The organism is Micromonospora sp. NPDC049044 (assembly GCF_040649215.1).
In the GTDB taxonomy this organism is placed as follows: domain Bacteria; phylum Actinomycetota; class Actinomycetes; order Mycobacteriales; family Micromonosporaceae; genus Micromonospora.
Genome location: NZ_JBEZFA010000003.1, coordinates 1 through 55,211 on the forward strand (window position 1 = coordinate 1; position 55,211 = coordinate 55,211).

55 protein-coding genes are annotated in these 55,211 nt (G+C 71.8%); 31 read left to right on the top strand and 24 right to left on the bottom strand.

What is annotated here, in order from left to right; genetic code table 11:
- The 3 genes from AB0B85_RS02820 to AB0B85_RS02830 all read left to right on the top strand — a co-directional run.
- A partial coding sequence (locus AB0B85_RS02820) for a roadblock/LC7 domain-containing protein (RefSeq protein WP_357402865.1) occupies positions 1–386 on the top strand: 386 nt, incomplete at its 5' end.
- An 89-nt stretch (positions 387–475) separates the two neighbouring features.
- Positions 476–841, top strand: a complete 366-nt coding sequence (locus tag AB0B85_RS02825) for a DUF742 domain-containing protein (protein WP_151488101.1) — start codon at positions 476–478, stop codon at positions 839–841.
- Positions 822–1,445, top strand: a complete 624-nt coding sequence (locus AB0B85_RS02830; protein WP_357402868.1) for an ATP/GTP-binding protein — start codon at positions 822–824, stop codon at positions 1,443–1,445. The genes AB0B85_RS02825 and AB0B85_RS02830 overlap by 20 nt, the downstream gene beginning before the upstream one ends.
- Before the next feature lie 43 nt (positions 1,446–1,488).
- Here the strand turns inward: AB0B85_RS02830 and AB0B85_RS02835 are convergent, their stop codons facing one another.
- The 5 genes from AB0B85_RS02835 to AB0B85_RS02855 are packed head-to-tail and all read right to left on the bottom strand — an operon-like array spanning position 1,489 to position 9,011.
- Positions 1,489–2,577: a uroporphyrinogen-III synthase gene (locus tag AB0B85_RS02835; RefSeq protein ID WP_357402870.1), complete on the bottom strand. Its 1,089-nt coding sequence runs from the start codon at positions 2,575–2,577 to the stop codon at positions 1,489–1,491.
- Complete coding sequence (nirD, locus tag AB0B85_RS02840) at positions 2,577–2,924, bottom strand: nitrite reductase small subunit NirD (RefSeq protein ID WP_357402872.1); 348 nt, start codon at positions 2,922–2,924, stop codon at positions 2,577–2,579. Before nirD ends, AB0B85_RS02835 begins: the two co-directional genes overlap by 1 nt.
- Positions 2,921–5,458, bottom strand: coding sequence for a nitrite reductase large subunit NirB (nirB, locus tag AB0B85_RS02845; protein ID WP_357402874.1), 2,538 nt, complete (start codon positions 5,456–5,458; stop codon positions 2,921–2,923). The genes nirD and nirB overlap by 4 nt, the downstream gene beginning before the upstream one ends.
- Positions 5,455–6,891: an FAD-dependent oxidoreductase gene (locus AB0B85_RS02850; RefSeq protein ID WP_357402876.1), complete on the bottom strand. Its 1,437-nt coding sequence runs from the start codon at positions 6,889–6,891 to the stop codon at positions 5,455–5,457. Before AB0B85_RS02850 ends, nirB begins: the two co-directional genes overlap by 4 nt.
- On the bottom strand, positions 6,888–9,011 hold the full coding sequence (locus AB0B85_RS02855; RefSeq protein WP_357402878.1) for a molybdopterin oxidoreductase family protein: 2,124 nt from the start codon (positions 9,009–9,011) through the stop codon (positions 6,888–6,890). Before AB0B85_RS02855 ends, AB0B85_RS02850 begins: the two co-directional genes overlap by 4 nt.
- Positions 9,012–9,235: 224 nt before the next feature.
- Between AB0B85_RS02855 and AB0B85_RS02860 the strand changes: the two genes are divergently transcribed.
- The 7 genes from AB0B85_RS02860 to glmM all read left to right on the top strand — a co-directional run bounded on the left by AB0B85_RS02860 (position 9,236) and on the right by glmM (position 14,690).
- Positions 9,236–9,931: a methyltransferase domain-containing protein gene (locus tag AB0B85_RS02860; protein WP_357402880.1), complete on the top strand. Its 696-nt coding sequence runs from the start codon at positions 9,236–9,238 to the stop codon at positions 9,929–9,931.
- A gap of 88 nt (positions 9,932–10,019) precedes the next feature.
- The gene (locus AB0B85_RS02865) at positions 10,020–10,277 is read left to right on the top strand and encodes a DUF6364 family protein (RefSeq protein WP_088950199.1); all 258 of its coding nucleotides are present in this window, start codon (positions 10,020–10,022) and stop codon (positions 10,275–10,277) included.
- Entirely contained in the window at positions 10,267–10,560 is a 294-nt protein-coding gene (locus AB0B85_RS02870; RefSeq protein ID WP_357402882.1) for a type II toxin-antitoxin system PemK/MazF family toxin, read from the top strand. Before AB0B85_RS02865 ends, AB0B85_RS02870 begins: the two co-directional genes overlap by 11 nt.
- A gap of 124 nt (positions 10,561–10,684) precedes the next feature.
- The gene (locus AB0B85_RS02875; protein WP_357402884.1) at positions 10,685–12,067 is read left to right on the top strand and encodes a nitrate/nitrite transporter; all 1,383 of its coding nucleotides are present in this window, start codon (positions 10,685–10,687) and stop codon (positions 12,065–12,067) included.
- A gap of 209 nt (positions 12,068–12,276) precedes the next feature.
- Complete coding sequence (rplM, locus tag AB0B85_RS02880) at positions 12,277–12,720, top strand: 50S ribosomal protein L13 (protein WP_053653864.1); 444 nt, start codon at positions 12,277–12,279, stop codon at positions 12,718–12,720.
- A 20-nt stretch (positions 12,721–12,740) separates the two neighbouring features.
- On the top strand, positions 12,741–13,214 hold the full coding sequence (rpsI, locus tag AB0B85_RS02885) for a 30S ribosomal protein S9 (protein ID WP_357402886.1): 474 nt from the start codon (positions 12,741–12,743) through the stop codon (positions 13,212–13,214).
- 117 nt (positions 13,215–13,331) lie between these two features.
- Entirely contained in the window at positions 13,332–14,690 is a 1,359-nt protein-coding gene (glmM, locus tag AB0B85_RS02890) for a phosphoglucosamine mutase (RefSeq protein WP_357402888.1), read from the top strand.
- 62 nt (positions 14,691–14,752) lie between these two features.
- On the opposite strand, the gene AB0B85_RS02895 is transcribed toward glmM, so the two are convergent.
- Both AB0B85_RS02895 and AB0B85_RS02900 read right to left on the bottom strand, forming a co-directional pair.
- On the bottom strand, positions 14,753–15,940 hold the full coding sequence (locus AB0B85_RS02895; RefSeq protein WP_357402890.1) for a pyridoxal phosphate-dependent aminotransferase: 1,188 nt from the start codon (positions 15,938–15,940) through the stop codon (positions 14,753–14,755).
- Between the two features lie 10 nt (positions 15,941–15,950).
- A complete protein-coding gene (locus tag AB0B85_RS02900) occupies positions 15,951–16,628 on the bottom strand; it encodes a hypothetical protein (RefSeq protein WP_357402892.1) in 678 nt (225 codons plus the stop codon).
- A gap of 237 nt (positions 16,629–16,865) precedes the next feature.
- Between AB0B85_RS02900 and glmS the strand changes: the two genes are divergently transcribed.
- Positions 16,866–18,779 (top strand): glutamine--fructose-6-phosphate transaminase (isomerizing), encoded by a 1,914-nt coding sequence (gene glmS / locus AB0B85_RS02905; RefSeq protein ID WP_357402895.1) that lies wholly within the window; start codon positions 16,866–16,868, stop codon positions 18,777–18,779.
- Positions 18,780–18,784: 5 nt separating this feature from the next.
- Here the strand turns inward: glmS and AB0B85_RS02910 are convergent, their stop codons facing one another.
- Both AB0B85_RS02910 and AB0B85_RS02915 read right to left on the bottom strand, forming a co-directional pair.
- A complete protein-coding gene (locus tag AB0B85_RS02910; protein ID WP_357402897.1) occupies positions 18,785–20,377 on the bottom strand; it encodes an alpha/beta hydrolase in 1,593 nt (530 codons plus the stop codon).
- On the bottom strand, positions 20,374–20,670 hold the full coding sequence (locus tag AB0B85_RS02915) for a type VII secretion target (protein WP_357402899.1): 297 nt from the start codon (positions 20,668–20,670) through the stop codon (positions 20,374–20,376). The genes AB0B85_RS02910 and AB0B85_RS02915 overlap by 4 nt, the downstream gene beginning before the upstream one ends.
- A gap of 174 nt (positions 20,671–20,844) precedes the next feature.
- On the opposite strand from AB0B85_RS02915, the gene AB0B85_RS02920 reads away from it, so the two are divergent.
- The 6 genes from AB0B85_RS02920 to AB0B85_RS02945 all read left to right on the top strand — a co-directional run bounded on the left by AB0B85_RS02920 (position 20,845) and on the right by AB0B85_RS02945 (position 26,297).
- A complete protein-coding gene (locus AB0B85_RS02920) occupies positions 20,845–21,213 on the top strand; it encodes a holo-ACP synthase (RefSeq protein WP_357402901.1) in 369 nt (122 codons plus the stop codon).
- A 55-nt stretch (positions 21,214–21,268) separates the two neighbouring features.
- Positions 21,269–22,738, top strand: coding sequence for an NAD(P)H-hydrate dehydratase (locus AB0B85_RS02925; protein ID WP_357402903.1), 1,470 nt, complete (start codon positions 21,269–21,271; stop codon positions 22,736–22,738).
- 90 nt (positions 22,739–22,828) lie between these two features.
- Positions 22,829–23,947, top strand: a complete 1,119-nt coding sequence (gene alr, locus AB0B85_RS02930; protein WP_357402905.1) for an alanine racemase — start codon at positions 22,829–22,831, stop codon at positions 23,945–23,947.
- A complete protein-coding gene (locus AB0B85_RS02935) occupies positions 23,944–25,047 on the top strand; it encodes an alpha/beta hydrolase (RefSeq protein WP_357402907.1) in 1,104 nt (367 codons plus the stop codon). The genes alr and AB0B85_RS02935 overlap by 4 nt, the downstream gene beginning before the upstream one ends.
- Positions 25,044–25,526 (top strand): tRNA (adenosine(37)-N6)-threonylcarbamoyltransferase complex ATPase subunit type 1 TsaE, encoded by a 483-nt coding sequence (tsaE, locus tag AB0B85_RS02940; protein WP_357402910.1) that lies wholly within the window; start codon positions 25,044–25,046, stop codon positions 25,524–25,526. The genes AB0B85_RS02935 and tsaE overlap by 4 nt, the downstream gene beginning before the upstream one ends.
- 69 nt (positions 25,527–25,595) lie before the next feature.
- The gene (locus AB0B85_RS02945) at positions 25,596–26,297 is read left to right on the top strand and encodes a uracil-DNA glycosylase (RefSeq protein WP_357402912.1); all 702 of its coding nucleotides are present in this window, start codon (positions 25,596–25,598) and stop codon (positions 26,295–26,297) included.
- 2 nt (positions 26,298–26,299) lie between these two features.
- Here the strand turns inward: AB0B85_RS02945 and AB0B85_RS02950 are convergent, their stop codons facing one another.
- Positions 26,300–27,004, bottom strand: a complete 705-nt coding sequence (locus AB0B85_RS02950) for a helix-turn-helix transcriptional regulator (RefSeq protein ID WP_357402914.1) — start codon at positions 27,002–27,004, stop codon at positions 26,300–26,302.
- Between the two features lie 269 nt (positions 27,005–27,273).
- Between AB0B85_RS02950 and tsaB the strand changes: the two genes are divergently transcribed.
- From tsaB to AB0B85_RS02970, 4 genes are read left to right on the top strand one after another with little or no spacing between them, the layout of a single operon-like run.
- Positions 27,274–27,951 (top strand): tRNA (adenosine(37)-N6)-threonylcarbamoyltransferase complex dimerization subunit type 1 TsaB, encoded by a 678-nt coding sequence (gene tsaB / locus AB0B85_RS02955; RefSeq protein WP_357402916.1) that lies wholly within the window; start codon positions 27,274–27,276, stop codon positions 27,949–27,951.
- Positions 27,948–28,430: a ribosomal protein S18-alanine N-acetyltransferase gene (rimI, locus tag AB0B85_RS02960; protein ID WP_357402918.1), complete on the top strand. Its 483-nt coding sequence runs from the start codon at positions 27,948–27,950 to the stop codon at positions 28,428–28,430. Before tsaB ends, rimI begins: the two co-directional genes overlap by 4 nt.
- Positions 28,423–29,469: a tRNA (adenosine(37)-N6)-threonylcarbamoyltransferase complex transferase subunit TsaD gene (gene tsaD / locus AB0B85_RS02965; RefSeq protein WP_357402920.1), complete on the top strand. Its 1,047-nt coding sequence runs from the start codon at positions 28,423–28,425 to the stop codon at positions 29,467–29,469. The genes rimI and tsaD overlap by 8 nt, the downstream gene beginning before the upstream one ends.
- A gap of 14 nt (positions 29,470–29,483) precedes the next feature.
- Entirely contained in the window at positions 29,484–29,738 is a 255-nt protein-coding gene (locus AB0B85_RS02970) for a hypothetical protein (protein WP_039906914.1), read from the top strand.
- A gap of 22 nt (positions 29,739–29,760) precedes the next feature.
- Here the strand turns inward: AB0B85_RS02970 and AB0B85_RS02975 are convergent, their stop codons facing one another.
- From AB0B85_RS02975 to AB0B85_RS03020, 10 genes are all read right to left on the bottom strand, one after another.
- Positions 29,761–30,501, bottom strand: coding sequence for a DUF4142 domain-containing protein (locus AB0B85_RS02975; protein ID WP_357402922.1), 741 nt, complete (start codon positions 30,499–30,501; stop codon positions 29,761–29,763).
- A gap of 125 nt (positions 30,502–30,626) precedes the next feature.
- Positions 30,627–30,926, bottom strand: a complete 300-nt coding sequence (locus AB0B85_RS02980) for a DUF1707 domain-containing protein (protein ID WP_357402924.1) — start codon at positions 30,924–30,926, stop codon at positions 30,627–30,629.
- A 20-nt stretch (positions 30,927–30,946) separates the two neighbouring features.
- Positions 30,947–32,128, bottom strand: a complete 1,182-nt coding sequence (locus AB0B85_RS02985) for an ROK family protein (protein ID WP_357402926.1) — start codon at positions 32,126–32,128, stop codon at positions 30,947–30,949.
- A gap of 22 nt (positions 32,129–32,150) precedes the next feature.
- Positions 32,151–33,413: an ABC transporter permease gene (locus AB0B85_RS02990; protein ID WP_357402928.1), complete on the bottom strand. Its 1,263-nt coding sequence runs from the start codon at positions 33,411–33,413 to the stop codon at positions 32,151–32,153.
- Positions 33,410–34,228: an ATP-binding cassette domain-containing protein gene (locus AB0B85_RS02995; RefSeq protein WP_357402930.1), complete on the bottom strand. Its 819-nt coding sequence runs from the start codon at positions 34,226–34,228 to the stop codon at positions 33,410–33,412. The genes AB0B85_RS02990 and AB0B85_RS02995 overlap by 4 nt, the downstream gene beginning before the upstream one ends.
- 115 nt (positions 34,229–34,343) lie before the next feature.
- Positions 34,344–35,429 carry a substrate-binding domain-containing protein gene (locus AB0B85_RS03000; protein WP_357402932.1) on the bottom strand — a complete coding sequence of 362 codons (1,086 nt, stop codon included), beginning with the start codon at positions 35,427–35,429 and terminating at the stop codon, positions 34,344–34,346.
- Positions 35,430–35,609: 180 nt separating this feature from the next.
- Complete coding sequence (gene ybaK, locus AB0B85_RS03005; protein WP_357402934.1) at positions 35,610–36,089, bottom strand: Cys-tRNA(Pro) deacylase; 480 nt, start codon at positions 36,087–36,089, stop codon at positions 35,610–35,612.
- 10 nt (positions 36,090–36,099) lie between these two features.
- Positions 36,100–37,296 carry a methyltransferase domain-containing protein gene (locus tag AB0B85_RS03010; protein ID WP_357402936.1) on the bottom strand — a complete coding sequence of 399 codons (1,197 nt, stop codon included), beginning with the start codon at positions 37,294–37,296 and terminating at the stop codon, positions 36,100–36,102.
- Between the two features lie 235 nt (positions 37,297–37,531).
- Positions 37,532–37,720 carry a DUF397 domain-containing protein gene (locus AB0B85_RS03015; protein WP_357402938.1) on the bottom strand — a complete coding sequence of 63 codons (189 nt, stop codon included), beginning with the start codon at positions 37,718–37,720 and terminating at the stop codon, positions 37,532–37,534.
- Complete coding sequence (locus tag AB0B85_RS03020; protein ID WP_357402940.1) at positions 37,711–38,511, bottom strand: helix-turn-helix transcriptional regulator; 801 nt, start codon at positions 38,509–38,511, stop codon at positions 37,711–37,713. Before AB0B85_RS03020 ends, AB0B85_RS03015 begins: the two co-directional genes overlap by 10 nt.
- A gap of 334 nt (positions 38,512–38,845) precedes the next feature.
- On the opposite strand from AB0B85_RS03020, the gene groES reads away from it, so the two are divergent.
- The 4 genes from groES (at position 38,846) to AB0B85_RS03040 (ending at position 43,116) form a co-directional block, all read left to right on the top strand.
- The gene (groES, locus tag AB0B85_RS03025) at positions 38,846–39,160 is read left to right on the top strand and encodes a co-chaperone GroES (RefSeq protein WP_030330046.1); all 315 of its coding nucleotides are present in this window, start codon (positions 38,846–38,848) and stop codon (positions 39,158–39,160) included.
- Positions 39,161–39,230: 70 nt separating this feature from the next.
- The gene (groL, locus tag AB0B85_RS03030; RefSeq protein ID WP_357402942.1) at positions 39,231–40,868 is read left to right on the top strand and encodes a chaperonin GroEL; all 1,638 of its coding nucleotides are present in this window, start codon (positions 39,231–39,233) and stop codon (positions 40,866–40,868) included.
- 124 nt (positions 40,869–40,992) lie between these two features.
- Positions 40,993–42,636, top strand: coding sequence for a molybdopterin-dependent oxidoreductase (locus tag AB0B85_RS03035; RefSeq protein ID WP_357402944.1), 1,644 nt, complete (start codon positions 40,993–40,995; stop codon positions 42,634–42,636).
- 87 nt (positions 42,637–42,723) lie between these two features.
- On the top strand, positions 42,724–43,116 hold the full coding sequence (locus tag AB0B85_RS03040) for a hypothetical protein (protein ID WP_357402946.1): 393 nt from the start codon (positions 42,724–42,726) through the stop codon (positions 43,114–43,116).
- Between the two features lie 87 nt (positions 43,117–43,203).
- On the opposite strand, the gene AB0B85_RS03045 is transcribed toward AB0B85_RS03040, so the two are convergent.
- Both AB0B85_RS03045 and AB0B85_RS03050 read right to left on the bottom strand, forming a co-directional pair.
- Positions 43,204–43,788: a hypothetical protein gene (locus tag AB0B85_RS03045; RefSeq protein WP_357402948.1), complete on the bottom strand. Its 585-nt coding sequence runs from the start codon at positions 43,786–43,788 to the stop codon at positions 43,204–43,206.
- 474 nt (positions 43,789–44,262) lie between these two features.
- Complete coding sequence (locus AB0B85_RS03050; protein WP_357402950.1) at positions 44,263–44,649, bottom strand: WhiB family transcriptional regulator; 387 nt, start codon at positions 44,647–44,649, stop codon at positions 44,263–44,265.
- Positions 44,650–44,905: 256 nt separating this feature from the next.
- Between AB0B85_RS03050 and AB0B85_RS03055 the strand changes: the two genes are divergently transcribed.
- Positions 44,906–45,721 (top strand): response regulator transcription factor, encoded by an 816-nt coding sequence (locus tag AB0B85_RS03055; RefSeq protein WP_357402952.1) that lies wholly within the window; start codon positions 44,906–44,908, stop codon positions 45,719–45,721.
- A gap of 10 nt (positions 45,722–45,731) precedes the next feature.
- On the opposite strand, the gene AB0B85_RS03060 is transcribed toward AB0B85_RS03055, so the two are convergent.
- A complete protein-coding gene (locus AB0B85_RS03060; protein WP_357402954.1) occupies positions 45,732–46,151 on the bottom strand; it encodes a DUF5319 domain-containing protein in 420 nt (139 codons plus the stop codon).
- 186 nt (positions 46,152–46,337) lie between these two features.
- Here AB0B85_RS03060 and guaB point away from each other — a divergent pair, with 186 nt between their 5' ends.
- From guaB to AB0B85_RS03080, 4 genes are all read left to right on the top strand, one after another.
- The gene (gene guaB, locus AB0B85_RS03065) at positions 46,338–47,900 is read left to right on the top strand and encodes an IMP dehydrogenase (RefSeq protein WP_357402956.1); all 1,563 of its coding nucleotides are present in this window, start codon (positions 46,338–46,340) and stop codon (positions 47,898–47,900) included.
- 30 nt (positions 47,901–47,930) lie between these two features.
- On the top strand, positions 47,931–49,049 hold the full coding sequence (locus tag AB0B85_RS03070; protein WP_357402958.1) for a GuaB3 family IMP dehydrogenase-related protein: 1,119 nt from the start codon (positions 47,931–47,933) through the stop codon (positions 49,047–49,049).
- Between the two features lie 156 nt (positions 49,050–49,205).
- A complete protein-coding gene (locus AB0B85_RS03075; RefSeq protein WP_357402960.1) occupies positions 49,206–50,621 on the top strand; it encodes a M1 family metallopeptidase in 1,416 nt (471 codons plus the stop codon).
- Positions 50,622–50,730: 109 nt separating this feature from the next.
- Complete coding sequence (locus AB0B85_RS03080; protein ID WP_357402962.1) at positions 50,731–52,185, top strand: M1 family metallopeptidase; 1,455 nt, start codon at positions 50,731–50,733, stop codon at positions 52,183–52,185.
- 6 nt (positions 52,186–52,191) lie between these two features.
- Here AB0B85_RS03080 and AB0B85_RS03085 read toward each other — a convergent pair whose 3' ends face one another.
- Positions 52,192–53,313, bottom strand: coding sequence for an LCP family protein (locus AB0B85_RS03085; RefSeq protein ID WP_357402964.1), 1,122 nt, complete (start codon positions 53,311–53,313; stop codon positions 52,192–52,194).
- A 142-nt stretch (positions 53,314–53,455) separates the two neighbouring features.
- Between AB0B85_RS03085 and AB0B85_RS03090 the strand changes: the two genes are divergently transcribed.
- Positions 53,456–55,153, top strand: coding sequence for a GMC family oxidoreductase (locus AB0B85_RS03090; RefSeq protein ID WP_357402966.1), 1,698 nt, complete (start codon positions 53,456–53,458; stop codon positions 55,151–55,153).
- Positions 55,154–55,211: the final 58 nt, after the last annotated feature.

Sequence of the window (55,211 nt, forward strand, 5' to 3'; positions counted from 1 at the left end):
AGGACATGGGTTGGCTGCTCACCAACTTCGCCGACAGCGTGGCGGGTATCGCCCACGTGGTGGCGGTGTCCGCCGACGGGCTCCTGCTCGCGTCCTCCCGGGATCTGCCGGGGGACCGGGCCGACCAGCTCGCCGCGATCACCTCCGGTGTGGTGAGCCTGACCGAGGGCGCTGCCCGGATGTTCAGCGCGGGTGGGGTGTTGCAGACAGTCATCGAGATGGACAGCGGGTACCTCTTCCTGATGTCGATCAGCGACGGGTCGTCGATGGCCGTGCTGGCCGCGCGCAGCTGTGACGTGGGCCAGGTCGGCTACGAGATGGCGCTGCTGGTCGAGCGGGTCGGTGCCGCGCTGGTGCCGCTGCCGCGTGACGCCGTGCGCTCCTAGCACCGGAAGGCGGCGCTCGGGGCGTGCGCCGAAGCAGGGACGAAAGGTAGCGTTGGCGGGCTCTACAGTGGACGGGGAGGTGATCGGGGATGGACCAACGGCGCGTTGACCCGCGTGGCGCGCTGGTGCGTCCGTACGCGGTCACCCGTGGTCGCACCGAACCTCGTCAGGACATCGCCCTCGAGGCCGTCCTCACCGCGTCCCCCACCCAGGTTGCCGAGTCCCGCTTCGCCGGGCACGACAAGCACCGCATCGCCACGGTCTGTGAGGGCCGCGCACAGTCGCTGGCGGAGATCGCCGCGTACACCCGGATGCCGCTTGGCGTCGCCCGGGTGTTGGTCGCCGACATGGTGGCCGAGAGCCTGCTGACGTTACACACTGCTGCTCCCGCCGAGGGGTTCGAGGAGCGGATGGAACTGCTTGGAAGGGTGCTAAGTGGACTTCGCAGGCTATGACCCCGCTGGGGGGCGGCCAGGCCGGGGAATCGTCTCCGCGAAGATTGTCGTCGCGGGCGGCTTCGGCGTCGGCAAGACAACACTGGTCGGGGCGATCTCCGAGATCACGCCGCTGACCACCGAGGCGTTGATGACCGCGGCGGGTGTCGGCATCGACGACCCGTCCAAGGTGCCGGGCAAGGAGACCACCACGGTCGCCATGGACTTCGGCCGGATCACCATGGCCCAGGACCTGATCCTGTACCTCTTCGGTACCCCGGGCCAGACCCGGTTCTGGTTCATGTGGGACGAGATCATCCGAGGTGCGGTGGGTGCCGCAGTGCTTGTGGACACGCGCCGGATCACCGACGCGTTCGCTCCGCTCGACTACTTCGAGAACCGCAACCTGCCGTACGTGGTGGCGCTCAACCGGTTCGACGGTGCTCCCCAGTACGAGCTGGATGAGGTCCGCGAGGCGTTGGCCATCTCGCCGCAGGTGCCGCTGGTGATGACCGACGCCCGGCACCGGGATTCGGTAAAGCAGGTGTTGGTGACGGTCGTCGAGCACGCGATGCTGCGGCTCCAGGCCGAGCACGGGCGGGGCTTCCCCACGCCGGTCGGCTGATGGGTCGCGTCACGGCCGGCGCAAACAGCCCGGCCGTGACGCGTCAGTCGACCCGGAGCCGGTAGCCGCGCTTCACGATGGTCTGCACCACGCGCGGCGCGCGCAGGCCGGCCCGGAGTCGGGCCACCGCCATCTCCACCGCATGCTCGTCCGCGCCCCGGGGCAACGTCCGCAGCAGCGCGGTACGGGACAGCACCCGGCCGGGAGACTGGGCGAGCGCCCGCAACACCGCCATCGGGGCGGGGGCGAGTGGCCGCAACTCGCCGTCGATCACGGCGGCGTGCCCGCGCAGCGTGAGCAGGTGCCCACCGGCCTTGAACGTCACGGTCCGGCGGGGCAGCTCGTCGACGATGGTCCGCACCAGCGCGCCCAGCCGGGCCCGGCCCGGCGCAGTCACCGGCACCCCGCGCCGCAGCAGCGGTTCGGCGGTCACCGCGCCGACGCAGCTGGCCAGGACGTCAGCGTGGAACGCGGACAGCACCGCGTCGGTACGGTCCCCGGCCGTGCGCAGCAGGGCCTCCACCGCGGGCGCCGAAGTGAAGGTCACCGCGTCCACCAACCGGCCGGTGATCAGGTCGATCAACCGGTGCAGTGGTGCCGGGTCGGTCGGCGGTGCCCACCGGTAGACCGGCACCTCGATCACCGTGGCACCGGCCGCCTCCAGGGCCAGCGTGCAGTCGGGCTGCCGCTCACCGTGGAGCTGCATGGCGATCACCTGCCCGGCCACACCGCGCCGGCGCAGGTGGTCGACGACCTCGTCGCAGCTCTCCGATGCCGGCGACCACTGGTCGTGCAGCCCGGCCGCACGAATCGCGCCGCGCGCCTTCGGCCCCCGGGCCACCACGTACGAGCTGGCCAGCACCGAGCGCAGCGGCTCGGCCAGCCCCCAGCCCTCGGCCGCCTCCAGCCACCCGCGCATGCCGATGCCGGTGTTCGCCATCAGGATGTCCGGCGGCTGGTTGAGGCAGGCACGGGTCGCCTCGCGCAGCTCGGTGTCGTCGGAGAGCGGCACGATCCGCAACGCCGGGGCGAGCACCACCCGGGCGCCCCGCCGCTCGAGCAGCGCCGCCAACTCGTCGCGCCGCCGGTCGGCGGTCACCCCGATGGTGAAGCCGGCCAGTTCTTCCCGCATCAACCCTCCTGTCGTAGCCGTACCTCGACCAGCCCGCTGCGGCAGCGCGCGTCGTGCCGGCCCACTGCCACCCCCGGCAGGTCGAGGCACTGTCCGCTGCGCAGGTCGTACACCTGCTTGTGCAGCGGTGAGGCGACAGTGGGCACCCCGCCACGGCTGCCCACGATGCCCCGCGACAGCACGTACGCCCCGGAGACCGGATCGCGGTTGTCGATGGCGAACAGCTCGTCCGCGGTCCGGAACAGGGCGATCTGCACGCCGTCGACAAGGGCGGCCACGCCCCGGTCCGGTTCCAGCCGGTCGAAAAGGCAGATGGTCGTCCAGGTCGACGTGAGGGTCTGGGTCATCGCCGTACCTCCGGTAGGCCGAGGGTGACCGGTTGCCGACGCCGACCGTTCGTCGGCTCGGGTCCGGTCGTGGGATGGTCGCGTACGGGTACCGGCTGGCCGCGTTCCAGTGCGAAGGTGATCGACGGGTCGGGCACGTCCGGAGCGTTTACGAACGAGGTGTAGCGGCGCAGCCGATCCGGGTCGTCGAGCACGTCGCGCCACTCGTCGGAGTACGACGACACGTGCCGGGCCATCGCCGCGTCCAACTCTTCGCAGAAGCCCAACGAGTCGTCCACGATCACCGAGCGCAGGTGGTCGAGGCCGCCGTCCATCGCCTCGATCCAGCCGGCGGTGCGTTGCAGCCGGTCGGCGGTGCGGATGTAATACATCAAAAATCTATCGATTATTCGAATCAGTGCCTCTGTCGAAAGATCAGTGGCGAACAGGTCGGCGTGCCGGGGCCGGAAGCCGCCGTTGCCACCGACGTAGAGGTTCCAGCCGGTCTCGGTGGCGATGATGCCGAAGTCCTTGCTGCGGGCCTCGGCGCACTCGCGGGCACAACCGGAGACCGCCGACTTGATCTTGTGTGGGGCGCGCAGCCCCCGGTAGCGCAGCTCCAACGCGACGGCTAACCCCACCGAATCCTGCACTCCGTACCGGCACCAGGTCTCGCCCACGCACGACTTCACAGTCCGCAGCGCCTTGCCGTACGCGTGGCCGGACTCGAAGCCGGCGTCCACCAGCCGCCGCCAGATCTGCGGCAGCTGCTCCACCCGCGCCCCGAACAGGTCGATCCGCTGCCCGCCGGTGATCTTCGTGTAGAGCTGGAAGTCCCGGGCGACCTCGCCGATCACGATCAGCTTCTCCGGGGTGATCTCACCACCCGGGATCCGGGGCACCACCGAGTAGCTGCCGTCGCGTTGCAGGTTGGCCAGGAAGTGGTCGTTGGTGTCCTGCAAGGACGCCTGCTCACCGTCGAGCACGTGCCCGCTGCCCAGCGACGCGAGGATCGACGCCACCACCGGCTTGCAGATGTCGCAGCCGCGCCCCCGACCGTGCTCGGCGACCAGCCGGGAGAAGGTGCGGATGCCGCGTACGCGGACGATCTCGAACAGCTCCCGCCGGCTGACGTCGAAGTGCTCGCAGAGCGCGCGGGACTGCACCACCCCTGCCGCGTCCAGCAGCTGCTTGAGCATCGGCACGCAGGAGCCGCAACTGGTGCCGGCCCTCGTGCACGCCTTCAACGCCGGCACGTCCGCGCAGCCGTCGGCGATGGCGGCGTCCACGTCGCCACGGGTCACCGCGTTGCAGGAGCAGACCTGGGCGGTGGCCGGCAACGCGCCCGCGTCCGCTCCGCCGCCGTCCGGGGCGAGCAGCGCCAGTGGCGCTGCCGGCAGCGGGCCACCCACGCTGGCCCGCAACGTCGGGTACGCGCTGGCGTCGCCGACAAGCACCCCGCCGAGCAGGGTGTGCGCGTCGTCGGAGAGCACCAGCTTCGCGTAGACCCGGGTGGCCGGATCGGTGAACGTGACGTCCAGGCAGCCCGCGGTCGTGCCGTGTGCGTCACCGAACGAGGCCACGTCGACGCCGAGCAGCTTGAGCTTGGTGGCGGTGTCCGCGCCCGGGAACGTCGCCGCGCCGCCGACCAGCCGGTCGGCGACCACCTCGGCGGTCGCGTACCCGGGCGCGACAAGGCCGTGACAGGTGCCGTCGACAGCCGCGCACTCACCGACCGCCCAGATCCGCTCGTCGGTGCTGCGGCACGTCTCGTCGACGAGCACCCCACCGCGCGGCCCCACCGGTAGGCCGGCCGTCCGGGCCAGCTCGTCGCGCGGCCGGATGCCGGCGGCCACCACCACCAGCTCGGCCTCGACCGCGCTGCCGGCGGACAGTTCCAGGGCGGCGACCGCGCCGTCCGGGCCGGGCCGGATCGCCGTGGTGGCCACCCCGAGGTGGGTACGGACACCCAGGTCGTCGACGTAGCGGCGGAGCATCGCACCACCGGCCTGATCCACCTGCACGGGCATCAGCCGGGGCGCGAACTCGACAACGTCGGTGCTCAGGCCGAGCAGCCGCAGGGCGTTCGCCGCCTCCAGGCCGAGCAGCCCGCCGCCGATCACCGCGCCGACCCGCCGACCCTGCGCGTACGCCCGGATCGCCGCCAGGTCGTCAAGGGTCCGGTAGACGAACACCCCGGGCAGCTCGGCACCGGGCACCGGCGGCACGAAGGGGTACGACCCGGTGGCCAGCACCAGCGCGTCGTAGTGGTACTCGCCGGCGGCGGTGGTCACCACCTGCCGGTCCCGGTCGACGGAGGTGGCTGGCTCACCGAGGCGCAGCCGCACCCCGGCGTGCGGGGTGTGCACGTTGAGCTCGTCCTCGCTCACCCCGTCGAAGTACGCCGAGAGCCGCACCCGGTCGTACGCCGGACGCCCCTCCTCGGCCAGCACTGTCACCCGCCAGCGCCCCTGCGGGTCGCGGGCGTGCAGCGCGTCCACGAAACGCTGCCCGACCATGCCGTTGCCGATGACGACCAGTTCGCCGCCGTTCATCGCGTCACCTCCACCGATTCCGACTGGCTCAGCCAATCGACGATGCCGCCCACCGCGTCGCGGCAACCGCCGCAGCCGGTGCCGGCCCGGGTCGCGGCCACCACCGCGTCGACAGTCCGGGCTCCGGAGCGCCAGCTGCGCACCAGAGCGCCCTTGCTCACCGAGTTGCACTGACAGACCGTCGCCCCGTCCGGCATCAGTGCCGGTGACGCGGCAGGTGCCGCGGCCGCCGGGCCGAGCGCCCGGCCCAGCAGCAGCGCCCGTCGGTCGGTCGGCACCGGGTGACCGCGGTCGAAGAGCTGGATCACCGTGCCGACGGCCGGGTTGTCGCCGAGCAGGATCGCACCGACCAGTCGCTCGTCCCTGATCCGCAACCGGGCGTACGTGCCCCGGCTCGGGTCGGCGAAGGTCAGTTCCTCGCCCGGCCCGCCGATCGGGTCGCCCATTGAGGCCAGGTCGATCCCGGCAGCCTTGAGCCGGGTCACCACCGGCCGGGGCCGGTACCGGGCCAGCGGATCCGTCCCGGTCAGCACGTCGGCGAGCACCCGGGCCTGGGACCAGGCGGGTGCGACCAGCCCGGTGAGCACCCCGTCGTGTTCGGCGCAGTCGCCGATCGCCGAAATGGACCTGTCGCTGGTCCGGAGCCGATCGTCCACCAGCACGCCATGTCCGACGTCCAGCCCGGCCGCCCGGGCGAGGGCGGTGTCCGGGCGGACGCCGCAGGAGAGCACCAGCAGATCGGCGTGCAGCGTCTGACCGTCGGCCAGATCGAGGCGTACGCCGGTGGCGTCGGTGGCCACGCCGGTCGCCGGTACCGCCAGGTGGCTGGTGACGCCGAGACCGGCCAGCGTGCCGGCGAGCACCGCACCGGCGGCCGGGTCGAGCTGGCGTTCCATCAGGTGCCCGCGCGGGTGCACCACGGTCGTGGCCAGCCCCCGGGTGGCCAGCCCACGGGCGGCTTCCAGGCCGAGCAGACCACCGCCGAGCACCAACGCGCTGCGCGCGCCGTCCGCCGCAGCGATGATCCGCCGGCAGTCGTCGAGGGTCCGGAAGGGCACCACCCGCTCCGGCAGGTCGGCCGGGTCGAGGCCGGGCAGGGGTGGCACCACCGCTCGGGCGCCGGTGGCCAGCACCAGGTGGTCGTAGGCGATCCGTTCGCCGTCGGCGGTGCGGACCTCCCGGGCGGACCTGTCGACGGCGGTCACCGTCACCCCGGTGCGCAGGTCGATGCCATGGCCGGCGGCTTCGGTCAGCTCCACGTCCGGCTCGTCGACCCGGCCGGCCAGCAGGGTGGAGAGCATGATCCGGTTGTACGCCCGGTGCGGCTCCGCCCCGAGCACCGTGACCTTCCGGTCGCCTTCGCGGGCGTGCAGCTCGCTGGCGAGGCGGGCACCGGCCATGCCGTTGCCGATGATGACCACCCGGGCGGTCATGCCTTCTCCACCCGAACCGCGCAGATCTTGAATTCCGGCATCCCGGAGATCGGGTCCACCGCGTCGTTCGTCACCGAGTTGGCCCGCCCGGCCCCCGCGTAGTGGAACGGGGCGAAGACCGTGTCCGGTCGGATCCCGGCGCTGAGCCGGGCCGGGGCGCACAACTCGCCGCGCCGTGAGGTGACTCGCACCGGGTCGCCGTCGTCGACGCCGAGCCGGGCGGCCAGGTCGGGGTGCAGCTCGACGAACGCCTCACCGGCGGCGCGGCGCAGCGCGGCCACCCGGCGGGTCTGGGTGCCGGACTGGTACTGGGCGAGCACCCGGCCGGTGGTGAAGTGCAGCGGGTACGCGGCGCTCACCTCCTCGGCGGCCGGTCGGTGGTCGACGGGGTGGAACCGGGCCCGGCCGTCCGGGGTGGCGAACCGGTCGGCGAACAACCGTGGGGTGTCCGGCCCGTCCTCGGTCGGGCAGGGCCAGTACACGCCGTCGGCGTCGTCGATCCGGGCCCAGCTGATCCCGGCGTAGTCGGCGGCCCCGCCGGCCGAGGCGCGGCGCAGCTCGGCGAACACGACAGCCGGGTCGGCGGGGAACCGCGCTGCCGTGGTCTGCTCGGCGGTGGCCAGCCGGGCCGCCAGGTCGGAGATGATGGCCAGGTCGGTCCGGACGTCCGGCGGGGGCGGGCGGAGCGCGCGTCGGCGCAGCACCCGACCCTCCAGGTTGGTCATGGTGCCGTCCTCCTCGGCCCACTGCGCGGTGGGTAGCACCACGTCCGCCAGCGCGGCCGTCTCGGAGAGCAGCAGGTCGGCGACGACAAGCAGGTCGAGGTCGCGCAGCCGGCTCTCGATCCGGGCCGCCCGGGGGGCGGAGATCACCGGGTTCGAGCCGAACACCAGCAACGCCCGGGGGCCGTCAGGTGTGCCGAGCGAGTCGAGCAGTTGGTAGGCAGGCACTCCCGGGCCGGGCAACTCGTCGGCCGGCACGCCCCAGACGCCTGCCACGTGCTCGCGGGCCATCGGGTCGTCGATCCGTCGGTAGCCGGGGAGTTGGTCGGCCTTCTGCCCGTGCTCCCGCCCGCCCTGGCCGTTGCCCTGGCCGGTGAGGCAGCCGTACCCCGAACCGTCGCGGCCGGGCAGCCCGAGGGCGAGAGCGAGATTGACGTACGCGGTGACAGTGTCCACGCCCTTGGCGTGCTGCTCGGCACCACGAGCGGTAAGGATGATCACCCGGCCGCCGGTACCCAACGCGCGGGCGGTCGCCTCCAGATCGGCCACCGGCACTCCGGAGAGCTGCTCCGCGCGGGCCGGCCACCAGGCGGCGACGCTCCGACGGACCGCCTCGAAACCGGAGGTGCGGTCGGCCACGTACGCCCGGTCGACCCAACCCTCGGTGAGCGCGATGTGCAGCAGCGCGTTTGCCACAGCGAGGTCGGTGCCGGGCAGTGGTTGCAGGTGCAGGTCGGCCTGGCGGGCGGTGGCGGTGACCCGGGGGTCTACCACGATCAGCCGACCGCCGTTGCCGCGCTGCTCGGTGAGCCAGCGCACCAGCGGCGGCATGGTCTCCGCCGGGTTCGCGCCGACAAGCAGCAGCGTGTCGGCCCGGCCCAGGTCGGAGAGGGGGAACGGCAGCCCACGGTCGATGCCGAAGGCGCGCATCCCGGCGGCGGCCGCCGAGGACATGCAGAACCGTCCGTTGTAGTCGATGTGCCGGGTGCGGAGCCCGATCCGGGCGAACTTCCCCAGCGCGTACGCCTTTTCGTTGGTCAGGCCGCCGCCACCGAAGACGGCGACCGCGTCCCGGCCGGCGTCGGCCTGGACGGCGCGGATGCCGTCGACGATCCGGTCGAGGGCGGTGTCCCAACTCGCCGGGTGCAGCGCACCGGTGGCGCTGTCGCGTACCAGGGGAGTGGTCAGCCGCTCCGGGTGGTCGAGCAGGTCGGCGGCGGTCCAACCCTTCTGGCAGAGCCCGCCCCGGTTGGTGGGGAACTGGCGGGGGTGGACCGTCACCCCGGTGTCGTCCTCGCGGAGCACCATGCCGCACTGAAGCGCGCAGTACGGGCAGTGCGTCGCCACCTGCCGGGGTGTGCCCCCAGGTCGAGTCGCGGACCGTGCACCGTCTGTCATGTCGGCAAAGCGTGCCGTCGGGCAGTTTCCGGTCCGGGTCCCTTCTGTTTCGGTCCTGTCAAGTGGGGCTCACAGCGCACCGAGGCAGCGAGCGCGGTGGTGGGACTCACCAGCACAAGCCACTCCGGTCGGAGACCTCGCCCGGACAGCCGACTCGGAGCTGCCGGCGGCCAGGGAGTGGGTCTATAATGTGGGAAAACTGTCTCAAACTGTGGGAGCGTGCGATGAGTGTTACAGACGTCTTCAACGCCGTGGCCGGCACGTATGACGAGGAACGCCGACGACTGATCCCCTGCTTCGACGCCTTCTACGGCACCGCCATCCAGGTGGCCGCGCCACCGCTGCGCGCGGCGCTCGCCGCCGGGCGTACCCCGGAGGTGTTGGATCTCGGCGCGGGCACCGGGCTGCTCTCGCTGCTGCTCGCCGCGGCGGTGCCCGGGGTCCGGCTGACCCTGGTGGACGGTGCGCCGGCGATGCTCGCCCGCGCCACCGAACAGCTCAGTGCCCGGTCGGTGCCGCACCGGACGGTCCTGGCGGACCTGTCCGACGAGCTGCCGCCGGGCCGGTACGACGCGGTGGTCAGCGCGTTGGCGATCCACCACCTGGACGACGCGGGCAAGCGCGCGCTCTACCGGCGGGCCGCCGCCGCGTTGGCGCCGGGCGGGGTCTTCGTCAACGCCGAGCAGGTCGCCGGCCCGACCCCCGAGCTGGACCGGCGCTACGGCGAGGTGTGGCTGGAGCGGATCACCGAGTTGGGCGCGTCCCCCGACGAGATCGCCGCCTCCCTGGGGCGGATGCGGCACGACCGGCCGGCGACGGTGGCCGACCAGTGCCGGTGGCTCACCGAGGCCGGCCTGGTCGACGTCGACTGCTACTTCAAGGAGTGGCGCTTCGCGGTGTTCGGCGGCCAGGCCGGGTAAGCCGGCGGAATGTACGTTTCGACGGCCGAGGGTGAGCCGGTGAACGTGCGGATGACTGGCAGTCATACCGCTGGGTAGTCTCAGCGGCATGACTGCCAAGGTGACTCTCTCGTTCACCGACGAGACGATCGAAGAGGCGCGGCGGTTCGCCAAGCGCGAAGGGCTGTCGCTCTCGGCGTGGATGGACCAGGCCGCCCGCGAGAAGGCGCTGCGCGAGGTCTTCACCGCGCACGCCGCCGCCGTGGGCCGCGCCGGCCTGGACCTGGAGTCCGCCGCGCTCGCCGACGCCCGCGAGGTGGGCATGGTCAACGACCTGCTCTCCGGCGGACGACCGCGTGCTGCGTAGGGGAGAGGTCTGGCGCATCGAGGGCGCCCGGGAACGTCTCGGGCTCGTGGTCAGCTCAGACGTCTACAACTCCACAGACGTGCCCATCGTGATCGTGGTCGAGGTGGTCGAGGAGTCACTGCTGCGCGACTCGCCGCTGGCCGTGTCGATGGGCAGGTACGTGGTGATGCCCGACCGCATCTCCTCGCCGATGAAGAAGTGGTTCACCGAATGCGTGGACATCGCCGACACCGACACCATGGCCCGGATCGGCCGCGCACTGCGCATCCTCCAGCAGCTCTGACACCTCACCATCGCCACCGGCCCGTGGTGCGGGCCCCGTTTCCGGGCCGACCCATGACGGGCACTGCCAGGTAACCCGGTGTTCCTAGCGTCTCTCCTCGTCACATCGACGAGGAGGAGCCGCCGTGAGCACGCTCACCAGCACCGCAGTCACCGCCGCGCCGCCGGCCGCCACCGCGCGTGGACGCCGGCTCGACGACTGGCGTCCCGAGGACCCCGACTTCTGGCAGGCGACGGGCGCCCCGATCGCCCGGCGCAACCTGTGGGTCTCGATCTTCGCCGAGCACGTCGGCTTCTCGGTGTGGAGCCTCTGGTCGGTGACTGTGCTCTTCCTCGGTCCCGCGTACGGCATCGACCCGGCCGGGAAGTTCCTGCTCACCGCCGTGCCGGCCGCGCTGGGGGCGGTGCTGCGCCTGCCGTACACCCTGGCGGTGGCCCGCTTCGGCGGGCGGCGCTGGACGACCATCAGCGCGCTGCTGCTACTGGTGCCGACGGTGCCGATGACGGTGCTGCTGGAACCCGGGGTGTCCTACTCCACCCTGATGGTGCTCGCGTGCCTCACGGGGGTCGGCGGCGGCAACTTCGCCTCCTCGATGGCGAACATCAACCTGTTCTACCCGCAGCGGCTCAAGGGGCGGGCGCTCGGGCTCAACGCCGGTGGCGGCAATCTCGGCGTACCAGCTGTGCAACTGGTCGGGCTGGCGGTGCTCGCCACCGCCGGTGCCGCGTACCCCCGGTTGGTCCCGGCGGTCTACCTGCCGCTGATCGTGCTCGCCGCGCTGGCCGCGGCCCGCTGGTTGGACACCGTGCCCGGGGCGCGCAACGAGCCGGGCGCGCTGCGCGAGGCGGCCCGTGACCCGCACACCTGGGTCATGTCGCTGCTCTACATCGGCACCTTCGGCTCGTTCATCGGGTTCGGCTTCGCCTTCGGTCAGGTGCTCCAACTCCAGTTCGCCGAGCGGTTCCCCACCCCGGTCGACGCGGCCTGGTTGACCTTCCTCGGCCCGCTCGTCGGCTCGCTGATCCGGCCGTTGGGCGGGCACCTCGCCGACCGGCTGGGTGGATCCCGGGTGACCTTCTGGAACTTCGTCGCCATGGCGGCCGGCGCGGGCCTGGTGCTGTACGCGGCCCGGGAGCGCTCGTTCGGGCTCTACCTGGCCGGGTTCCTCGCCCTCTTCGTCTTCTCCGGCATCGGCAACGGCTCCACGTACAAGATGATCCCGGCGATCTTCCGGGCGCGGGCGGCGGACGCGGTGGCCGACGGTCGTCGCGACCCGGAGGCCGCCGCCCGCTGGGCGCGGCGGATGACCGGCGCGTTGATCGGCATCGCGGGTGCGATCGGGGCCTCCGGTGGGGTGCTGGTGAACGTCGCGTTCCGGCAGTCGTTCCTCAGCTCCGGCAACGCCGACGCCGCCTACCTGGCCTTCATCGGCTGGTACGCGCTGTGCTTCGCGGTCACCTGGGTGGTCTATCGTCGTCCGGGCACCGATCGGCTCGCCGGCGTGTGAGCTGGACCACCACCGGCGGGTCGCCGGAGGCGACGGCACCCCCGTTTTGACCTGCGGACACCGCGCCGGGTATCGTTGCCTGCTGTTGTACGACATCCAGAGGCGTGCCCTATCAGGTACGCTTGGTCGTTCGTGCGCGCTGGTCCGGCCTGCAAGATCTGGTCACCTCGGCGCGCGACCCCAGACCGACGACGAGACAAGGTAGACCTGTGCGTACGTACAGCCCGAAGCCGGGTGAGATCGAGCGTCAGTGGCACGTCATCGACGCCTCTGATGTCGTGCTGGGCCGCCTGGCCACCCACGCCGCCACGTTGCTGCGTGGTAAGCACAAGCCGACTTTCGCGCCGCACGTCGACACGGGCGACTTTGTCGTCATCGTGAACGCGGGCAAGGTTGCGTTGACCGGCAACAAGCGCCAGACCAAGGTCGCTTACCGCCACTCCGGTTACCCGGGTGGTCTGAAGCAGATCGGCTACGACGAGCTGCTGACCAAGCGTCCCGAGCGGGCCATCGAGCTGGCTGTGAAGGGGATGCTCCCGCACAACAAGCTCGGCCGTCAGCTGATCAAGAAGCTGAAGGTCTACGCCGGTGCCGAGCACCCGCACCTCGCGCAGCAGCCGGTGCCGTTCGAGATCAAGCAGATCGCGCAGTGAGCGCGGGCGAAGGAAGCAGCATGACCGACATCATCGAGACCGAGGTCGCCCCGGAAGCCCCCGAGGCCACCGAGGCGCCGGCGCCCGTTGCCCGCGCGCCTCGTGGTGACCGGCCGATCCAGACCGTGGGCCGCCGCAAGGAGGCCATCGTCCGGGTCCGCATCGTCCCGGGCACCGGCAAGATCACCTGCAACGGCCGCGACCTTGAGGCGTACTTCCCGAGCAAGGTGCACCAGCAGCTCATCAAGGACCCGCTGGTCACCGCCGAGAAGCCCGAGGCGTTCGACGTCATCGCCAACCTGCGTGGCGGCGGCACCACCGGCCAGGCCGGTGCGCTGCGGCTGGCCATCGCGCGGGCGCTGATCGTCAACGAGCCCGATGACCGCCCGGCCCTGAAGAAGGCCGGCTTCCTCACCCGGGACGCCCGGGTCAAGGAAAGCAAGAAGTACGGCCTCAAGAAGGCCCGTAAGGCTCCCCAGTACTCGAAGCGCTGATCTTCTCAAGCGCGTTGTACTTCTGACGGACGGCCGGTTCGCCTCCCCTGGACTCGGGGAGGCGGCCGGCCGTTTCGCTTTCTGCACATCGGCAGCGCACCACGGAGGTTGGCGGGTATGGGTCGGTTGTTCGGCACGGACGGCGTACGCGGGCGGGCAAACGCGGATCTCACCCCGGAGTTGGCACTGGCGGTGGCGGTGGCCGCCGCGCACACGCTCGCCGAGACGGACCGCAGCCACCCGCCGCTGGCCGTCGTCGGCCGGGACACCCGGGCCAGCGGCGAGATGCTGGAAGCCGCAGTGGTCGCCGGCCTGACCAGTGCCGGTGCGAACGTGGTGCGGGTCGGCGTGCTGCCCACCCCGGCGGTGGCGTTCCTCACGGCCGAGGCCAAGGCCGACCTCGGCGTGGTGCTCTCCGCGTCACACAACCCGATGCCCGACAACGGCATCAAGCTCTTCGCCGCCGGTGGCCACAAGCTGCCCGACGAGATCGAGATGCAGATCGAGGCCGCCGTGGAGGCCAACGCCACCACCGCCTGGGACCGGCCGACCGGCGCCGGCATCGGCCGGGTGCACGACCTGCTCGACGGTGCCGACCACTACGTCCAGCACCTGGTCGGAGCGGTGCCGCACCGGCTGGACGGGATCAAGGTCGTTGTCGACTGCGCCAACGGCGCCGCCGCCGAGGTCGCCCCGGTCGCCTACCGGGAAGCCGGCGCGGAGGTCATCGCGATCCACGCCGAGCCGAACGGCCTGAACATCAACGACGAGTGCGGCTCCAACCACATCGAGGCGCTGCGCGAGGCAGTGGTCGAGCACGGCGCCCACCTGGGCATCGCGCACGACGGCGACGCCGACCGGATCGTGGCGGTCAGCGCCGACGGTGAGGAGGTCGACGGCGACCAGGTGATGGCGATCCTCGCGTTGGCCATGCGGGACGCCGGCACGCTCACCCAGGACACTCTGGTCGCGACAGTGATGAGCAACCTCGGCCTGCGGTTGGCGATGTCCGCACAGGGCATCCGGCTGATCGAGACCAAGGTCGGCGACCGGTACGTCCTGGAGGCCCTGCGCGCGTCCGGGCTGGCGCTCGGCGGTGAGCAGAGCGGTCACATCGTCATGCCCGCGCACGCCACCACCGGCGACGGAGTGCTCACCGGCCTGCACCTGATGGCCCGGATGGCCGCCACCGGCCAGTCCCTCGCCGAGCTGGCCTCGGTGGTCACCAAACTGCCCCAGGTGCTGATCAACGTGCCGGTCGGCGACCGGACCGTCGGTGCCGCCGCCCCGGCCGTCCGTGCCGAAGTCGAGCGGGCCGAGGCGGAGCTGGGCGAGACCGGGCGGGTGCTGCTGCGTCCGTCGGGCACCGAGCCGCTGGTCCGGGTGATGGTCGAGGCCGCCACCGAAGAGAGCGCCCGCTTGATCGCCGAACGGATCGCCGAGCAGGTCCGCACCGCCAGCCCCGCCACCTCGTAGGCCGGTTGGACGCGGTGGAGCCGCACCTCACAGCTCCACCGCCGGTCGGCCGACCGGCTGGATCAGCGGCGCAGCGCGCGCAGCCGGATGACCGCCTCGGCCAGCACCTCGGGGCGCTTGCAGAAGGCGAAACGGACCAGTCGCCGACCGGCGTCGGTGTCGTCGTAGAAGACCTGGGTGGGCACCGCCACCACCCCGCAACGCTGCGGCAGGGAACGGCAGAACTCCACCCCGTCCCGCCCGCCGAGCGCGGTCACGTCGGCGGTCACGAAATACGTCCCCTCCGAGCCGAGCACCTCGAACCCGGCGTCGGTGAGACCACCCACGAGCTGGTCACGCTGCCGCTGGAGCCCGTCGCGGAAACCGGTGTAGTAGTCGTCCGGCAGGGCCAGCGCCACCGCGACCGCCGGTTGCAGCGGCGCGGCGTTGACGTAGGTGAGGAACTGCTTCACCCGCAGCACCGCCGAGACCAGGGCCGCCGGGCCGCTCGCCCAGCCGACCTTCCAACCCGTGCAGGAGAACGTCTTGCCCGCGGACGAGATGCGCAGCGTCCGCTCCCGCATCCCGGGCAGGGTGGCCAGCGGCACGTGCGGGCTCGCCGCGTCGGTGAAGACCAGGTGCTCGTACACCTCGTCGGTGACCGCGTACGTGTCGTGCTGCTGGCACAGTTCGGCGATCAATGCCAGCTCGGCCGGGGTGAAGACCTTGCCGGTCGGGTTGTGCGGCGAGTTGAGCAGCACCAGACGGGTGCGGGGGTTGAACGCCGCGCGCAACGCCGCCGGGTCGAAGGCGTACCGGCCGTCGGCGGTCGGGCGCAGGGTCACCGGCCGCCGGACCGCGCCGGCCAGCGCGATCGAGGCGGCGTACGAGTCGTAGTACGGCTCGAAGCAGACCACCTCGTCGCCCGGCTCGCAGAGCGCGAGGATGCTCGCCGCGACCGCCTCGGTCGCGCCGGCGGTGATCACGATCTCGCGGTCCGGGTCGTACGCCAGGTCGTGGAACCGCAGTTGATGGGCCGCGACCGCCGCGCGTAGCGCGGGAATCCCCAGGCCGGGTGGGTACTGGTTCTGCCCGCCGCGCAGCGCCTCGGCGGCGGCGGCCAGCATCTCCGGTGGGCCGTCGGTGTCCGGGAAACCCTGGCCGAGGTTGATCGCGCCGGTGCGCACGGCGAGGGCGGACATCTCGGCGAAGATCGTCGTGCCGAACGGCCGCATCCGGGCCACCAGCGGGTCGACATCGGTGCTCGTCACCTGCGCCAGCCTACGACCACGGCAGGCTGAACCCCAGGCCTGCTACCGGCGCACGGGTGTCGGGTGCGGCCCAACCGTCGGGAACGACATACGGCTCGTCGTTGACCGGCGCCGAGCCGGGTTCGTCCACCAGGAAGCCAGCCGCGCAGAGGCAACCGCAGACGAGCACGACGAGCGCCACGAAGATCGCGACGACGATCCCGACGATCCGGCCGGTGTTCGTGCTCCGGCCGCCGCCGGGCTGCGGGTAGCCGGGGTAGCCGTACGGCGGCGGATAGCCGGGCGGCGGCCAACCCGCTGACGGCTGCCATCCGGCCGGCGGTGCCTCCCCGGGCGGCGGGGACCAGCCGGTGGGCGGCGGCCAGCCGGCGTGCGGCGGCGAACCGGCGTGCGGCGGCCAGCCGGCCTGCGGGGGCGAACCGGCGTGGGTCGGGTCGGCGGCGTCGGGCGGTTGCGGCGTCCACTCGCTCGACGGTGGGGGTGGCGTCCACTCGGTAGTGGGTGGGGGCGGCGCCCAGGGTGTGGGCGTCCAGGGAGCCGGTGGTGCCCACGGCTGGCCCGGCGCGAGCGGGTCGGGTGCCGGGAGCGGAGCCGAGGACGGCGGCGCCGTCGGATCCGACGGCGGTGGGCTGGGTGCCGGGTCCGAGGGGGAGGAGGGGGACGGGTCGGGCGGCGGCGCGTCGGACATGGCTGCTCCGGACAGGATCGGGTATGAGACGAACGGGCCGAGGGCAGGCGCGCCGAACCCGCCGAGAGACTTTCGTACCCGAAGGCGTGCCGCAACCCCACCTGTCCCGGGCGGGTCCGACCGGGCTGTGACGCTCGTCCCGTTGCGACCCGTCCACCACCGATCGCTCAGATTCCGTGTTTGATAACCCGACTTTCGCGCACCCATGGTGAGCGAAACTGGGTTAGGCTGCGGGCCATGTGTGGAATCGTGGGATACGCGGGCGCACGCCCCGCTCTCGGCATCGTCCTCGACGGGCTTCGGCGACTGGAATACCGCGGCTACGACTCGGCGGGCGTGGCAATCGTCTGCGACGACCAACTGCTCACCGAGAAGAAGGCCGGCAAGCTGGCCAACCTGGAGAAGGTGCTCTCCGAGCGGGCCGCCGAGGACCCCACCTCCTGCGCAGCCAGCCCGATCGGCATCGGTGACGGCACCACCGGCATCGGACACACCCGGTGGGCCACCCACGGCGGCCCGACCGACCGCAACGCCCACCCGCACGTCGCCGGCGACGGGCGGGTCGCGGTGATCCACAACGGCATCATCGAGAACTTCGCCAGGCTCCGCGCCGAACTGGAGGCCGACGGTGTCCAGTTCACGAGCGACACCGACACCGAGTGCGCCGCGCACCTGCTCTCCGCCGCGCTGGCCGACCTGCGTGCCGCCGGCCAACCGGACAGCCCGCAGTTGCTCGCCGCCGGCATGCGCGTGGTCTGCCAGCGGCTGGAAGGTGCCTTCACGCTGCTCGCCGTCGATGCCGCAGTGCCCGGCGCGGTCGTCGGTGCCCGACGCAACTCGCCGCTCGTGGTCGGCCGGGGCGACGGGGAAAACTACCTGGCCAGCGACGTGGCCGCGTTCATCGAGCACACCCGGGAAGCGGTCGAGCTGGGCCAGGACCAGATCGTGCTGATCACCGCCGACAGCATCGAGATCACCGACTTCGACGGTCAGCCCGCCGCCGGCAAGGACTTCCACATCGACTGGGACTCCTCGTCGGCCGAGAAGGGCGGCTACGACTGGTTCATGCTGAAGGAGATCGAGGAGCAGCCGCAGGCCATCGCCGACACGCTGCTCGGCCGGCTCACCGAGAACGGTGAGATCGCCCTGGACGAGGTCCGCCTCAGCGACCAGGACCTGCGCGACGTCGACAAGATCTTCATCGTGGCCTGCGGCACGGCGTACCACTCCGGCCTGGTCGCCAAGTACGCCATCGAGCACTGGACGCGGATCCCCTGCGAGGTGGAGCTGGCCAGCGAGTTCCGCTACCGCGACCCGGTGCTCGACCGGTCCACGCTGATCGTGGTGATCTCCCAGTCCGGCGAGACGATGGACACCCTGATGGCGTTGCGCCACGCCAAGGAGCAGAAGGCCCGGGTGCTGGCAATCTGCAACACCAACGGCTCGACCATCCCCCGCGAGTCGGACGCGGTGCTCTACACCCACGGTGGGCCGGAGATCGCCGTTGCGTCCACAAAGGCGTTCCTCACCCAGGTCGTCGCCTGCTATCTGATCGGCCTGCACCTGGCCCAGGTGCGTGGGATCAAGTTCGCCGACGAGGTGGGCGCGGTGGTCGCGCAGTTGCAGGAGATCCCGGGCAAGCTGCGGGAGCTGCTCGACCGGATCGAGCCCGTCCGTGAACTGGCCCGGGACCTGAAATCCGAACCCACAGTGCTGTTCATCGGCCGGCACGTCGGCTACCCGGTGGCGCTGGAGGGCGCGCTGAAGCTCAAGGAACTGGCGTACATGCACGCCGAGGGCTTCGCGGCCGGCGAGCTGAAGCACGGTCCGATCGCGCTTATCGACAAGGGCACGCCGGTGATCTGCGTGGTGCCCTCGCCGGTCGGCCGGGGCATGCTGCACGACAAGGTCGTCTCCAACATCCAGGAGGTCCGGGCCCGTGGCGCGCGGACCATCGTGATCGCCGAAGAGGGCGACGAGGCCGTCGTCCGGTACGCCGACCACCTGATCTACGTGCCGCGTACGCCGACGCTGCTGGCCCCGCTCGTCACCACTGTGCCGTTGCAGGTGCTCGCCGCCGAGATCGCCGACGCCCGTGGGCACGACGTGGACCAGCCCCGCAACCTGGCCAAGTCGGTCACCGTCGAGTAGGCAGCTCAACGCCCCAGCACGACCCGGGCCATCCCGTCCAGCGCGGGGTTGCCCGGGTCCCAGTAACCGCTGTGCCCGCCTCGCCCACTGCCGAAGACCCGACCGCCGAAGCCCGGATCCGACGGGTCGTGACCGAACCACAGCTCGTGCCCGGTGCGGTCGGACCAGCCCCACCCGACGGCCAGGGGGGCCACACTGAACAGGGCGCGTCGGCCCAGCTCGTCCACCGGGCGGGCGGCGCGGATCACGTCGTCGGGTGCCCTGCTCGCCCAGACCTCACCAGGTGGCACGCCCAGCTCGGCGGCGTGCGACGCGCCGACCCCGGGCGAGCCGACGAAGACCAGCGCGTCGGCGGCCAGCCCGTGCTCCCGGGCGGCCGTCCCCACCACCAGTGACCCGTAGCTGTGCCCCAGCACTGTCTGCCGGGCCGGTGGCCCCTCGTGGGTGGCCCGCAGCCCCTCCTGAAAGCGGTGCAACGCCGGGCCGGCATCGCGTGCCGGGCCCGCCGAAGCCGCGTCGGTCACGAGATCCGGGGCGTCGTAGTCCAACCAGAGCACCGCCGCGCTGCGCTCACCCGGGGCGAGCGCGACGCACCGGTCCAGCACCCGCGCCGCCCTGCCCACCTCACCGGGGGCGTCTTCCAGCCCGGAACCCATCCCCGGCACGTAGGTGAGCACCCGGTCGGCGTGGTCCGGGTCGCCGAGCGCGAGCACCGTCCGGCCCTCGCCGGCCGTAGCCAACCCGAGCAGATAGGCCCGCGGCTCCCCGCCCGCCGTGAGCCGCCCGGCCAACGCCTCCAGGCCGGCCAACCGCCCGGCCACCCCGTGCAGGCGCAGCGACGTGAGCGGCCCCGGCGGCACCCGGGACAGCAACCGCCGCCGCTCCGCGAGCAACTCCGCGCGCCAGACCCCGAGCCGCAGCCGGTTGGCCTGGTCCCGGGCGGCCACCGGCACCCCGTCCAACCGGCCGACGAACGCACTCTCGTGCCCGATCAGCCACCGGCGCTGCGCCGACGTCAACCCGGACCACCAGGCGCGGACCAGCGTCGGTGCGGCGCCGGCCGCCGGCCGACCCGGCGGTGGCGGGGATGCCCAACCCGAACCGGCGGCCCGGGTCAGCTCGTCCAGGCGGTCCGCGGCGAACCGATCTGCCGCTCCGGCCCCGTCGAGTGCGTCGCGCAGGGCCGCCGCCACCCGGGCCGCCGCCACGCCGGCCCGCTCGGTGGGCCGGACCCGGGTGGGATCGACGTGCACCCCGCCCGCGCGGTCCACCATCAGCCCGGCCGCGTCCGCCTGGGCGACCGCCGCCGCGAGCCGTGCCTTCGCCACCGTCAGTCGGCCCGCCAGCTCGGCCAGCACCTGGTCGACCTCGATCAGCGCGGGTGTGATCGAGGCCAGCTCCGCACCGAGACCGGCGAACTGCGCATCCGCCGCCGTGGCCGCCGCACCGGACCAGCCGCTGCGCAGCCGCGCGCCAGCCGCGCCCAACTCGCCGACCTGTTTGTCGACCGGCCCGGTGAGCCCGGCCCAGGCCACCCCGGCGGACCGCCAACCACCCGGATCGGCCGCCCACAACTGCCGGTAGGCGACCTCGCTCACCGGGGCAGCGCGGCGAACCGGCCGGCGGCCCGGTCGTCCGCCGTCTCGTACGCCTCGGCCGCCGCCCGAACCCCACCGGAGGTCGCCGCGACCCGGGCACCCAGCCGGCAGAACCAGGCATGCCCCGCCGCCTCCAGCCCGGCCAGCGCCGCACCGGACCGCCACTCGGGCGCGACCACCAGCAACCCGGGCACCCTGGCGAGGCCCAGCGCCAACCGGTGCGCCTCGTCGTCGAGCGCACCGGCGACCTCCCGCAGCTCCTCCGGCCGGACGGCGAACAGCTCATCGGTCATGACCACACCCCCGTGGACGATCGGCATCGACGCGCTGACGCTAGGCAGGTCCGACGGGCACCGGAGTGCCCTGTGGACAGCGGACGGTGGGCCGTACCCCGGCTTGTCCACAGCCGTTGCCCACCGCGGGCCCGACGACTAATCTGCGGCCCCGACCGCCGGTAGGGTGTGGTGGTGATCGTCGCCGTCGGCATCGACGTGGTCCTGGTCGACAGGTTCGCCCGGGCCCTGGCACGCACGCCGCTGCTCGCCGACCGGCTCTTCACCACCGCCGAGCGGCAGACCCGCTCCGGCCACCCGCGCCGGCCGGAGTCGCTCGCCGCCCGGTTCGCCGCCAAGGAGGCGGTGGCCAAGGCGCTCGGTGCCCCGGCCGGGCTGCGCTGGCACGACTGCGAGATCAGGGCCGACCCGGATGGCCGTCCCTGGCTGGCTGTCGCCGGCACCGTCGCGGCGGCGGCCGAGGCGCGCGGGGTCAACCACTGGCATCTGTCGTTGTCGCACGACGGGGGGATCGCGTCGGCGATGGTGGTCGCGGAACGGTGACGTCGACCGGGCGGACCGGTCGGGTCCACCCGCGAACGAGTGGGGAGACGGTGGCATGAGAGCGGTGTGGCGGGTGGCCGACGTACGGGCGGCCGAGGCGGGGCTGATGGGCACGCTGCCGGCGGGGACGCTCATGCAGCGGGCCGCCGCCGGGCTGGCCCGCCGGGCCGCGCTGCTGCTCGCCGAGCGCGGCGGCGTCTACGGCAGCCGGGTGCTGCTGCTTGTCGGCTCCGGCGACAACGGCGGTGACGCGTTGTACGCCGGGGAGCGGCTGGCCCGTCGAGGTGTCCAGGTCTCCGCACTGCTCCTCACTCCCGGGCGGGCACACGCGGCGGGGTTGACCGCGCTGCGTGCTGCCGGCGGCCGGCTCGTGGACCAGCCCGCCGGCCCGGTCGACCTGGTGCTCGACGGCATCGTCGGCATCGGTGGCGGCGGCGGGCTGCGGGCCGGCGCGGACGCTGTGGCGCAGCGGCTCGGTGCGCTGCGTGGACGCGACGGTGGCCGGGCCACAGTGCTGGCGGTGGACGTGCCGAGCGGGGTGGCGGTGGACACCGGGCACGTGCCACTTACCGCGTCCGGCCGGCCGGACGCGGTCCACGCCGACGTGACGGTGGCGTTCGGCGCGCTCAAGCCCGCCCTGGTGGTCGGGCCGGCCGCCGCCCTGGCCGGGCAGGTGGAGCTTGTCGACATCGGGCTGGAGCCGTGGCTGCGCGGCACCCCGGCGCTGCGGGTCACCGAGTGGTCCGACGTGGTCGACTGGTGGCCGGAGCTGGGTCCGGCGTCGGAGAAGTACACCCGGGGTGTGGTGGGGGTGGCCACCGGCTCGGCGACCTACCCGGGTGCGGCGGTGCTCTCCGTGGGCGGTGCGCTGGCCGGGCCGACCGGTCTGGTCCGCTACGCCGGCAGCGCCCGCGCCGAGGTGCTGCACCAGCACCCCTCGGTGATCGCCAGCGACCGGGTCGCCGACGCGGGTCGGGTGCAGGCCTGGGTCTGCGGCTCAGGGCTGGGCACCGGGGCCGGCGCGGCGGCCGAGCTGCGCGCCGTGCTGGCCGCCCCGGTGCCGGTGGTGCTCGACGCCGACGCGTTGACGCTGCTGGTGGACGGTTCACTCGCCGACCAACTACGCGGTCGGGACGCGCCGATCGTGGTCACCCCGCACGACCGCGAGTTCGCCCGACTCCGCGGTGCGGAGCCCGGCGCCGACCGGGTCGGCGCCGCGCTGCAACTGGCCGCCTGGATGAAGGCGGTGGTGCTGCTAAAGGGCGACCGCACGGTGATCGGCACGCCGGACGGTCGGGCGTACGTCAACCCGACCGGCTCCCCGGCACTTGCCACCGGGGGCACCGGCGACGTGCTGGCCGGTCTGCTCGGCTCACTGCTGGCGGCCGGGGTGCCCGCCGATCGGGCCGCGGCCGCGGCCGCGTACCTGCACGGGCTCGCCGGCCGGGAGGCGGCCCGGAGCGGGCCGGTGACCGCGCCCGACGTGGTCACGGCGCTGCGCCCGGTCGTCGCCCGACTGTCCTGATCAGGTCGGTCCCGGGCGGAACGACCGGATCGACCGCCCGGGACGTGCGTCGCCGCCCGCGCTGATCTCCGCGGAAAGTAGGCTGGGCGCATGTGGCAGGCCGAGGTACGCGTCGATCTTGATGCGATCCGCGAGAACGTGAGCATTCTCCGCTCCGGCACCACCGCCGAGCTGATGGCGGTGGTCAAGGGCGACGGGTACGGCCACGGGATGCTTCCGGCCGCTCGCGCCGCGCTCGACGCCGGCGCGGACTGGCTCGGTGTCTGCACCCTCGACGAGGCGCTCACCCTGCGTCGGGCCGGCGTGACCGCGCCGGTGCTGGCCTGGCTGCTCGCGCCCGGCCTGCCGCTGCAGGAGGGGGTCAGCGCCGGGGTGGACCTGAGCGCGGCCAGCCTGTCCCAGCTGGCCGAGATGATCGAGGCGAGCCGGCTCGCCGGGCGCCCCGTCCGCCTGCACCTGAAGATCGATACCGGGCTGTCCCGGGGCGGGGCGACAGTCGCCGACTGGCCGGCGCTGCTCGACGCCGCCGCGAAGGCGCAGGCCGACGGCCTGGTCGAGGTGGTCGGCGTGTGGAGCCACTTCGTGTACGCGGACCTGCCCGGTCACCCCACCATCGACCGTCAGCTGGCCGTCTTCCACGAGGGGCTGGCCATGGTCGAGCGGGCCGGGCTGCGACCGCGCTGGCGGCACCTCGCCAACTCGGCGGCCACCCTGACCCGCCCGGACACCCACTTCGACCTGGTCCGCCCCGGTCTGGCCAATTACGGGCTCTCCCCGGTGGCCGGCGAGACGTACGGGCTGCGCCCGGCGATGACCGCCCGCGCCCGGGTGATGCTCACCAAGCGGGTCCCCGCCGGCACCGGGGTCTCCTACGGGCACACCTACACCACCGAATCCGCGGCGAACCTGGCTGTGGTTCCGCTCGGGTACGCCGACGGGGTTCCCCGGCACGCCTCCAACACCGGGCCGGTGCAGCTCGGCGGCGTACGGCGGACGATCTCGGGGCGGGTCTGCATGGACCAGTTCGTGCTCGACTGCGGCGACGACCCGGTGGCGGACGGCGACGTGGCGACGCTCTTCGGCAGCGGCGCGGACGGCGAGCCCACCGCCGACGACTGGGCCGAGGCGGTCGGCACGATCAACTACGAGATCGTGACCCGGTTCGGCAGCACCCGGGTGCCCCGGGTCTATGACGGCGAGCGGCCATGAGCTACCGCATTCCGCGTCCGCGGACCGCGGTGGGCCGGGTCGCGGGGATCGTCGGCGCCGCGGTGGGGGTGGCCGCCGCGGGCCTGGCGGCCGGCGTCGCGACCGAGCGCACCCTGGTCCGCCGGCTCAAGGCCGACCCGACCGACCGCTACGCGCACGAGATGTTCGGCGAGCAGCGGTACGACGAGGCGCTCCGCCTGGCGTTGCCGGACGGCACGGACATCCACGTTGAGGTGGTCGAGCCGACCAGGCCGGTGCCGGGGCATCCCACCGTGGTGCTGGTGCATGGTTTCTGCCTGGACATGGGGACGTTCCACTTCCAGCGCCAGATGCTCGCCGCCCGCGGTGACTACCGCATCGTCGCGTACGACCAGCCCGGTCACGGTCGGTCCGGTCGGCTGGAGAGTGGGGAGTACGACCTCACGGTGCTCGGCCGGACGCTGCGCCAGGTGATCGACCGAACCGCCCCGGACGGGCCACTGGTGCTTGTCGGCCACTCGATGGGCGGCATGACCATCATGGCGTTCGCCGAGTTGTTTCCGGAGCTGTTCGGTGACCGGGTGGTGGGCACCGTCCTGATGGCCACGTCGGGTGGGCTCGTCGCGGAAACCAAGCTGGTCGCGCCCGCGCTGCTCGGCCGGGTCGGTGGTCCGGTGCTGTACATGGTCAGCAACGCCACCCGGTACGGCGGGCCGGTGATCGACAAGGCCCGCAAGTCGACGTCGAACGTGGCCTGGCTGTTGACCCGCAGGTACGGCTTCGGCACCCGCAAGCCCAGCCCGACGCTGGTGTCCTACGTGGAGACGATGAATTCCCGGACGTCGGCCGACACGGTGACCCGCTACCTGCGGACCCTGGCCACCCACTCGCGTTTCCCGGCTCTCGCGGCGTTGGCCGCGACGCCGGTGCTGGTGGTGGTCGGTGACAAGGACATGATCACCCCGGTGGTGCACTCCGAGGAGATCGTCCGACGGCTGCCACACGCCGAGTTCGTCAAGATCAAGGACAGCGGTCACGTGGTGATGTTGGAACACGCTGACGAGGTGAACGCCGCGCTCGCGCGGTTCCTCGAATCACTTGGAAAGCCGGAGGAACGGTGAGTCACGTCGTCAAGCTGCCGACCGTCGAGGACACCCGGGAGTTCGGCCGCCGCCTGGCCGGGCTGCTGCGGGCCGGGGACCTGGTGCTGCTCACCGGTCCGCTGGGTGCCGGTAAGACCGCGCTCACGCAGGGCGTGGGTGCCGGGCTCGGGGTGGTCGGCGACATCACCTCGCCGACCTTCGTGATCGCCCGGGTGCATCGCCCGGATCCGGCCCGGGGCGGCCGGGTCGCTCTGGTGCACGCCGACGCGTACCGGCTGGGTGACGCCACCGACCCGCGCGCCGAGATCGACGACCTGGACCTCGACGCCTCGGTGGACGATTCGGTGACTGTGGTGGAGTGGGGTGAGGGCCTGGTGGAGCAGTTGGTCGACGCGCACCTGCGGGTCCGCATCGACCGCCGCGACGACGACACCCGGATCGTCGAGCTGGACCCGGTCGGTGGCGACTGGGCCCGGCGGCTCGCCGATCTGGGTTAGGTCGGTCGGCCGCTGTCGTACCGGATGCCTAGAGTGCGGGGGACCGACCCGTGCTGTGAGAGGTTCCTGATGCCCGACGATGCCCCCGCCGTTGACCTGCTGGCTCTGCTGCCGGAGCAGTGGCGTGCCGTGCTCACCCCACACCTGGACGCGGCCCGCACCGCCGCGTTGGCCGAGTTCGTCTCCCGGGAATACGCGACGCAGACCGTCTTCCCGCCGCTTGAGGATCTGTTCTCGGCCTACCGGCTCTGCCCGCCGCAGGGCACCCGGGTGCTGATCCTCGGGCAGGACCCTTACCACCGGGCCGGGCAGGCACACGGGTTGAGCTTCAGCGTCCGTCCCGGCGTGCCGGTGCCGCCGTCGTTGCGCAATGTCTTCAAGGAGTTGGGCGAGGACGTCGGCGTGGCCAAGCCGCGCAGCGGCAACCTCGACGGTTGGGCCGCCCAGGGCGTGCTGCTGCTCAACGCCGTGTTGACCGTCCGCCAGGCCACCCCGGGCTCGCACGCCAACGCCGGCTGGGAAGAGTTCACCGACGCGACGATCAGGGCGCTTGACGCGTCGCCGGAGCGGGTGGTCTTCCTGCTCTGGGGTGGTTACGCCCGCAAGAAGGCAGCCCTGGTCACCAATCCCCACCACGTGGTGCTGGAGGCTGGCCACCCCAGCCCGATGAACCCGCGTGGTTTCCTCGGCAGCCGTCCGTTCAGCGCGGCAAACAAGGCGCTCGCCGACGCCGGCCTGCCCACCATCGACTGGGAGCGCACCGCTGGTTGAGCTCAGCTGTCGCGGGTCGGCTGGCGGTCCCGATAGCGGCGCAGCAACTCGGCGGCCCGGGTGTCGGTCAGCTCCAACTCGACGAGCGGCACCACCTGGTAATTCCGTTGACCGTGGCGCACCTCGATCGTCTCGGGCAGCTCATCGCACATGGTGGCCCTGACCTCACCGTACGTGGTTGACCATCGGTGCTCGCCCGGCTCCTCCGGTTCCAACCACACTCCGCCGAACTCACCCCAGTGGGCGTTCCACCGCTGGCCGTAGTTGTTCTCCAGCCAGCGGGTGAACAGCTGGGAGTCCTGCCAGCGCAGGGCGATCTCCAGCGCGTCGACCGGCACGGGTGCGCCCTGCAGCGCCGCGGCGGTACTTCCGGTGATCACCTGCGGGAAGTCAGGCAGCCGGTCCAACAGGTCATCAAGGCCGAGCTTCTCGATCCGCTCGGCGATGGGGCGCGCCGCCAGGTCGTCGATGCTGGCGTCGAGGTGCGCGTCCAGCGGTTCGACCCCGACGACCAGCTGCACGTCCATCGCGGCGAGCAGTCGTTCGAGCACCGGGATGTTCGGTGCACGGTCGCCACGTTCGATCCGGGCAATCGTTGTCTGGCTGACCTGGGCGAGTTCGGCGAGTTGACGCTGGGTCAGTTCGCGTAGTTGCCGCTCGTGTCGCACCGTGGCGCCGAGTAGGGCGACGAGGCGAGCGAACGACATCCTGGCATGGTGAACCAGCCGAATTGGTAACGACACCGCTGAGGCGGATTGCTGACTGAGTTGGTGTCTCGGGGGGAGCGCCTTGTCCTGGTGAGCGTGATTCCGCTGGGGCATCTAGATGCCCCAGCGGAATCACGCTCACCAGTGCATCTGCGACCACGCGCCGCATGCGCCGTCGGCCAACGCGCGCCGCCGGCCATTGCGCGCTGCGGGGTGGCGGGGCGGGGCGTGACCGAGGGCTGCGGCGGGGGCGGCTAGGCTGGCTTACCGTGCTCGTACTCGTGGTGGACAGCTCGACCCCCGCGGTCACCGCGGCGCTGGTGGAGGTCTTGGCAGACGGTGTGGCGTCGCGGGCGCACCGGTGCACGGTCGACGCCCGCGCGCACGGTGAGTTACTCGCGCCCCAGGTGGATGCGGTCCTGGCCGACGCCGGGGCCCGCCCGCGCGACCTGGGCGCGATCGTCGCCGGGCTCGGCCCGGGGCCATTCACAGGGCTACGGGTCGGCCTCGTCACCGCCGCGACAATGGGTCAGGTGCTCGGCATCCCCACGTACGGCGTCTGCTCGCTCGACGGCATCGGCTACCCGGCGGCGTCCGGTGAGCCGGTGTTGGCCGCCAGCGACGCCCGGCGCAAGGAGCTCTACTGGGCTGTCTACGACGGCGCCGGCGAGCGGATCGTCGGCCCCGAGGTGTCCACGCCGGCGGTCGCCGCCGCGCGCGCCCGGGAGTTGGGCGCGACCATCGCGGTGGGCGACGGGGCGCACCGGTACGCCGAGGTCCTGGACCTGCCCGTCCGGGTCGAGCCCCGGTACCCGGACGCCACAGTGCTGGCGCTGCTCGCGGCCGAGCGGATCCGGGCGGGTGCCCCCGGTGAGCGGCTCACGCCCCTCTACCTGCGGCGGCCCGACGCGGTGGCGGCGACCGGCCGCAAACCGGTCCTGCCATGACAGCGGTACGGCTCGAACCGTTCCGTTGGTGGCACATCGACGACGTGCTACCGATCGAGGCTGACCTATTCGGCGCCGAGCAGTGGTCGCCGGCCATGTTCTGGAACGAGTTGGCCAACGGGCACCACTACCGGGTCGCCGTCGACGCGGACGGTGCGGTGCTCGGTTACGCCGGGCTCGCCGGTGTTCCGCCGGGCGAGGTGTGGGTCCAGAACATCGCCGTGCGTCGGGACGTCCAGCGGCGCGGTGTCGGCCGCGCCCTGCTGGAGGAGTTGCTGGCCGAGGCGGCCCGACGTAACGCCCGCAGCACCCTGCTCGAGGTCGCCGCGGACAACGCCGCAGCTCAGCGGCTCTACGCGACCTACGGGTTCGAGCCGATCGGGGTGCGGCGGGGCTACTACCAACCGAGCAACACCGACGCGCTGGTGATGCGGCGCGACGCCGAGCCGACCGGGGACGGACCACACCACAATGGCTGACGAACCGCTGATCCTGGGCATCGAGACCTCCTGCGACGAGACCGGTGTCGGCATCGTGCGCGGGCACACCCTGCTTGCCGACGCGCTCGCCTCGAGCGTCGAGGAGCACGCCCGGTTCGGGGGTGTGGTGCCGGAGGTGGCCAGTCGGGCCCACCTGGAGGCCATCGTGCCGACCATGGACCGGGCCCTGACCGAGGCCGGTGTCACCCTTGCCGACATCGACGCGATAGCTGTCACCTCCGGGCCGGGGCTGGCCGGTGCTCTCCTGGTCGGTGTCGCCGCCGCGAAGGGGTACGCGCTCGCCGCCGAGAAGCCCGTGTACGGCGTGAACCATCTCGCCGCCCACGTCGCGGTGGACACCCTTGAGCACGGGCCGCTTCCCGAACCCGCAATCGCGCTGTTGGTGTCCGGTGGGCACTCGTCCCTGCTGCTCGTCGACGACCTGGCCCGGGGTGTCACCCCGCTGGGCGCCACCATCGACGACGCGGCCGGCGAGGCGTTCGACAAGGTCGCCCGGTTGCTGGGGTTGCCGTTTCCGGGCGGTCCACCGATCGACCGGGAGGCTCGGGCCGGTGACGCGGCCGCGATCACCTTCCCGCGCGGTCTGACCGCGGCGAAGGATCTCGCCGCCCACCGGTACGACTTCTCGTTCTCCGGGCTGAAGACCGCGGTGGCCCGGTGGGTCGAGGCGCGTGAGCGGGCCGGTGAGCCGGTGCCGGTGGCCGACGTGTCCGCGTCCTTCCAGGAGGCGGTCTGCGACGTGCTGACAAGCAAGGCGCTCGCCGCCTGCCGTGCGCAGGGCATCGAGACCCTGGTGATCGGCGGGGGAGTGGCGGCGAATTCGCGACTGCGGGCGATGGCCGAGCAGCGGGCCGAGAAGTACGGCATCCGGGTCCGGGTGCCCCGGCCGAAGCTGTGTACCGACAACGGGGCGATGGTGGCGGCGCTCGGGTCGCACCTGGCCGCCGCCGGGGTCGCGCCCAGCCAACTGGATCTTCCGGCTGACTCGGCACTGCCGTTGACCACGGTCAGCGTGTGACGGGAGCACCGGACATGATCGTACGGATGTGGGAGGCACGGGCCGAGGCGTACGGGGTCGCCGATCTGATCACCTGGGTGTGTGACACCGCCCTGCCGGAGTTGGAGCACGACCCGCTGCACGTCTCCAGCGAGGTCTTCTCCTCCACCGATCACCGGGTGGTGGTCATCTCCAAGTGGCGCAGCAGCCCGCGCCCGTTGCCCGATCCGCCCGCCCTGCTGGTGGCCCGCGCTCCGCACTCCTGGGACTTCACCCAGGTCGACCGCTGAGGCGAGCCACCAACTGGCGATGTCAGCTGCGGCGCAGCATCCGGTACGTGGCGATTCCGCCGGTGCCCAGCGCGGCGAGGAAGACCAACCAGACCACTGTGCTGCTGACGCCGACCTGGGGGCCGGCGTTGGCGGCGGCGGCTGCCAGCAGCCCGTCTTCACCGGGCGCGGGCAGCGCGGCCGGCGGCAGCTCCGGCCAGCGGACCAGCCCGGTGCTCTCCAGCATCTGCATGTGGTGCATGACGAAGCCGTTGGCGTCCTCGCAGAGCTTGCGGACCGTGGCGTCCCGGGTGCTGGCCCGCACCGCGCCGATCACCGGGAAGATCTTGCCGTGGGCGACCCGGAGCCGGGTGACGAAGATCTGGTCGAACCGGGCGCCGGAGGCCTTCTGCATCTCGGCCAGCCAGCCCTTCTGCTCGGCCGTCGGCTCGCTGGGGATGGTCGCGCCCAACTTGTTCGCCGCGTCCACTGTGAGCTGGTCGAGCCGTTGGTGCTCGCTGGCGATGCCGGCGCCGATCTCCCGTACCTTTGCCGACTGGCCCTTCTCGGCGGCCATCTGGCCGGCCGGCATCTCCCACAGCCCGGCCAACCGGACCCCGTTGAGCAGTGTCATGTCGGCGGCGTTGAGCTGCTGACCGCCGGCCGGCGCGGCGATGGCCACGCCGGGCAGGACACCGACCGCCGCGACGATGGCGATGAGCAGCAACGCCGCTCGGTGGGTCCGGTTGCCCAGTCGGCGACGGGCGGAGCTGAGCGGTGCCATGTCTGTGGGGCCTCCTCGGTCCGGACCGAAACGCGTCTGAACCGGGCAGCCACCTTCTGCCGACTGCCCGTCCGACCACTGGTACGGACTGATCACGCGATCAGTTCATCGCGACGCGCCGCGGATCAGCGGGTGACGTTGAGGAAGCCGCCGAGCAGCAGCAGAGTCAGCGCGGCAGCGGCGAAGAGGATCAGCAGCTCCCGACGCCCGTGCCCGCCGGGCTGGTCGCTGTCGGCGTGCGGGCCGGGCAGGACCGGCAGATCGCGGGTCAGGGCGGCCAGGTCACCGAGTGTGCGCGCCGTCCACACCGCACCGGCCCGCTCGGAGAACTCGTCGAGGGTCAGCCGGCCCGCCGCTGTGTGCTTGTGCAGCTCGGCGACCACCCGGTTGCGGTCGTCGTCGGAAGCGCGCAGCTCGACATCCACGCTGGACAGCGTACGCGGGATCAGCCCACGTCGAGGGGGTCGGCGAGGAGTCGTTCGAAGGCCAACTCGGCGGCCCCGATCAGGGGGGCGTCCTCGCCCAGCTGCGGCGTGCGCAGCCGGACGTGCTCCAGGCAGGCGGCGAGCGCGTTCGCGTTGAGTCGGCTGCGGACCTGGGCGGCCGAGGCGAGGTAGAGGTCGCGCATGGTACCCCCGAAGATGACCATTTCCGGGTTGAAGACGTTCACCAGGTTGGCCAGCCCGAAGCCGAGCCAGTCACCGGCCTGGCGGACCGCGGTCTGGGCGCGGGCGTCACCACGGTCGGCGGCTTCGAAGACGGCGAGCAGCGCGTCGGGGCCTCGGGCGTCGGAGCGTCCGGCGGCACGGAGCAGACCGTGCTCACCGATCTCGGTCTCCCAGCAGCCCCGGGAGCCGCACTCACAGGGCCTGCCGTCGAGCACCACCTTCATGTGGCCGACCTCGCCGCCGTACCCGCCGTGGCCGGTCAGCCGGCGGCCACCAGCGATGATGCCGGCACCCACGCCGACGTCGCCGTAGAGGTAGAGGACGTTGTCGCAGCCGGCCGCGACCCCCCGGGCGTGTTCGGCGAACGCCGCGACGTCCGCCACGTTGCCCACCGTGACCGGCACCTCGACGCCCAGTTCGGCGGCGAGCGCCGCGCCGATCGGCTCGTCCACCCAGCCGGTGGTCGGCCCGAGCCGGACCAGGCCGTCATCCCGGCGGACCATGCCGCAGACCGCGACGCCGGCACCGACGCAGATCGCGCCGGGCGGCACGGTCTGCTGCATCTCCTTGAGCGCGCCGGCCAGCAGCGGCGCGGCCTCCGCGGCCAGCAGGCCGCGCGGTCGGTCCAGCTCCCGGCGGTCCAGGACCGCGCCACCCAGTCCGATCCGGGCCGCGCGCAACCGGTCCACCTCGACGGAGTACGCGTACGCGTACACCCGGGCCGACTCGGGCCGGACGACAAGTGACGGTCGGCCGGCCCGGCCGGTTTCCTTTGGCGCTCCCTCGCTGACCAGCCCCACTGCGGACAGGTCGGTGGTGAGCGCGCCGATGGTGCTGCGGTTGAGGCCCAGTGTGGTGGTCAGTTCGGCGCGCGTCGTCGCCCCGTGGACGTGCACGTGCCGTAGCAGGGCCCCGAGGTTCTGCCGTCGGACGTCATCCTGACTCGGTCCTGGGCGCATCGTGGTGTTACCTCCCGCGCGGTTAGCGGGTGCCGGTTGCTGCCGCGCGGCGGCGGGAGAGCGCGTCGACGCTGGCGGCGAGGAGCAGCACGACGCCGGTGACCACGTACTTGACTCCCGCGGTGTAACCCATCAGGCCCATTCCGTTCTCGATTACCGCGACCACCGCGCCGCCGAGTACGGCGTCGAGGACGCGGCCCTTGCCGCCGAAGAGGCTGGTGCCTCCGATCACGGCCGCGCCGACCGCGTAGAGCAGTACGTTACTGCCCCCGGTGTTCGGGTCGACCGAGTTGGCCCGGCTGGCGGCCACGATGCCACCGATGGCGGCCATGGACGAGCAGATCACGAAGACCGAGATCCGGATCCGGTCGACGCCGATGCCGGCCCGGCGAGCGGCTTCCCGGTTGCCGCCCACGGCGTAGATGTGCCGGCCGTAGCTGGTGCGTTGGAGGACGAAGGTCCAGACCACCAGAAGCACCGCGATGATCGGCACCACGATCGGCACACCCTTGAGTGAGCTGATCAGGACGTTGCGGCTGCGCTCCAGGTTGAGCACGTACACCGCGGTGACGAGGATGACGGCGAGCCCGCCGATCCGCAGTGCCACCACCGCGATCGGGTCGGTGATCAGACCGCGGGCCACCCGGGTGCGGTGACGCAGCAGTTGCACCGCCCCGTAGCCGACGACCGCGAGGGCGGTCAGCGCCCAGCCCAGCGTGGGGGTGAGGTTGCGGTTGGCGATGGCGACAAGCACCTCGTCGCGCACGGAGATGTTGGTGCCCTCCTTGACCAGCAGCAGAACGACGCCCTGGAAGGCGAGGAAGCCGGCGAGGGTGACCACGAAGGACGGAATGCCGATCTTCGCGACGAGCATGCCGAGCGTGGTGCCGATGACCACACCGGTGGCGACCGCGGCGAGCACGGCGACCCACCAGGGGTAGCCGAGCACTGTGACCACATTGGCCAGCACCGCCGCGCAGACGCCGCTGGCGAAGCCGGCGGAGAGGTCGATCTCGCCGAGCAACAGCACGAAGACCAGGCCCATCGCGATCAGCGTGACCGCCGCGCCCTGGGTGAAGAGGTTTGCGAAGTTGCCGGCCGACAGGAACGACGACGGCCGCATGATCCCGAAGACGGTGCAGAGCACGATCAGGCCGAGCACGGCCGGCAGCGCGCCGACGTCGCCGCCGCGTACCCGGCTGAAGTAGTTGCGGACGTGGCCCCCGACGGTCGGCGGCGGTGTGACGGCCGCGGGGCCGTCCTTCCGCACGGCGGTGGTGGTCATCGGACGCCTCCTGAGATCGAGTCGGCCGGCTGCGGGCCGTCGCCGTTGCTGCCCGGGTCGGTGGCGAGGCCGAGCCCGCCCGAGCGCCCGGCGGTGATCAGCTCGACCACCTGGGCGTGGGTGATGTCTGTGGTCTTCACCTGGGCGACCATCTGGCCGAGGTACAGCGCGGCGATCCGGTCGGAGACGGCGAAGACGTCGTTCATGTTGTGCGAGATGAGCACCACGGCCAGGCCGTTGTCGGCGAGGCGGCGGACCAGTTCGAGCACCTGGGCGGTCTGTGCCACGCCGAGCGCGGCGGTCGGCTCGTCGAGGATGACCAGCTTGCTGTTCCAGAGCACCGCCTTGGCGATGGCCACGGTCTGGCGTTGACCCCCGGAGAGGCTCGACACGTGCTGGCGCAGCGAGGTGACGGTGCGGATGGAGAGGCCGGCAAGGGTTTCGGCGGCGAGCTGTTCCATTGTCGGCTCGTCGAGGACGATGCCGCTGCGCCTCTCCCGGCCGAGGAACATGTTCTGCACGATGTCCAGGTTGTCGCAGAGCGCGAGGTCCTGGTAGACGACCTCGATGCCGAGCGCGGCCGCGTCGCGGGGGCTGCCGATGTGCACCGGTTCACCGTTGAACAGGAACTCGCCGGAGTCGGTGGGGTGGATGCCGCTGATGCACTTCACCAGGGTCGACTTGCCGGCGCCGTTGTCGCCGACAAGCGCTGTCACTTCGCCCGGGTGGACGGTCAGGGCGACGTCGCGGAGCACCTGGACGGGACCGAAGCTCTTGTCGATCCCGCGGAGTTCCAGCAGGGGGGTCGCGGACACGGGGGTCTCCTTCTTAAGGGAGTGTCGGGGCCCGTCCGGCGGGCGCCGCCCGGCACGGGAGAGGTGCTCCCGTGCCGGGCGGCGGTTGTCGTCGCGGCGGGTACTGCGGCGTGGGTCAGCTGATGCCGGCTTCGCCGCAGAACTTGGCGTACGCCGCGGTGCAGACCGTCTCCTTGGTCACGTAGCCGTCGGCGATGACGTCCTTGACGGTGTCCTTGTAGATGGCCTTCGGGGTGAGCAGCACCGAGGGGACGTCCCGGTCACCGTCCTTCACCGACTGGCCGGTGTCCTTCTTCTCGCCCTTGGCGAGCGCGATGGCCAGGTCGGAGGCGGCCTTGGCCTCTTCCCGGACGGCCTTGTAGACGGTCATGCACTGGTCACCGGCGAGGATGTTCTGCAGGCCCTCGGTGCTGGCGTCCTGCCCGGTCACCGGCACCTTGCCGTTGAGCTTGTTCTTCTTCAGGATCGAGATGGCCGCGTTGCCGAGACCGTCGTTGGCGGCCAGCACGCCGTCGATCTTGCCGTTGGCCTTGGTGAGCTGCTGCTCGAAGATCGTCGCGGCCTGGGCGTTGTCCCACGCCGGCACGGCGTCCTCGGGGCCCTTGACGTATTCCTTGCTGTCGAACTTCGGCTTGAGTACCGAGTCGTAGCCGGCCTTGAACAGGGTGGCGTTGTTGTCGGTGGGGGAGCCGTTGAGGTACGCCACGACCGGGTTCTTGACGCCCTTCTCGGTCAGGCACTTCGTCAGGCCCTCGCCCTGGAGCTTGCCGACGTTCTCGTTGTCGAAGCTGACGTAGTACTGGGCGGAGCCGCCGAGGGTGAGTCGGTCGTAGTCGATGGTGGCGACGCCCTGCGACTTGGCCTTGTCGAGAACGGCCTTACCGGTGCCGGAGTCCAGGTTGACGATCATCAGGGCGGTGACGCCACCGGTGATCATCTGGTCGGCGATGGTCTGGAAGGCGGTCTTGTCGTTCTGGGCGTTCTGAATGTCGTACTGGACGCCGGCGGCCTTGAACGCCTCTTCCAGGAACCGACGGTCCGCGGTCTCCCACCGGGCCGAGGACTTGCTGTCCGGGAGGATCACGCCGATCTTGGGAGTCTTGGCGGAGGCGGCCTTGTCGCCGGAGTCGTCGCCACAGGCGGTCAAGCCGCCGGTCGTGAGCAGGCCCACGGCGGCGATGGTGAGGATCCCCTTACGCATGTGCAGGGTCCTTTCGGGGGTGGGGGAGGTGTTGTTTTTGTTGTGTCCGGCAACGTATTTCGGGTCACACCGCCTCCACAAGACCGCGCAGGTGCCAAGTTTGTTGGGAGCGATAACAATTCAGCAACGCGACTGTTACTCCCTGGGTATCCCACGGTGGGATCGACGTAACGAGAGTCGTCAGCGGGTCTGCAACGGGGCGGTGCGGGCGTCGGTGAGCGCCATCAGATCCGCCGCTGCCAGTTCCAGTTGCAGACCGCGCCGACCAGCCGAGACGTAGATCGTCGGGAATTCCAGCGCGGACTCGTCCAGCACGGTGGGCAGTCGCTTGCGCTGCCCGAGCGGGCTGATCCCACCGCGTACGTAGCCGGTGGCCCGTTCGGCCACGGCCCGGTCGGCAAGCGCCGCCCGCTTGCCGCCGACCGCCGTCGCGAGCGCCTTCAGATCCAGTTCGCCGGTGACCGGCACGACAGCCACTGTCAACGCGCCGTCGACAGCGGTCACCAACGACTTGAACACGCGCTCCGGTGGCACGCCCAGCGCCACCGCCACCAGCGCGCCGTAGTTCGGGGCGTCCGGGTCCACCCGGTAGGGGTGGGTGCGGTGCGCCACGCCGCGCTTGACCAACAGTGCCGTTGCCGGAGTGCCCTGTCCTGCCACCCCGCCGACGCTAGTCGACCGGCCGACCGATCAGCACTGTCGGTGCGCCGGCGACCCGGGTGAGCACCAGGCTCGCCGCCTCGTCGCCGGCCAGCCGCAGGTCCCGCCGAAGCTGCTCCGGCGTCAGCGCGGAACCCCGCTTCAGGATCTCCACCCGGCCCACCCGGCGGTCCCGCAGCAGCGCCCGCAGGCGCTTGAGCGAGAACGGCAGCACGTCGGTGATCTCCAGGCAGCGCGCGTACGGGGTGCGGGTCGGCAGGTCCGCATAGAGGTAGGCGATGCTCGGATCGCCGAGGGTGGCGTCCAGGTCGCCGGCCAGTTCGGCGACGAGGTGCGCGCGGACCACCGCCGGGTCCGGGTCGTACAGGTAACGCCGGGGCGGCCCGACCGGTGCCTCGTCGGCACCCGAGCCGGTGAGCTGGTGGCGACGGGTCTCGACGCCCTGCTGGCGGTAGAGGGTCGCGCGGCGGGGCACCTCCGCCAGCTCGCCGCACCAGAGCGCGGCCTCCACCAGGTCGCCGTCAACACCTACCCACTCCGCCTCCGCGCCAGCGGGAATGAGCGCGTGGTCCAGGCCCGGCGCCACCTTCACCACGGTGCGCGGCACCCGCTCCGCCAGCCCGGTGACGAAGTCCCACGGTGGCGAGTAGGCGCGCGGGTCGAAGATCCGTCGCCCGGTGCCGCTGGCGCGGCGGGCCGGGTCGCAGAACACCCCGTCGACGCGGGAGACGTCGAACGCTGTGGCATCCCCGCACTCGACTGTGAACAGCTCGGCCAGTCCGGCCGCCTCCGCGTTGGCGGCGGCCATCGCGGCGGTCACCGGGTCGGCTTCCACCCCGTACACCCGGATGCCGGCGCGGGCGGCGGCCAGCGCGTCCGCGCCGAGGCCGCAGCCCAGATCGCCAAGGGTGCGCACACCTGCCGCGTACAGCCGGGCGGCCCGATGGTCGGCGACCACCCGGCGGGTGGCCTGCTCCAGCCCGGGGCGGGTGAGGAACATGGCAGCGGCGGCCGGACCGAACTTGCCGACCGCCCGGTGCCGCAGCTCGGCCTGGGTGAGCGCCGCCGCGGCCAGCGTCGGCGGCACCCCGGCCGCGCGCAGCGCCGACGCCGCGGTCAGCGGATCACCGCCGGCCAGCTCGGCCGCCGCGGTGAGCGCCGCCGACCCCTCGGGGGTACGCAGCGCCGCCAGCTGATCGAGATCCACCCGGCCATTGTCCCGGCCCGGCTCGGCCGCCGGGACGGTGGTGCCAGTCGGCCGGCTCCGGGCGGCCGGCTCTGCCGCGGTGAACGCCTGCGGGCACCGGGGCGGGTGTCGGCGGGGATGTTGGTGTCGCCGGCTGCGTCGGGCGGGGTGTTGGTGTCGGCCGGCCGCGTCGGGCGGGGATGTTGGTGTCGGCCGGCTGCATCTGGCGGGGGTGCGGCCGGTGTCGGGTGTGGTGTCAGCCGGTCGGGGTGGCGGTGATGAAGGCTCGCCAGCTCGCCGGGGTGAAGGTGAGTGCCGGCCCGGCCGGGTCCTTGCTGTCGCGCACGGCGACCATGCCGGGCAGGTTGTCGGCGACCTCGACGCACGCGCCGCCGTTTGCGTTGCTGCGGGAGGACTTGCGCCAGGTGGCGTGGGTCAGGTCCATGTCTGCACCACTTCCTCGATCAGCCGGGCGGACTGCCGGCATGGCAGCGCTTCACCGGTCACAGTCTCCCAGCGGCGCTCCAGGGCGGCAACGTCGTTCGGGCCGTCCACTGTCTGCCCCCGGAGCTGGTTGTCCAGGTGGGCCAGCTCGGCCCCGTTGCCGAGCCGGGCCAGGATGAACGGGCCGTGGAGCCCGATGTGCCAGGGAGCGTCGGCCGGCACGACCCGGACCTGCACGTTCGGCTCGGTGCTCACCGCCAGGAGGTGCTGTAGCTGCTCGCGCATGATCTTCCGGTCGCCGAGCTGCCGGCGCAGCGTGTGCTCCTCCAGCACCGCGACGAGGTGCGGACGAGGGTCGGCGGTCAGCACGGCCTGCCGGGCGAGCCGGGTCACCACCCGCGTCTCGACCTGCTCGGCGGTCAGCTCGCCGAGCACTCCGAGCATCGCCCGCGCGTACCCCTCGGTTTGCAACAGGCCGGGAATCACGGCCGGGTCGTACCAGCGCAGCGCCGCGGCCTCCCGCTCGTTGTCCTCCCAGGGGCGGAACCAGTCGGGCGCGGCGTGGAAGCGGATCAGCTCCAGCATGCCGACGAAGAGACCACCGGTGTCCAGGGTCGAGTCGACGCGGGCGACGTAATCCGGCTTGACCGGGTTCTGGCCGGTCTCGACCGCACTCACGTACGACGATGAGTAGTTGACCAGTTTGCCCAGCTCATCCTGGCTGAGCCCGCGCGCCTGGCGTGCGCGGCGTAGCTGTTCGAGCAGGAACGTCAGGGTGGGTATCCGGGACACTCGGCTCCCTTTCCGCAGCTTCCGGTGATGGCAACCGACGGTAGGGAGACGGCCACGCCGGGACGAGGCGCTACCGGCGTGTTGCGGTAACGACTGGCGGAACTGTGGCGACACGGACAGCGGCGCGTTGGCACTCTCCTTGACGGAGTGCTAGCCACGGAATAACCTGCGATTAGCACTCTCACCCTGAGGGTGCCAGCTTCCGGGTCTCGCGACCCGGGTGCGCACGCCAGGCGGACCGGCACCCGCGACGACGGCCCCGCCCGGTGGCATGAGGCAGATTGACGCTGGTCGGCCCCGCCGGCCAGCAACGAAACCAGTACCCCAGGAGGGTATGCCCGTGACTACCGCGACCAAGGTTGCGATCAAGCCGCTCGAGGACCGCATCGTGGTCCAGGCGAACGAGGCTGAGACCACCACGGCGTCGGGCATCGTGATCCCCGACACCGCCAAGGAGAAGCCGCAGGAGGGCACCGTCCTCGCTGTGGGCCCGGGGCGCGTCGACGACAACGGCAACCGGGTTCCGGTTGACGTGCAGGTCGGCGACACCGTCCTTTACTCGAAGTACGGCGGCACCGAGGTCAAGTACGCCGGCGAGGAGTACCTGGTGCTCTCCGCCCGCGACGTCCTCGCGGTCATCGAGAAGTAAGCAACCGATCAGTGTCACTGCCCCGGTCCGGCTCGCCGGGCCGGGGCAATGGCGCTTCGAAGGGACATTTATGGCGAAGATCCTGAGCTTCTCGGACGACGCCCGGCACCTGCTGGAGCACGGTGTCAACGCCCTCGCTGACGCGGTCAAGGTCACCCTCGGCCCGCGCGGGCGCAACGTCGTCCTGGACAAGAAATTCGGTGCGCCGACGATCACCAACGATGGTGTGACCATCGCCAAGGAGATCGAGCTCACCAACCCGTACGAGAACCTTGGCGCGCAGCTGGTCAAGGAGGTGGCGACCAAGACCAACGACGTCGCCGGCGACGGCACCACCACCGCGACAGTGCTCGCCCAGGCGATGGTCCGCGAGGGCCTGCGCAACGTGACCGCCGGGACCAACCCGGCCGGCCTCAAGCGGGGCATCGACGCGGCGGCCACCAAGGTCTCCGAGGCGCTGCTCGGCCGTGCCGCCGAGGTCACCAGCAAGGAGTCGATCGCGAACGTGGCGACGATCTCCGCGCAGGACGCCACCATCGGCGACCTGATCGCCGAGGCGATGGAGCGGGTCGGCCGCGACGGTGTCATCACCGTCGAGGAAGGCTCCATGCTCACCACCGAGCTGGACGTGACCGAGGGTCTCCAGTTCGACAAGGGCTTCATCTCGCCGAACTTCGTCACCGACCTGGAGAGCCAGGAGTCCGTCCTTGAGGACGCGTACATCCTGGTCACCACCCAGAAGATCTCGGCGATCGAGGAGCTGCTGCCGCTGCTGGAGAAGGTCCTGCAGAACAGCAAGCCCCTGCTGATCATCGCCGAGGACGTGGACGGCCAGGCGCTCTCCACCCTGGTGGTCAACTCGCTGCGCAAGACCCTCAAGGTCTGCGCGGTCAAGGCCCCGGGCTTCGGTGACCGGCGCAAGGCGATGCTCCAGGACATCGCGATCTCCACGGGCGCCGAGCTGGTCGCCCCGGAGCTGGGCTACAAGATCGACCAGGTTGGCCTGGAGGTGCTCGGCACCGCTCGGCGCATCGTGGTCGACAAGGAGAACACCACGATCGTCGACGGCGGCGGCCAGAAGGCCGATGTCGCCGACCGGGTGGCCCAGATCCGCAAGGAGATCGAGGCCTCCGACTCCGACTGGGACCGGGAGAAGCTGGCCGAGCGGCTGGCGAAGCTCTCCGGTGGCATCGCCGTCATCAAGGCTGGCGCGGCCACCGAGGTCGAGATGAAGGAGCGCAAGCACCGCATCGAGGACGCCATCGCGGCGACCAAGGCTGCGGTCGAGGAGGGCACCGTGCCCGGCGGCGGCGCCGCCCTGGTGCAGATCCTCTCGGTGCTCGACGACGACCTGGGCTTCACCGGTGACGAGAAGGTAGGCGTCTCGGTCGTCCGCAAGGCGCTCGTCGAGCCGCTGCGCTGGATCGCCCAGAACGCCGGCCACGACGGTTACGTGGTGACGCAGAAGGTCGCCGACCTGGACTGGGGCAACGGCCTCGACGCCGCCAAGGGCGAGTACGTCGACCTGGTCAAGGCCGGCATCATCGACCCGGTGAAGGTGACCCGCAACGCGGTCACCAACGCCGCCTCGATCGCCGGTCTGCTGCTCACCACGGAGAGCCTCGTGGTCGAGAAGCCGGAGCAGGCCGAGCCGGCCGCCGCCGGTGGCGGTCACGGCCACGGCCACCAGCACGGCCCGGGCTTCTGACCGGTAGCGACACCCGTTGCGGGGCACGCCGTCGGACGACGGCGTGCCCCGTTCGTCTGCTCAGGTCCTTACCGAACGCTGACGTTGTTGGCTACCGGGCAGGATGATCGCGCACACTGGGCCGATGAGCAGCACGTCGCGGCGGTACGCCGCGCTGGCCGGAGTGACCGCCGCCGCCGTCGCGATCGGAATCGCCGAGCCGGTGGCGGTGCTGACCGGCCCCCGGTCCGCGCCAGTGGTAGCGGTCGGCGGGGTGGTCGTCGACGCCGTCCCCGAGTCGCTCAAGCAGTTCGCCATCGACCTCTTCGGCACCGCCGACAAGATCGCACTGCTGGTCGGCACCGGCCTGCTGCTCGGAGCGTTCGCCGCACTGTTCGGCATGCTGGCGGCCCGCCGGCTGGCATTCGGCCTCGCCGGCATCGCCGCGTTCGGTGCCATCGGCGTGGCCGCCGCCGTGACCCGCTCCGGTGCGGACGCGGCCGACGCGTTGCCCTCGCTTGTCGGTGCCGGGCTGGGTGCCCTGGTGCTCTGGTTGTTCATCGCCGGCCCGTTCGAGCTGAACCCCTGGCCCTGGTCACCCCCCGCCCCGAGCACGCCATCCGCCCCGACCACGCCCACGCCGCCCGTGCCGGTGACGCCCGCCGCGCCCGCGCCCGTGCCGGTGACCCCGGCCGGGCCGGCCGGTCCCGCGGAGGTCGACCCCGATTCTCGACGGCGGTTCCTCACCGCCAGCGGAGCACTGCTCGGCACCGCCGCGGTGGCCGGTCTGGGTGGCCGGTGGCTGGCCGGTCGGCGCGGAGTGTCCGCCGCCCGGGACGCGATCCGACTGCCCGCGCCGGTGGCCCCCGCACCGGCCGTGCCAGCCGGCGCGGACCTGGCACTCACCCAACTCGCGCCGTACGTCACCCCGAACTTCGGGTTCTACCGGATCGACACGGCGCTCGTGGTGCCCCAGGTGGATCCGGACACCTGGCGGCTGCGTATCCACGGGCGGGTCGGTACCGAGCGCACCTACAGCTACGCGGATCTGCTGGCCCGTCCACTTGTCGAGCGGTACGTCACGCTGGCCTGTGTCTCCAACGAGGTGGGCGGGGACCTGATCGGCAACGCCCGCTGGCTCGGCGTACCCCTGCGGGAGTTGCTTGACGAGGTCGACCCGGACGCCGACGCCGACCAGGTCGTCGGCCGGTCGGTGGACGGCTGGACCTGCGGCACCCCCACCGCCGCGCTGCGCGACGGGCGGGACGCGCTGTTGGCGGTCGGCATGAACGGTGAGCCACTGCCTGTCGAGCACGGCTTCCCGGTCCGGATGGTGGTGCCCGGCCTCTACGGTTACGTGTCGGCCTGCAAGTGGGTGACCGAGCTGGAACTGACCCGGTTCGCCGACTTCGACGCGTACTGGGTGCCGCGCGGCTGGTCCGCCCAGGGGCCGATCAAGACCCAGTCGCGGATCGACGCCCCCCGCAGTCGTAACCGGCTGACCGCCGGCCCGGTAACCGTCGCCGGGGTGGCCTGGGCCCAGCATCGGGGCATCAGCCGGGTCGAGGTACGCGTCGACGGCGGCGACTGGCAGCAGGCCCAACTGGCCCCGACCGTGTCGGTGGACACCTGGGTGCAGTGGTCCTGGCGCTGGGACGCCACGCCGGGCGAGCACCGGCTCGAGGTCCGGGCGACGGACGCGACAGGCGAAACCCAGACCGAGCGTACGCAGGACGTCGCCCCGGACGGTGCGACCGGCTGGCACACGGTCACCGTCACCGTCCGCTGACCCGCGGCCGGCGTACGCAGCCTGCCGTATCCGCGATGACGTCGCCGGGCGGACGTGGGCCGGACCGTATCGGGACAGGGTGAAGTCATGACTGTTACCGCACGGACCTTCACCATCGCCGGCCTCGTCGTCGGCGCCGCGGGCATCGCCATGCTGTGGGCTGCCGGAGTCGAGTTCCCCATAGCGGTACCGCCCGGGATGATCATCCTGCTGGCTGGCGCCGTCTTCGTCGCGTTCGTACCGTGGCGCTGGTCGCCCGCGGTGGGCGCGCTGCTGGGTCTGTTCGTGACCGTCGGGTTCCTGATCAGCCCGACCGGGGTGGACAACCTGCTCGGGCGGCACGGAGCCGACGTGGCGACCGGACAGTTCATCCAACTGGTCGGGGTGCTGACCGCGCTGATCGCCGGGGCGTTGGCCACCAACGCTGCCCGTCGGATGTCCCAGCGTCACCGATCCGGGCGGCTCGGGGTTACCCGCTGAGTCGCGCATCCAGCCGCGGACCAGCCGAAGACGCCGCTGGCCGGCACCCGGGTGGGGTGCCGGCCAACGGTCGGGTCGTGCGGTGGGTCAGCTGTTCCAGTACTGGCCGACCAGGTCGGCAGCCTGCTGCTCCCACTGGGCGTACGCGTCCGGGTACGCCGAGACCTGCACGGTCTGCGCGGCCACGGTCAGCGGCATGTCCTGCCACCCGTCAACCTGACGCAGGCCCTTCAGGAACGCCGTCGTCGAGTACTCGGGGTCGGTGATCTGCTCCGGCGTACCCCAACCCGAACTCGGGCGCTGCTGGAACAGGCCCAGCGAGTCGTGGTCGTTCATGTCACCGAGGTGACCCAGGTTTTCCAGCTTCGACTCCTGCAGGCTCGTCGCGATCGAGATCACGGCGGCCCGCTCCGGCAGACCGGCCTTCTTCGTGGCGGCGATGATCGCCTTGACGTTGGCGGTCTGCTCGTCGTTCAGGTCGATGTGGGACTGGTTGCCCTGGGTGCCGTGCGGGATCAGCTTGGCGGGGTCCGGCTTGTCGGCCTGCACCGCTACCGCGACCGGCTTGGCGTCCACGGCGTTGGTGTGGGCGGCGATCGGGCCGGCGAACACACCACCGGCGAACGCGAGACCAGCAACGGACAGCACGCTGTTACGGAAGATCGTGTTCATGGGGGTAGCTCCTTCGGGGGTAAGGACACCCGCCTGAGGGCTGCGGATGTGAGCACCTCGTCCGGCGCTGCAAAAGGGGGGAAGTCTTTCGGCGACCAGCAGAGCCCGGGGGCTTGCGGTGCCGGGTCCGTGTGTAACGACCGGGGGGCCGCTGTCATTCCGGGGGCGGCCCATCCATCGGCACCCGCGTGGGGCGGTGACCGGGCGGTCGTTCGTGGGGACTGCAACGACCAGGCCCCGGCCCGCATTCCAGCCCCGGGGGCGGGGCGGCGGGGCGGTGGTGCTGCGATCGTCAGGGTGTGTAACGACCCCGGCCCGGCCATGATTCCGGGCCACGGGTGCACCCGGTCACAGGTCAACGACCCTCAGACCGGACAAAGCGCCCATCAGTGCGGCAGGTTCACCACGTGGGCTGACGCGAAACCGCGCCCCCGAACCGGGAGCGCGGTTTCGCGAAATCAGGGACGTGTGGGGTCAGGCGACGTGGCGTTGCTGGATCGGGATGGCCGACTTGTGTGGGCTGCCCAGTCGGGCCTCCAGTCGGGCGACGTCGACCCGGGCGTGCCGGCGGTCGGCGAGGTCCTCCCAACCGACGGCCAGCAGTCGGAGCCGTTCCGACTCGCTGAAACCACCCCAGACGCCGTAGGGCTCGCGAACCGACAGGGCGTGCGCGGCGCACTCGGCCCGAACCGGGCAGGCGCGGCAGACCGCCTTGGCGGCCGACTCCCGACGCAGCCGGGAGGAGCCTCGCTCGCCGTCGGGGTGGAAGAACTGGGCGCTGTCCCGACCTCGGCAGGCACCGAGCCGCTGCCAGTCCCAGAGATCGACGATGGGCCCGGGCAGTCTACGTACGTTCGACATCAGCACCCCTCCTCCCGCGCGGCTCCGCGAGAAATCCATGTGGCCGGCATCCGGGCGGCGGGCCGCGCAGGCGCACCGTTCCCGGCCTGTGGCCCTCCCGGTACCCGGACCGTTGACGGCTCACACATCTGTGATCGAAAACGTCCTAGAAATTGCGGCTTTTGCCCCAACTGTCGGAAAAGTTCGAAGGATTGCCGGGAACCCCCTCCTCAGCCGACCCCGTCATGGTCTGCTCGTTGGCGGAGAGGAGACCACAGTGCGTACCGTCCTTGTGTGCGTTCGAACACCGCTCGCGGCCCAGCACCTTACTTCTGCTGCCGCGCGGCTGGGGTTGTCCGCAATCGTTCGTACCGCCGTCTCCGATCCTGAGGTGATGCTGCGGCTCGCCGAGCGACCGGCTGACGTGGTGCTGGCCGACACGGCCCTGACCCGGCCGGACAGCGCCGGCTTCGTCCGTCGGGTGCTGGCCCGCGCGCCGCACGCCGCGGTGCTGCTGCTCGGCACCGAAGAGTCCGAGGCCGCGGCGGCCACCATCAGCGCCGGGGCCCGGGGTCTCATCCAGAACGTCGACCACGACCTGACCAGCGCGGTGGCGAAGGCGCTGCTGCTGCTCACCGCCCCCGGCCGGACGTCACGGCAACGGGTCACCGATCCGGCCCGGGACGCCGCGGCGGTGGGCGGCTCGGGTCGGTCCGGGCCGTCCTCGCGTGGCTCCGGCGATCCCGGCTGGACGGCCACGCCCGGCGAGGGGCAGGCGGGGGTGCCGTCGGTGCCGGTGCAGCGGGGTGACGACGAGGTCGAGTCGGCGACCGGCGAGTCGGCGGATCAGACCGATCCCGCCCGGCCCGCCCCGAACGCCCGGCCCAGCCGAGCGTCGATCGGGCTGACCGAGCGCGAGCTTCAGGTGCTGCTCGGCATGGCCGAGGGCAAGAGCAACGCGGAGATCGGTCGGGAGCTGTTCGTGTCGGAGGACACCGTCAAGACGCACGCCCGACGGCTGTTCCGCAAGCTCGGCGCTCGAGACCGGGCACATGCGGTGGCAGCAGGTTTCCGGGCCGGCCTGGTCGCCTGAGCCGGGCCCGTCAATCGGTGACGGTCGGGGTGTCCGGCTCGTCCTCGGTGCCCTCGGTCAGGGTGTCGTGCACCCCGTCGGCGTAACCCCGGGCATAGTCCCAGGTCACGTAGTGATCCGGGTCGGGGTCGTAGGCGGGCTCGTGCACCCGGGGTCGACCGGAGTTGAGCAGGTGCCGCAGGTTGCCGCGGAGCAGGTCCCAGTCGAAGTAGTGCGGTTCCCGGCAGTCCTCGCATTCGATCACCAGCCCACGGACCCCGATCGGGGCCAGCAGGGCCTGGTAGATCTCCAGGTCGGCGAGGTCTTCGAGCACATCCTGCCGTTCGACGTCGGTCAGCGGATCCGGCGTCGCGTCATCGCCCGGGTCATCCAGACCCGCTGTCGGATCGGCCGGGTCGCCATTGAACGGGTCGATGGGCTCGTCGTGCACCCCCTCACCGTAGACCCAACGCGGCGGGAACGTCCGCCCCCCGGCCTCCGCGCCGAGCCGGCCTGCCACGGAGGGGTCGCCCAGCTCACTGGGTACGATGAGGCGACGGGCCGGCAGCGTGGCGCGCTCCGGTGCCCGCCCGCGCCACCTCGCTGAAGCCCATCCGAGCAGCTCAGGGGAGCAATCGTGGAAAATTCGCCCAGCACCGATCTGCCGGCCGGCGTCGAGCACGCCGACCTGGGCGGCCACCTGCCCGAGCTGCCGGCCGGCTCCGCCCGGGTGGTTCCGCTCGGCCTCACCTTCGACGACGTGCTGTTGCAGCCGGGCGAGTCGGACGTGGTGCCCAGCCGGGTCAACACCCGCACGAAGCTCACCCGCAACATCGAGCTGTCGATTCCGCTGCTGTCCAGTGCGATGGACACGGTGACCGAGGCCCGGATGGCGATCGCCATGGCCCGCCAGGGTGGCATCGGCGTGCTGCACCGCAACCTCTCGATGGAGGACCAGGCGCTCCAGGTCGACCTGGTCAAGCGGTCCGAGTCCGGCATGATCACCAACCCGGTGACCGCCAGCCCGGACGACACGCTGCGCGAGGTCGACGAGTTGTGCGGGCGTTACCGCATCTCCGGCGTACCGGTGGTGGACGGCGACGGCCAACTGGTCGGCATCGTCACCAACCGGGACATGCGGTTCGTCTCCGAGCCGAACACCCCGGTCCGCGAGATCATGACCCACACTCCGCTGATCACCGCGCGGGTCGGGGTGAGCAAGGACGACGCCCTGGCGCTGCTGCGCCAGCACAAGGTCGAGAAGCTGCCGATCGTCGACGACTCGGGCCGGCTGCGTGGCCTGATCACCGTCAAGGACTTCACCAAGAGCGAGCAGTACCCGGACGCCAGCAAGGACGACGCCGGCCGACTGCGGGTCGCCGCCGCCATCGGTGTCGGCGAGGACGCGTACAAGCGGGCCCGGGCCCTTGTCGACGCGGGCGTCGACGTGCTGATCGTGGACACCGCGCACGGTCACCAGCGGGCCGTGCTGGACATGGTCCGTCGGCTCAAGGCCGACGTGGCGGTCGACGTGATGGGCGGCAACGTGGCCACGTACGCGGGCGCGAAGGCGCTCGTCGACGCCGGCGCGGACGGCGTCAAGGTGGGCGTGGGTCCGGGCGCGATCTGCACCACCCGGATCGTCGCCGGGGTCGGCGTGCCGCAGGTGACCGCGATCATGGAGGCGGCCCGGGCCGCCCGCCCGGCCGGTGTGCCGGTGATCGGCGACGGTGGCATCCAGTATTCCGGCGACATCGCCAAGGCCCTGGTGGCCGGAGCCGACACGGTGATGCTCGGCAGTCTGCTGGCCGGTTGCGAGGAGAGCCCCGGCGAGCTGATCTTCGTCAACGGCAAGCAGTTCAAGACCTACCGTGGCATGGGGTCGCTCGGGGCGATGCAGTCCCGGGGTCAGGCCAAGTCGTACAGCAAGGACCGCTACTTCCAGCAGGACGTGCTCAGCGACGACAAGCTGGTCCCGGAGGGCGTGGAGGGTCAGGTGCCCTACCGGGGGCCGCTCTCCCGGGTGGCGCACCAGCTGGTCGGCGGGTTGCGACTGGCCATGGGGTACGCCGGTGCGGAGAACATCCCCGATCTGCACCGCCGGGGCCAGCTCATCCGGATCACCGCGGCCGGCCTGAAGGAGAGCCACCCGCACGACATCCAGATGACCGTCGAGGCGCCCAACTACCACACCCGCTGATCCAACACCCCCAACCACCTGGAGTCCCCCATGCGTGACGTGGTCGAGATCGGGCTGGGCAAGACCGCGCAGCGCGGCTACCACCTGGACGACATCGCCATCGTGCCGAGCCGCCGCACCCGGGACGTCGACGACGTGTCGACCTCCTGGCAGCTCGACGCGTACCCGTTCGGCATTCCCTGCGTCGGCCACCCCTCCGACGCCACGATGAGCCCGTCGTCGGCGGTGCGGCTCGGTCAGCTCGGCGGGTTGGGCGTGCTCAACGTCGAGGGTCTGTGGACCCGCTACGAGAACCCGACGAAGGTGCTTGACGAGTTGGCCGGCCTCGACGAGGACGCCCGCGCCACCAAGCGGCTCCAGGAGGTGTACGCGGAGCCGATCCGCCCGGACCTGATCGCCGAGCGGGTTCGTGAGCTGCGCGCCGGTGGCGGCACGGTGGCGGTGCGGGTCTCCCCGCAGCACACCCTCGCGCTGGCCCCGGTGATCCTGGACGCCGGGGTGGACATCCTGGTCATCCAGGGCACCATCGTCTCGGCCGAGCACGTGTCGACGACCGACGAGCCGTTGAACCTCAAGGAGTTCATCGCCGACCTCGACCTGCCGGTGATCGTCGGTGGTTGCACCGACTACAAGACCGCGCTGCACCTGATGCGTACCGGCGCGGCCGGGGTGATCGTGGGCATCGGTGGCGACGAGTGGTCGACGACCGAGTCGGTGCTGGGCATCCGGGTGCCGATGGCCACCGCGATCGCCGATGCCGCGGCGGCCCGTCGCGACTACCTCGACGAGACCGGCGGCCGGTACGTGCACCTGATCGCCGACGGCGACATGCAGACCTCGGGTGACATCGCCAAGGCCCTCGGCTGCGGCGCGGACGCGGTGATGCTCGGTGAGCCGCTGTCGCTGTGTGACGAGGCGCCCGCCGGTGGCGCCTGGTGGCACTCGGCGGCGAGTCACCCGTCGCTGCCCCGGGGCGCGTTCGAGGTGGCCGGTGAGCCGCTCGGGTCGATGGAGGAGCTGCTCTTCGGGCCGGCGGACGAGGCCGACGGCCAACTCAACCTGTTCGGTGGGCTGCGTCGGGCGATGGCCAAGTGCGGTTACCGCGACCTGAAGGAGTTCCAGAAGGTCGGCCTGGTCCTCGACCGCTGACCCGTTGCGCGTACACGTGAAGGCCGGCTCCGCGCAGTGCGGGGCCGGCCTTCGTCGCGGCACGCCCCCGGACCCCGCAAAAGGCCGATACCGGTCATCCGGTCGGCGCGGCTGGCTACGCTCGTCCTGACCCGGGGACCCGCGGGAGGAGTCTGCATGGTCCGGACCGGACGCTCGCCTGCCGGCCGCCGGCTGGCCACCGCGCTCACCTGTCTCCTCGGGCTGCTGCTGGCCGGCTGCCCGAGCGCGCACCGGGACGGTTTCCGGCCCGGTGCGGCCGACGCCGGTGACCCGTACGTGCCGGGACACGGCAACGGTGGCTACGACGTCACCCACTACGGCCTGGACGTCCGCTACGACCCGTCGACCGATCGGCTGAGCGGTCGAGCCGTCATCACCGCCACGGCCACCCAGGACCTGTCCCGGTTCAATCTGGACCTGGTCGGTCTGGACGTGAGCGCGGTCCGGTTGGGTGACGCGCGGGCCGAGCACCGCCGCGACGACGACGAGCTGGTGGTGACGCCGCGCGACGGTCTCCCGCGTGGCAGGCAGTTCACAGTGACAGTCGACTACGCGGGCGTGCCCACCGCCGTCGCGGACGGGACGTTGGGCAGCGGTGGTTTCCTGCACACCGCCGACGGCGCTGTCGCGCTCGGCCAACCCGACTCGGCCGCCACCTGGTTCCCGGTCAACGACCACCCGTCGGACAAGGCCAGCTACGACCTGGCGGTGACAGTGCCGGACGGCCTGGCCGCGCTGAGCAACGGGGTTCCCGGGCCGAAGAGCAGCGCCGACGGCTGGACCACCTGGCACTGGTCGGAGCGCACCCCGATGGCCAGTTACCTGACGACGCTGGTGATCGGTGACTACCGGGTGGAGACCAGCACGCACGCCGGCCGGCCGATGGTCACCGCGGTGGCGGCGAGCCTGCCACCGGCCGGCGGCGCAGCCAGCTCACTGGCCCGCACCGGTGCGATCGCCGACTTCCTGGCCAGCCGCTTCGGCCCGTACCCGTTCGACTCGTACGGCGGGATCGTGATCGCCGACGACCGCGTCGGGTACGCGCTGGAAACCCAGTCCCGCCCGGTCTACGGGCCCGCGTTCTTCGCCGACGACCGCCCCAACCCGAGCGTCGTCGCGCATGAGTTGGCGCACCAGTGGTTCGGCGACAGCGTGTCGGTGGGCAGGTGGAGCGACATCTGGTTGAACGAGGGCTTCGCCAGCTACGCCGAGTGGCTGTGGGCGGAACACGACGGCGGCCCGACCGCCGAGCGCACCTTCGAGTTGCAGTACGCGGCTACCGACTGGTCGCAGCCGTCGGTCGAGCCGGGCCGGGAGCGGATGTTCGGTGCGGCCGTCTACAAGCGCGGGGCGCTGGCCGTGCACGCGTTGCGTCGGACCGTCGGTGACGACACGTTCTTCCGCATCCTGCGGACCTGGACCACCGAGCGGGCGACGGGCAACGCGAGCACCGGCGACCTCGTCGCGCTTGCCGAGCGGGTAGCGGGCCGGCCGCTCCGACCCCTCTTCGACGCCTGGTTGGTGGGTGCTTCGGCGCCCACACTGCCGTGACGCAGGCGTGATGGCCGGTCGATATGCTGCCGCCTGCGAACGGCGGGGAGACGCCCGCTCGCGCGGGGCGGCGTGAGCCGCCGCGCCACCGTACGGGGGAGGGTGTGGGATGCGGGTGACGCGACGCAGACTGCGGATGGGCTCGGCTCTGCTGGTGACGGGGGCTCTCGTCCTGTCCGGATGCGACTCGACGGGCACCGAGGCCGTGCCCTCGCCCAGCGCGTCGTCGACGGCCGCGCGGACGTTCACCGCGGGCGCGGCGGGGGCCGGCGACGCCTACTTCCCGAGCTACGGCAACGGCGGCTACGACGTCGCACGGTACGTGGTCAAGGTGCGCTACGACCCCGCGAAGGACCGACTTACCGGTACGACCACAGTGCAGGCGACCGCGACGGCCGACCTGTCGACGTTCAACCTCGACCTCGCCGGCCTGACGGTCAGCGCGGTCACCGTGGACGGTGCACCGGCAACGCACCGCCGGGAGCGGAACGAGCTGGTCATCAAGCCCACTTCCGGCCTGATCAACGGCAACGGGTTCGTCGCCGAGATCGCCTACGAGGGCGTGCCGAAGCCGCTGAAGAACGAGGCTCTCGGTGAGGGTGGATTCCTGCACACCCCCGACGGTGCCATCGCGCTCGGGGAGCCCGAGTCGGCAAGCACCTGGTTCCCGGTGAACGACCACCCGTCAGACAAGGCCACGTACGACTTCGAGATCACCGTTCCCGACGGTGTCACCGCGATCAGCAACGGCGTTCCCGGCGGCAAGACCAGTACGGCGGGGTGGACCACCTGGAAGTGGTCGGAGAAGTCGCCGATGGCCAGCTACCTCAGCACGCTCGTGATCGGCGAGTTCCGGATCACCACTGCCACGCACCGGGGGAAGCCGGTCTACAGCGCGGTGGCGATCGCGGCCAACGGTTCCGCGGACTCGGCGATCGCCGAGACCACCAAGGTCGCCGACTACCTGGAGACCGTGTTCGGGCCGTACCCCTTCGACGCGTACGGCGGTGTGGTGGTCTCGGACAGCCGGATCTCCTACGCGCTGGAGACGCAGAGCCGGCCGGTCTACCCGGCGGGTTTCTTCCGGCAGGGTTCGAACACCGCTGTGGTCGCCCACGAGCTGGCGCACCAGTGGTTCGGCGACAGCGTATCGCTGGGCAAGTGGGAGGACATCTGGCTCAACGAGGGCTTCGCGACGTACGCGGAGTGGCTCTGGGTCGAGCACACCAGGGATTCCACTGTCAAGGAGGCGTTCGACAGCCGGTACGCCAGGCCATCCGAGAAGTTGTGGAAGACGCCGCCGGGCAAGCCGGGGGCGGAGGAGCTGTTCAGCGAGTCGGTCTACCAGCGTGGTGCGATGACGTTGCACGCCCTGCGGGTGTCCGTCGGCGACAAGGCGTTCTTCGAGATCGTCAAGACCTGGGCGGCGGAGAAGCGCAACGGCACCGCCACCACCGCCGAGTTCGTGGCGCTCGCCGAACGTATCTCCGGCAGGCAGCTCGACACGCTCTTCGACGCCTGGCTCTACGGCACCAAGAAACCCGTCCTGCCCAAGCGGCTCTGACCGCTGTCAGTTCTTGACGACCAGAGTGGGGTTGGCGGCGAGGTAGGTGTCCGCGCGGCCGGCCCGGAGTTCGGTGATGAACTTCCGGCCGACGCCGGTGAGCTGTTCGCCCCGGTAGGCGCTGCCCTTGCCGACGCCGGACCCGGGCAGACCGACAAGCGTGAAGCGGTTCTCCGGCACCCCACTCAGGGCGTAGGCGATGTCCACGATCCGCTGTCCACCCACGTACACCAGTGTGTCGCCGAGCGCGGCGACCACCTGGTCGACCCGTTCCGGTTGCCGGGCCAGCCCTTCGTCCAGGATCTTGCGGGTCAGCGCCTTGATGAGTTGTTGCTGGTGTCGCTGCCGGGCGTAGTCGCCGCCGGTGATGTAGCGCTGCCGCGCGTAGTCGAGTGCCTGCCAGCCGTTCAGGTGCTGCTCGCCCTTCTCGTAGACCTGCTGTGGCCCGGTGTACCCGCCGGGTGCGCTCTCCCGGTACTTGCCGTCCGGCCGGCGGTGCAGCGAGGCCACCCGCTGGTCGACGTAGATGTCCACCCCGCCGAGCGCGTTCACCAAACGGTCGAAGCCGTTGAACGTGAGCACCGCGCCCGCGTCGATGCGCAGCCCGGTGTATCCGCTGACGGTGCTGCGCAGCAGCTCGTACCCCTGGGCGGTGCTTGGTTGTTTGGGCTTGCCCGGCACCCGGCTGCCGAAGCTCATCGCGTGGGTGAGTTTGGTCTTGCCGCCCTTGTAGTCGGCCTTCGGGAACGCCGGGATGTCGACAAGCAGGTCGCGGGGGAGCGAGAAGAGGTACGCCTGGCCCAGCCCCTTGGGTACGTGCAGCACCAGCACGGCGTCCGCGTGCGGTTCCCAACCGGGCACGCTGACCCGGGTGTCCACCCCGACCAGCAGCAGGTTGAGCGGGCCGGTGATGTCCGCGCCCGGCGGTGGGCCGCTGGGGCTCGGGGTGGGCGTCGTGACCGGCGACGGCGTCGGCGAGCCGGCCACCGGAGCCCCGCCGGGCTCGCTGTCGCCGGTCAGCCGGGTGATCACCACAGTGCCGGCCGCGATCAGGGCGACGACGGCAAGGGCCGTCAACCCGAGCAGCAACCACCGCCGGCGCGGCGCCATCGACCCGAGGACCATCATGGATTCCTTCCACCCGTCTGGTGAACAACGCTCCGACGGGTGCTCCGGGTTGCGGCCGGAAGGCGCCGGGTCGGTCGGCCGGAGCATGATCGCGCGAAATCGGGCGCTGGCGCGAGCGCTACTCGCGAGTAATGATGCCTCCATGCGGTACGACGTGCTCGTCATCGGGTCCGGCTTCGGCGGCAGCGTCACAGCGCTCCGGCTGGCCGAGAAGGGCTACTCCGTCGCCGTGCTGGAAGCGGGCCGCCGCTTCGCCGACGACGAGTTCCCGCAGACGTCCTGGCGCGCCCGCCGGTTCCTGTGGGCACCGAAGCTGGGCTGCTACGGCATCCAGCGGATCACCCTGCTCCGCCCGGCCGCGAAGCGCTCCGGCGGTGGTGTGCTGGTGCTCTCCGGAGCCGGGGTGGGTGGCGGCTCGCTGGTCTACGCGAACACCCTCTACGAGCCGCTGCCGGCCTTCTACACCGACCCGCAGTGGCGGGACATCACCGACTGGCGCGGCGAGTTGGCCCGCCACTACGACCAGGCGAAGCGGATGCTCGGCGTCACCACGTACCCGGTGAACACCGGCGCGGACCGGGCGATGCGGGCGGTGGCCGAGCGGATGGGGGTGGGGCACACCTTCCACCCCACCCCGGTCGGGGTGCACATCGGCCGTCCCGGCGAGCGGGTCGCCGACCCGTACTTCGGCGGCGCCGGCCCGGAGCGCACCGGCTGCACGCACTGCGGCGGGTGCATGACCGGCTGCCGGCACGGGGCGAAGAACACCCTGGTCAAGAACTATCTCTATCTCGCCGAGCGGCTGGGCGCCGTGGTGCACCCGCTGACCACCGTGACCGCCGTCAAACCCGCCGCAGAGGGTGGGTACGAGGTGCACACCGTCCGCACCGGCGCCTGGGTGCGTCATCGCCGCCAGGTGATCCACGCCGACCAGGTGGTGTTCGCCGCCGGGGCGCTCGGCACCCAACGGCTGCTGCACGCGATGAAGGACGACGGCGTGCTGCCCGGGCTCTCACCGCGCCTGGGAGAGCTGACCCGGACCAACTCCGAGGCGATCCTGGGTGCCTCGGTGGCACGCCAGCAGGCCCGGGCCGAAGGGCTGGACTTCACCGGCGGCGTGGCGATCACCAGCTCGTTCCACCCGGACCCGCAGACCCACATCGAGCCGGTCCGCTACGGGCGCGGCTCCAACGCGATGGGGCTGCTCCAGTCGCTGCTCGTCGACGGCGGCCCGCACCGGGTGCGGCGCTGGCTGGGCAGCATCGTGCGGCAACCGGGGCTGGCCGCCCGGATGGTGTCGGTGCGCGGCTGGTCGGAGCGGACGGTGATCGCCCTGGTGATGCAGTCGGTGGACAACTCGCTGACCACCAGGTGGCGGCGCGGCGCCTTCGGTCCTCGCCTGGTCGCCGGCCCAGGGCACGGCAGCCCCAGCCCGACCTGGATCCCCGCTGGCAACACGGCGGCCCGGTTGCTCGCCGAGGAGATCGGCGGTACGCCCGGCGGCTCGCTCACCGAACCGTTCGACATCCCGATCACCGCGCACATCCTGGGCGGGGCGGTGATCGGCGCCACCCCGGCCGACGGGGTGATCGACCCCTGGCACCGGGTGTACGGGCACCCTGGCCTGCACGTCGTCGACGGCGCGGCGGTCTCGGCCAACCTCGGCGTGAACCCGTCGTTGACGATCACCGCCCAGGCCGAGCGGGCGATGTCCTTCTGGCCCAACCGGGGCGAGGAGGACCCGCGCCCGCCGCTCGGGTCCGCGTACCGTCGGCTGACACCAGTGCCCCCGCACCACCCGGCGGTGCCGGCGGACGCCCCGGGCGCGCTGCGTCGGTGAGCCCGGGCCGGCCGGCGGGCGAGCCGGTGCCGGGCGCGGCCGTGACTGTCGGTAGGCT

What these genes read in the sequence shown, in the direction of transcription:
- AB0B85_RS02825 (WP_151488101.1), top strand. Translation starts at nt 476, where the DNA reads ATGGACCAACGGCGCGTTGACCCGCGTGGCGCGCTGGTGCGTCCGTAC.
- AB0B85_RS02835 (WP_357402870.1), bottom strand. Translation starts at nt 2,577, where the DNA reads ATGCGGGAAGAACTGGCCGGCTTCACCATCGGGGTGACCGCCGACCGG.
- nirD (WP_357402872.1), bottom strand. Translation starts at nt 2,924, where the DNA reads ATGACCCAGACCCTCACGTCGACCTGGACGACCATCTGCCTTTTCGAC.
- nirB (WP_357402874.1), bottom strand. Translation starts at nt 5,458, where the DNA reads ATGAACGGCGGCGAACTGGTCGTCATCGGCAACGGCATGGTCGGGCAG.
- AB0B85_RS02850 (WP_357402876.1), bottom strand. Translation starts at nt 6,891, where the DNA reads ATGACCGCCCGGGTGGTCATCATCGGCAACGGCATGGCCGGTGCCCGC.
- AB0B85_RS02855 (WP_357402878.1), bottom strand. Translation starts at nt 9,011, where the DNA reads ATGACAGACGGTGCACGGTCCGCGACTCGACCTGGGGGCACACCCCGG.
- AB0B85_RS02860 (WP_357402880.1), top strand. Translation starts at nt 9,236, where the DNA reads ATGAGTGTTACAGACGTCTTCAACGCCGTGGCCGGCACGTATGACGAG.
- AB0B85_RS02865 (WP_088950199.1), top strand. Translation starts at nt 10,020, where the DNA reads ATGACTGCCAAGGTGACTCTCTCGTTCACCGACGAGACGATCGAAGAG.
- rpsI (WP_357402886.1), top strand. Translation starts at nt 12,741, where the DNA reads ATGACCGACATCATCGAGACCGAGGTCGCCCCGGAAGCCCCCGAGGCC.
- glmM (WP_357402888.1), top strand. Translation starts at nt 13,332, where the DNA reads ATGGGTCGGTTGTTCGGCACGGACGGCGTACGCGGGCGGGCAAACGCG.
- AB0B85_RS02900 (WP_357402892.1), bottom strand. Translation starts at nt 16,628, where the DNA reads ATGTCCGACGCGCCGCCGCCCGACCCGTCCCCCTCCTCCCCCTCGGAC.
- glmS (WP_357402895.1), top strand. Translation starts at nt 16,866, where the DNA reads ATGTGTGGAATCGTGGGATACGCGGGCGCACGCCCCGCTCTCGGCATC.
- AB0B85_RS02915 (WP_357402899.1), bottom strand. Translation starts at nt 20,670, where the DNA reads ATGACCGATGAGCTGTTCGCCGTCCGGCCGGAGGAGCTGCGGGAGGTC.
- AB0B85_RS02925 (WP_357402903.1), top strand. Translation starts at nt 21,269, where the DNA reads ATGAGAGCGGTGTGGCGGGTGGCCGACGTACGGGCGGCCGAGGCGGGG.
- alr (WP_357402905.1), top strand. Translation starts at nt 22,829, where the DNA reads ATGTGGCAGGCCGAGGTACGCGTCGATCTTGATGCGATCCGCGAGAAC.
- AB0B85_RS02935 (WP_357402907.1), top strand. Translation starts at nt 23,944, where the DNA reads ATGAGCTACCGCATTCCGCGTCCGCGGACCGCGGTGGGCCGGGTCGCG.
- AB0B85_RS02945 (WP_357402912.1), top strand. Translation starts at nt 25,596, where the DNA reads ATGCCCGACGATGCCCCCGCCGTTGACCTGCTGGCTCTGCTGCCGGAG.
- AB0B85_RS02950 (WP_357402914.1), bottom strand. Translation starts at nt 27,004, where the DNA reads ATGTCGTTCGCTCGCCTCGTCGCCCTACTCGGCGCCACGGTGCGACAC.
- rimI (WP_357402918.1), top strand. Translation starts at nt 27,948, where the DNA reads ATGACAGCGGTACGGCTCGAACCGTTCCGTTGGTGGCACATCGACGAC.
- tsaD (WP_357402920.1), top strand. Translation starts at nt 28,423, where the DNA reads ATGGCTGACGAACCGCTGATCCTGGGCATCGAGACCTCCTGCGACGAG.
- AB0B85_RS02970 (WP_039906914.1), top strand. Translation starts at nt 29,484, where the DNA reads ATGATCGTACGGATGTGGGAGGCACGGGCCGAGGCGTACGGGGTCGCC.
- AB0B85_RS02975 (WP_357402922.1), bottom strand. Translation starts at nt 30,501, where the DNA reads ATGGCACCGCTCAGCTCCGCCCGTCGCCGACTGGGCAACCGGACCCAC.
- AB0B85_RS02985 (WP_357402926.1), bottom strand. Translation starts at nt 32,128, where the DNA reads ATGCGCCCAGGACCGAGTCAGGATGACGTCCGACGGCAGAACCTCGGG.
- AB0B85_RS02990 (WP_357402928.1), bottom strand. Translation starts at nt 33,413, where the DNA reads ATGACCACCACCGCCGTGCGGAAGGACGGCCCCGCGGCCGTCACACCG.
- AB0B85_RS03000 (WP_357402932.1), bottom strand. Translation starts at nt 35,429, where the DNA reads ATGCGTAAGGGGATCCTCACCATCGCCGCCGTGGGCCTGCTCACGACC.
- AB0B85_RS03015 (WP_357402938.1), bottom strand. Translation starts at nt 37,720, where the DNA reads ATGGACCTGACCCACGCCACCTGGCGCAAGTCCTCCCGCAGCAACGCA.
- groES (WP_030330046.1), top strand. Translation starts at nt 38,846, where the DNA reads ATGCCCGTGACTACCGCGACCAAGGTTGCGATCAAGCCGCTCGAGGAC.
- groL (WP_357402942.1), top strand. Translation starts at nt 39,231, where the DNA reads ATGGCGAAGATCCTGAGCTTCTCGGACGACGCCCGGCACCTGCTGGAG.
- AB0B85_RS03035 (WP_357402944.1), top strand. Translation starts at nt 40,993, where the DNA reads ATGAGCAGCACGTCGCGGCGGTACGCCGCGCTGGCCGGAGTGACCGCC.
- AB0B85_RS03040 (WP_357402946.1), top strand. Translation starts at nt 42,724, where the DNA reads ATGACTGTTACCGCACGGACCTTCACCATCGCCGGCCTCGTCGTCGGC.
- AB0B85_RS03045 (WP_357402948.1), bottom strand. Translation starts at nt 43,788, where the DNA reads ATGAACACGATCTTCCGTAACAGCGTGCTGTCCGTTGCTGGTCTCGCG.
- AB0B85_RS03050 (WP_357402950.1), bottom strand. Translation starts at nt 44,649, where the DNA reads ATGTCGAACGTACGTAGACTGCCCGGGCCCATCGTCGATCTCTGGGAC.
- AB0B85_RS03070 (WP_357402958.1), top strand. Translation starts at nt 47,931, where the DNA reads ATGCGTGACGTGGTCGAGATCGGGCTGGGCAAGACCGCGCAGCGCGGC.
- AB0B85_RS03075 (WP_357402960.1), top strand. Translation starts at nt 49,206, where the DNA reads ATGGTCCGGACCGGACGCTCGCCTGCCGGCCGCCGGCTGGCCACCGCG.
- AB0B85_RS03080 (WP_357402962.1), top strand. Translation starts at nt 50,731, where the DNA reads ATGCGGGTGACGCGACGCAGACTGCGGATGGGCTCGGCTCTGCTGGTG.
- AB0B85_RS03085 (WP_357402964.1), bottom strand. Translation starts at nt 53,313, where the DNA reads ATGATGGTCCTCGGGTCGATGGCGCCGCGCCGGCGGTGGTTGCTGCTC.
- AB0B85_RS03090 (WP_357402966.1), top strand. Translation starts at nt 53,456, where the DNA reads ATGCGGTACGACGTGCTCGTCATCGGGTCCGGCTTCGGCGGCAGCGTC.